This is a genomic window from Agrobacterium sp. DE0009 (assembly GCF_007680755.1).
Classification (GTDB): domain Bacteria; phylum Pseudomonadota; class Alphaproteobacteria; order Rhizobiales; family Rhizobiaceae; genus Agrobacterium; species Agrobacterium tumefaciens_B.
This window is the reverse complement of record NZ_VEIU01000004.1, coordinates 171,367-229,037: the sequence shown is the minus strand read 5'-3', so window position 1 is coordinate 229,037 and position 57,671 is coordinate 171,367. Positions and strand designations below refer to the sequence as shown.

The window sequence follows — 57,671 nt, the reverse complement described above, 5'->3', positions numbered from 1 at the left end:
GGAACGGGGTGCTGGTCGCTCTTTTGGACATCCAGCCGATTATTGCCACGCTGATCCTCATGGTGGCGGGGCGCGGCATTGCGCAGCTCATAACCGAAGGCGTCATTCTCACCTTCAATAATGACAGCTTTGCCGCCATCGGCTCAGGCTCATTTGCGGGGATCCCTCTGCCGGTCATCATCTGGGTGACGGCGGCGCTGGTTATCGGTCTTCTCGTGCGCAAAAGCGCGCTCGGCTTCCTGATCGAAGCAACCGGCATCAACCGTCGCGCCGCGGCATTGGCCGGGGTGCGGGCACGCTTCCTATTGTTTTTCGTCTATGCCGTTTCCGGCCTCTGCGCCGCCATAGCCGGTATGATCGTGACCGCCGATATTCGCGGTGCGGATGCCAACAATGCCGGGCTGTGGCTGGAGCTCGATGCGATCCTGGCGGTCGTGATCGGCGGGACATCGCTGAATGGCGGCCGCTTCTCCATCATCGCATCGCTGATCGGGGCATTGATCATCCAGACAATCAATACCGGTATTCTCGTTTCGGGCTTTCCGCCGGAATTCAATCTCATCATCAAGGCAGGCATCATCATGGTGGTGCTGACGCTGCAATCGCCGGCGATCATGGCCCTGCTTGGTTTCGTGAAGGCGCCCAAGCCACAGGCCAAACCGGCTGCTACGAACGGCATCACCAAGGAAGGAACCGTGCGATGATCCATAGCCGCAATCTGCCGTTCCTCACCACACTGACGATCTTCGTGGTCGCCTATCTGCTATGCGTGCTGCAATATCCGGCGATCTTCTCGACGCGGGTGATCGGCAATCTTCTGACGGACAACGCTTTCCTCGGCATCGCCGCTGTCGGCATGACATTCGTCATCCTGTCGGGTGGCATCGACCTTTCGATCGGTTCGGTCATCGCATTCACCAGCGTTTTCGTGGCGGTCATGGTGGGCACCTATAATCTCCACCCCCTGCTGGCCTTCGCGATCGTGCTCGCTATCTCGACGCTGTTCGGATGCCTGATGGGGGCGATGATCCGCTTCCTGTCGATCCCGCCTTTCGTGGTGACGCTCGCGGGCATGTTTTTGGCACGCGGCGCAGCTTACCTCATTTCCACCCAGTCAGTGCCGATCTCGCACCCCTTCATTGACGCGATACAGGGCTTCTATTTCCGCTTTCCGGGCGGCGGCAGGCTGACGGCGCTCGCCATGCTGATGCTTGTCGTTTTCGCGGCCGGCATGTTGATCGCCAGCCGCACCCGGTTTGGCGCCAATGTCTATGCGCTCGGCGGCAACCAGCAGTCGGCAGAACTGATGGGCGTCCCGATCGGGGCGACGACTATCGGCATCTATGCGCTCTCGGGTTTCCTTTCGGGTCTCGCCGGCATCGTTTACACGCTTTACACGTCGTCGGGTTATTCGCTGGCGACGGTGGGCGTGGAGCTGGACGCCATCGCAGCCGTCGTCATCGGCGGCACGCTTTTGACGGGCGGCACAGGGTTGGTGGCGGGAACCTTTGTCGGCCTGCTGATCCAGGGGCTGATCCAGACCTACATCGTTTTTGACGGGACGCTGTCCTCCTGGTGGACGAAAATCGTCATCGGCGTGCTGCTTTTTGTCTTCATCGTGTTGCAGCGCGCAATCATCTGGTATTCAAACAGGAGAATGGCCGGACCGCATCCGGCATAACGCAAACGGAGGCTTTATTGGGGCTGCTCGAAACGACGATTAGCGGACGAAAACGCCGGAACAGCCACGCCCATGTGGTTTCCGAACTCGGCAGCGCCATCGTCTCGGGCCGGATTGCGGAAGGCTCCCTGCTCCCCAATGATGCCGAACTCTCGCTGCGTTTCGGCGTCTCGCGCACCGTGCTGCGGGAGACCATGAAGACGCTGGCAGCCAAGCGGCTGGTTGAGCCCAAGGCCAAGGTGGGCACGCGGGTTCTTGATCGCTCCAGCTGGAATTTCTTCGATCCTGACGTGCTGGGATGGCGGTGCGAGGCCGGTATTGATCAGGAATTCGTCACCCATCTGGCGGAAATCCGCCTCGCGCTGGAGCCGGCTGCCGCCGCGGCTGCAGCCCTACAGGCCTCCAACGACGATATCGTCTCCCTCTACGTCATCGCCGCGAAATTCGACAATCCGAAACATACGCCGGAAAGTATCGCGAAGGTCGATCTCGAATTCCACCTTGCCGTGGCGCATATGTCCGGTAATCCCTTCATGCGCTCGGCAAGCGGCCTGATTGAAGCTGCGCTGGCCATTTCGTTCCAGCTGTCATCACCGGCCGCTTCAACCGGCACCATCGCCGAAATTGCTTCCAACCATCTGCGCATCGTGCATGCAATTGCGGCGCGGGATGCCGATGCCGCGGTGAAGGCCATGCGTCACGTTATCGAGGTGGGCAAGGACAGGACACAGAACGCGATCAAACCGATCTAGAGCTTCCGCCCTCGCGAGTGGGAGGTGGTACGACAAGGGTGACATCCCGGCGTTTTCATGCTAGGAATTTTATATTCCTTAACTTTGCGTCCACATCTGGAAACAAGCATGAATGATGCCCTCACCGAAATGTTGCGTGGCCTGCGGCTTGACGGGGTGGAATATGGCCGGTGCCGAATGGCTACCCCATGGGCGACGGCCTTTCCCGAGCAGGAAGCGGCACGGTTTCATTTTATCGGTGTTGGCCAGGCGAAGTTGCGCAAACCGTCCGGCGAGTGGCTGACGCTCACATGCGGCGACGCGGTGCTTCTTCCCCGAGGCCACGCGCATGTTCTTGGCAGCGGCGAGACCGTGACACCTTCTCCTTTTGATAACTTCGGCAAGAAGGAAGTCTGTCAGGGTGTCTTCGACCTGCAATGTGCCAGTGCCGGCGGGGATACGATTGCCTTTACCGCCTCGATGCGTTTCAACATGGACAATCTGCATCCCCTGCTCCAGATGATGCCAGATGTGATGTTGACCAGCGACCTCGCCAAGAGCGATCCAGCCATTCCACACCTGCTCGAAGCCATGACGCGCGAGGTGGAGTTGAACCGCGTCGGTGCGGGCGGCATTCTGGCAAGGCTTGCCGACGTGCTGACGGCAACGTTGATCCGCACATGGGTGGAACATGGCTGCGGCGATTCGAGCGGCTGGCTTGCTGCCGTGCGCAATCCGGAACTCGGACGGGTGCTGGCGGCCATCCACCTCAACCCCGAAAAAGACTGGAACGTCGAGGAACTTGCGTCCTTGATGGGCGCATCCCGTTCCAGCTTTGCTGAACGTTTCACACGTATCGTCGGGGAAAGCCCCGCCCGCTATGTCGTGCGCGTACGCATGCATCAGGCACGCCTGTGGCTGCGCGAGGGAATGCGCGTGACAGTGGCGGCGGAAAAGCTCGGTTATGACTCCGAAGCTTCGTTCAGCCGCGCGTTCAAACGTGTGATCGGCGCGCCGCCCAGCCAGTTCCGCAGGAAAGACGCGGTGGCGCTGGAGGATGCCGCCGCCTGAACGGCTCAATGAAAATCGCGGGATTTCACCCGGATTTCCTCTCTTTCATATTCCTCCAGATCCGGCGAAGGACGCTTTTTGAGATCGCGCCTGTCCAGATGGGATATGCCGCGATGAAACTCGTCGCCACGCCCATGGGGCAGCGGAAAAGCATGATTTCGCTCCCCGACGCTCGCCAGTTCTCCCGAAAGATCGGTCAGCCGGTGGGCGACCAGATGCACAACCTCGCCTTCGCGCTGAATCTTGCCGTAAATGCCGACCATGCTGCCTGTTAACACCACGCGGCGGTACTTTTCGAAGGTTTTCACCCATAGCACCGCATTGGCAATGCCCGTCTCGTCCTCCAGCGTCATAAAGATCACGCCCTTTGCCGAACCGGGACGCTGGCGCACCAGCACCAGGCCCGCTGTTTCCAGCCACGCGCCATCCCTTGATCGATAGGCTTCAGCGCAGGTGACGATGCGACGGCTCGAAAGATCACGACGCAGGAATGTCATGGGATGCTCCCGAAGGGTCAGCCCCACATGGCCATAATCCTGCACGACCTCGCCGCCATCAGTCATGGCGCGAAGCGCCACGGAAGGCTCCTGAAGCTCTTCGATAACGGCGTTTTCCCTAATGGCGGCAGCGGCAAAAAGCGGCAGAGGCTCATCCCGCAAGGCCTTGATGGCCCAGAGTGCTTCGCGTCTGGCAAGGCGAAGCGACGGCAAAAAGCCATCGGCTTCGGCAAGGCACACGAGGGCAGCGACCGGAACACCTGCCCGTCGCCACAGATCATCCACGGAGGCAAAAGGCCGATCCTGCCGCGCCGCGACGATTTTTGCGGCGTGATCATTGGCCAGACCCTTCACAAGACGCATGCCAAGCCGCACGGCATAACGTTCTTTGCCCTCCGCATTTATCTCGCCTGTCGGCTCAAGTGTGCAGTCAAACCGGCTTTCATTGACACAGACCGGGCGAACCTCCACCCCATGATCGCGCGCATCGCGCACGATCTGCGCCGGGGCGTAAAAGCCCATGGGCTGCGAATTCAAAAGCGAGGCACAGAAAATATCCGGATGATGGCACTTCAGCCATGCGGAGGCATAGGCAATCAGCGCGAAGGACGCCGCGTGGCTTTCCGGGAAACCATAACTGCCGAACCCTTCGAGCTGTTTGAAGATGCGTTCGGCGAAGTCCTTGTCATAGCCGCGTCCGACCATGCCATCGATCAAATCCTGCTGGAACTTGGAGATGGTGCCGACATTCTTGAAAGTCGCCATGGCACGGCGCAACTGGTCCGCCTTGCCCGGCGAAAAACCGGCGCATTCGATAGCAACACGCATCGCCTGCTCCTGAAACAGCGGTACGCCAAGCGTGTTGCCCAGAACGCGTCGCAATTCCTCCTTGGGGTAATGGACCGGCTCCTTTCCCTGTCTTCGACGGAGATAGGGATGAACCATATCGCCCTGAATGGGACCGGGACGAACGATAGCCACCTGGATAACGAGATCATAAAATTCTTCCGGCTTTAGGCGAGGCAGCATGGACATCTGCGCCCGGCTTTCAATCTGAAAGGTGCCAAGCGTATCGGCCTTCTGGATCATTGCGAAGGTCGCGGGGTCCTTGGCTGGCATTGACGTGAGGTCGTATTTCTTGCCTGTCCGATCCTCCAGCATGTTGAAGCCGCGCTTCATGCAGGAAAGCATGCCGAGCGCCAGGCAATCCATCTTCATGAATTTGACGATATCGATATCGTCCTTGTCCCACTCGATGATCTGTCGATCATCGATGGCGGCAGGTTCAATCGGCACCAATTCATCGAGCCTATCGTGCGTGAGAACGAAGCCGCCGGGATGCTGGCTATGATGTCGCGGCGTGCCGACGAGTTGGTTGGCAAGCTCGAAGGCGAGTTGCAGGCGGCGGTCCTCCATATTGAGGTTCAACTCTTTCACCTGCTTTTCGCCAACGCCCTCGCTCCAGCGCCAAACCTGCGATGAAAGCAGTTTCGTCAGGTCTTCGGGCAGGCCCAGAACCTTGCCGACATCCCGCAACGCCCCTCGGCCACGGTAGCGTGTCACGACTGAACAGAGTGCTGCCTTATCCCGCCCATAGGTATCATAGACCCACTGGATGACTTCCTCACGCCGCTGATGCTCGAAATCCACGTCGATATCAGGGGGTTCCCGGCGCTCTTCGGACACGAAACGCTCAAAAAGAAGATCGACTTTCAAAGGATCAATCGATGTAATCCCGAGCACGAAACAGACGACGGAATTGGCTGCGGATCCTCGTCCCTGACATAAAATATCCAGTTTGCGGGCATGCTGCACGATGGCGTTGACCGTCAGAAAATAGGGGGCGTATTCCAGCCTGCCGATAAGACCGAGCTCATGACACAGCGCCTTCTCCACCTTCTCCGGCAAACCATCCGGGTAACGGGTCGGCACCGCTTCCCAGACCATCTTCTCCAGCGCCTGCTGCGCCGTCAGCCCCGGCAGACTGCGCTCCTCGGGATATTGATAGACCAACTCCTCCAGCGAGAACTTGCAGCGTTTGGCAATTTCGAGGCTGCGAGCCAGCGCCTCGGGGTAACGGGCAAACAGCCGGTGCATTTCCTGCGGCGGCTTCATGTAGCGGTCGGCATGGCGCTCACGCCGGAAACCCGCCTCGTCGATGGTGCAATTGTGCCGGATACAGGTGACGACGTCCTGCAACATACGCCGCTCGGGCACATGGAACAGCACATCATTGGTCACCACAGTCGGCACGCCAGCGGCCTGCGCCATATCAGACAACTCGAAAAGCCGCATCTGGTCGTTGGGACGTCTTCGAAGACTGAGCGCCATATAGGCCCGGTCGGCAAAGGCGGCCTTCAGTCGCCGCAAACGAAGAGCGCAGAGATCGTCGGCCAGATCGGCCAACAGAACGACGATCTGGCCTTCGCCATAGGTGACCAGATCATCCCATGCCAGTCGGCATTTGCCCTTGCCGCCCCTTTTCTTGCCCACGGAAAGAAGCCGGCAGAGCCGCCCATAGGCCGCACGATCCATGGGATAGACGAGCACCGAAAGATCGTCGTCCAGATCGAGCCGGCAGCCGATCACGAGCCGGATATTGTGATTATTGGCGGCCTCATAGGCACGGGGAATAGCGGCAAGGCTGTTTCGATCAACAATGCCCAGCGCCTCGATGCCGAGGGTTTTTGCCTGTTCGAAAAGCTCGTCGCAGGAGCTTGCGCCACGCAGAAAGGAAAAATGCGTGGTGACCTGCAACTCGGCATAACGCGGCGCACTCATGCGAAAAACCCATGAATAAACCAGCCCTGCGAACCCGTCTCGGCATGCTCGCCGTCACCGGAGCGGAAAATCCAGAAGCGTTCGCCGCTCTGGTTTTCGACCGTGAAATAATCGCGCACGGCAGCCTTTTCGCGGTCACGTTTCCACCATTCCCCAAACACCCGCTCGGGTCCATCGGCGCGCCGCACGAGATGGCGCACGCCCTTCCAGATGAAATAGCGCGGCGGATGGTCTGGCAGAAGCGCCATGGTTTCGACGGGTTCAGGCCTTGCCAGCAGCCGCACGGGACGTGGCCAATGACCGGGCCAGCCAAGCTGGTCCTCGGGGGATAGGGCCGCAACTGAAGTAACGGACCGTTCCGGCACATCGCTTGCCACCGCTGCATAGCGATAAACGCGATGGCCGCGGTTGAGGATCACATCCACAGTGCCAGCGATGTCGGCACGCTCCTCGTCCAGCAAGGAAGAGCGGGCCTGGGCGGCGAGAAGCGGTTCCGCATGGGTAGCGGTCAGCACCATCATCTCGATGCCGAAACCGGGATCGATCGTGTCGATGCGGTCGGTCAGAAGCCGAACCAGCTGTTTGACGTCGCGCACCGGTCTTGATGTGCCCGCTCTTATGGCCTGCAGACCGCTATCGACCCTGTGCAACACCAGATCGATCCGGCGCGCGCCAAGGCCACGTTTTTCCAGCGCGACACAAAGGCCGGTAACCAGCTTCTGGGTATAGCGGGCTATCGTCTCCGCCGCCGCGATCGGTTCGGGAAAGGCGCGGCGTACTTCCACCAGATCGGCCACACGAACCGGTTCGATAGGTTCGCCGATCTCCCCGAAAGCCTGCGACAGACGACGGACGACCTCCGGGCCGAAACGCAGGGTGAGCGGTGCGCGCGGGGCTTCGGCAAGATCGCCGATGGTGCGAAAGCCGAGCACCTTCAACCCGGAAACGACACGGTCTTCCAGCCGCAGCGCGGTCAATGGCAGAGCACTGATCGCCGCCCGCTGCCCGTCTGGCGGCACGATGCTGATTTCCTCTCGGTTGAAACGTGCAAGCGCATGAGCGGCCCCCCAGCTATCGGCAATGGCCGCGCGGGCGGCAAAGCCTGCGGCATGCAGACGGTTGACCATGCCGCTCAACATCAGCGTCTCATTGCCGTGCAGATGGTCCGCACCCGCCGTGTCCAGCACCAGCCCATCAGGCGCATCGGCGGCGACGATAGGGGCATAAATGCGCAGGAAATGAAATGCGAGCTGTTGAAGCGCACGGGCATCTCCCGCCGCATCCAGATCTTCCACAAGAAGACCCGGCACCAGCGCCTGCGCCTTGCTGACCGGTGTGCCTGCCCGGATGCCTGCCGCCTTTGCGGCCTTGTCGAGCGCAAGCACCAGCCGGCGGCTGCCCTGGCGACCGATCATGACCAGCGGCTTTTCAGCCGGCGGCGCGTTCTGTCCCAAAAGACGCCGGAAACGATCCGTCGGCCATGTCGGCAGGTAGAGCGAGACGACCCTTTGCATCACAGGCTTCCACTTCAAATTCGGCGCTTTCGCCGCCGCGACATCGCAAGAGTTCCAGCAACCAGCGCGGCCTACCCACACCCGGCACCGGCAAGGGCGCTGAAGGCCGCACGGAGATACGCCAGCGGGTGACGGCCGCTGTCGGTTCACCAAACAGCTTGGCATCGTCCGCACGCCGGAAACGACGGATGGCAAGGCCGGTCACGCCTGATGTTTCCGCCGCCAGTTGCAGTCGCCGGGAAGCATTCATCGGCAGTTTCGCCATTTCACCCATCACCACGCCGAAACCGTTGCAGCGCAGCCCTTCTTCGAAACAGTCGAGCACGCCTTTTTCATCACGACATTCAACGATGATGAGCCGGTTCTGCGACAGGCCCGCCTGCGTCAGACCCGGCATGAACAGATCCCGACGGGTGACGCACCATAAAACCTTGCCGGAAAGCCTTGCCGCCACACCAGCCGCAAAGAGCGCGGCGGCCGCACCATCGGCAGCGCCGTTGCCAGCGCCGCTCAGCTCATGCAGGCAACCAAGCTTGAGCCCGCCTCCCGGCAGGTGATGGTCGATGGCATCCACACCGAAAGGCAAGGTCTCGTGCAGGCGCTGAGCGCCGTTACCGATCCTTTCCAGCCTTTCACGCAGCTCTTCGACAACGAGCAACTGATCCGCGCGCTTTTGCATGGCATGACAGGTTTCAACTTGGGTTATTCATCTTATTGTTCTTGTTTTGTTCCTATTTCAGCAAAGAGTCAAGCAATAGGCTGACGCTCATCAACAGTTTACATGGGGGGACGGGATTCTGCCCTTGCAGCCCTTCGTCCCACCGTTAAAACGGAAGTGTCCGCTCGCCCCGTGTTTACCCCGACAACGGCAACGGACATCATGGTTTGGAGGAACCACCGATGATCGCCAGCATCTTGATTGCCGTGGTTGCGGCCATCCATATCTACATCGTCATTCTGGAAATGCTGCTGTGGGAGAAGCCAGCCGGCCGAAAAGCCTTCGGTCTCTCGGCAGATTTCGCCCGGCAGACAAAGGTGCTTGCCGCCAATCAGGGACTTTATAACGGCTTTCTCGCAGCCGGGCTGATCTATGGGCTCACACAGGGCGATGAAGGGTTGAGCTTCAAGCTCTTCTTCCTGATCTGTGTGCTGGTGGCCGGTATTTTTGGCGCGATCACTGCCAATATGAAGATCCTGTTCATCCAGGCATTGCCGGCATTGTTTGCCCTTGGCTTCCTCTGGCTTGGAGCATGAACCGATGACCGCCTGGAACGACACCTCCGCAAGGGACGCACTCAACCGCATCTTCATGGCCGCCGTCGCCAGCGCCGATCCGGCAAAGGTGTTGCAACACCACCTGCCCTCCCCGCCCAAAGGCCGTTGCGTGGTGGTTGGCGCGGGCAAGGCCTCCGCCGCCATGGCCGCAGCGCTTGAAGCGGCATGGCCAGATGTCGACCTTTCAGGCGTGGTGGTGACACGTTACGGCCATGCCGTGCCGACTGCGCGTATCGAGATCATCGAAGCCTCGCATCCGGTGCCGGACGACAGGAGCGCCGAAGCGGCAAAACGCATTCTCGCCGCCGTCAAAGGGTTGACTGCAGACGACATGGTCATCGCATTGATTTCCGGCGGCGGTTCGGCGCTGATGGTCGCACCCGCCGAGGGAATGACGCTTGCAGACAAGATGGCGGTTAACCGCGCGTTACTCGCCAGCGGCGCTACGATTTCCGAAATGAACGCCGTGCGCAAGCACCTCTCGCGTATCAAGGGCGGGCGGCTGGCACTCGCTGCCAGACCGGCAAAGGTTGTTTCACTGCTGATTTCCGATGTGCCTGGTGATGACCCCTCGGAAATCGCCTCCGGTCCGACGGTTGCCGATCCGAGCGATATCGAAACCGTGCGGGAAATCGTCACGCGCTATGCCCTCGATCTCCCCGAAACCGTGCGTCAGGTGCTGGAAAAAGGTGAGGAAACCCCGAAGGCCGGCGATATCGACGAGGATATCCGGCTCATCGCGGCTCCCTCGCTCGCCCTGCAGGCGGCAGCGGACGAGGCAGTGATGCTAGGGCTAATGCCTCTTATCCTCGGGGATTCGCTGGAAGGCGAGTCGAAAGATGTCGGTGCGGTCATGGCCGGTATTGCGGTTTCCGCCAGCCGCAAGGGCCTGCCGATCAAAGGCCCGGCCGTCCTGCTTTCCGGTGGCGAAACCACAGTCACGCTGAACAGGGGAGTTGGCGGCAAAGGGCCGGCCGGTAAAGGCGGCCGCAACACGGAATTCCTTCTGAGCCTTGCGCTGACCCTCAAGGGAGCCCATGGCATCTGGGCTATTGCTGGCGATAGCGATGGCATCGATGGCGTCGAAGATGCTGCGGGGGCCGTGATTACACCGGATACCTTAAAGCGCATGCGCGAGGCGGGGGTCGATCCGCGCCAGTCGCTGGTGAGCCATGACAGCTATACAGCCTTCAAGGCGACCGATGATCTCGTCGTAACGGGTCCAACGCTCACCAATGTGAATGATATCAGGGCGATCTTGATCGCGTAGGCTTGATAGCAACCACCGTGTGACGGCGTTTTTGATGCGGCCTGTTCCGATAGGCAACAGGCCGCAAAAGGTCTTCATTATTAGAGCTTTACCCAGCCGCCATTGTTCTTGCCGGACTCGATGCAGGCCGTGACGAAAGCGACGCCTTTGACCCCGTCATCCACGGTCGGATAAATCACCGCCTTGTCCAGCGCCGATCCGTCGCGGCGTGCCTCGATGGCATGGGCCGCTTCAGTATAGATGGTGGCGAAGGCTTCGAGATAACCTTCCGGGTGGCCCGATGGAATGCGGGTGACGCGCGCCGCCGCAGCCCCTGCGCCTGCACCGCCGCGGGTGATCAACTGCTTGGGCTCGCCAAGCTTCGTGAACCAGAGATAGTTCGGGTCGGCCTGCGTCCATTCAAGGCCGGCCTTGTCACCATACACACGAACTTTCAGCCCGTTTTCGTGACCGACCGCAACCTGGCTGCACCAGAGCAGCCCCTTCGCCGCCTGCTTGCCGTCCTTCGCCTTGAAGCGCAGCATCACATGCGCGTTGTCGTCCAGTCGGCGGCCTTCAACGAAGGTGTGTACATCGGCTGCCAGTTCGTCGACTTCCAGACCGGAAATGAAGCAGCCGAGATTATAGGCGTGGGTGCCGATATCGCCTGTGGAACCGCCTGCACCCGATTGTGCCGGGTCGGTGCGCCAGACCGCCTGTTTGGCACCCGTCTGCTCAATGGGCTCCGCCAGCCAGTCCTGCGGATATTCCATCTGTACCAGACGGATATTGCCAAGGGCACCTGACTCCACCAGCTCGCGCGCATGCCGCACCATGGGGTAGCCGGTATAGTTATGCGTCAGGATAAACAGGGCGTCCGCCTTGTCGGCCACGTCCTTCAGCTTCTTCGCGTCTTCCAGATTGGAGGTCAGCGGCTTGTCGCAGATCACATGGATGCCGCGCTCGAGAAAGGCCTTTGCCGCCGGGTAGTGGACGTGGTTCGGGGTGACGATAGCCACCGCCTCGATGCCATCCTCTCGCAGCGCTTCCTTTTCGGCCATTTCCTCGAACGAACCGTAGCAACGCTCGGGGTCGAGCCCCAGTTCGCGGCCGGAAGCGAGGGATTTTTCCGGCGTCGATGACAGGGCCCCGGCCACGAGATCGAAGCGATTGTCGAGCCGGGCAGCCATGCGATGAACGCCGCCGATAAAGGCGCCCGAACCACCGCCCACCATGCCGAGACGAATCCGCTTGTTCGCCGCGTCGGTTGTCTTTCCTTCAATAGCCATAATGTTTCCCCTGCAATGCTTTCAAAGCCCAAGCATACGGCGGTTTGCCGCATCGTCGGTGCCGCTGGATGCGAAGTCGTCAAAGGCCTTTTCCGTGACGCGGATGATATGCGCCTTGACGAATTCCGCCCCTTCGCGGGCGCCGTCTTCAGGATGTTTCAGTGCGCATTCCCACTCAACCACAGCCCAGCCGTCGAAGTCATTGGCAGCCATTTTCGAGAAAACCGCACCAAAATCCACCTGCCCATCGCCTAGCGAACGGAAGCGGCCGGCGCGCTCCACCCAGCCCTGATAACCGCCGTAGACGCCCTGCCGTCCGGTTGGGTTGAACTCCGCATCCTTGACGTGGAACATCTTGATACGATCTTTGTAGATATCGATATTGTCGAGATAATCCAGGCATTGCAGCACATAATGCGAGGGATCGTAGAGCATGTTGGCGCGGGGATGGTTCTTCACCCGCTCCAGGAACATCTCGAAGGTTATGCCATCATGCAGATCTTCACCCGGGTGGATTTCATAGCAGACATCCACACCCTGCTCATCGGCATAATCGAGGATCGGCGTCCAGCGTTTTGCCAGTTCGTCAAAGGCGGTTTCCACCAGACCTGCCGGGCGCTGCGGCCAAGGATAGATGAAAGGCCAGGCGAGTGCGCCGGAGAATGTTGCATGCGCCTTGATGCCGAGATTCTTCGACGCTTTCAGCGCCAGCTTCACCTGCTCGACCGCCCATTGCTGGCGCGCTTTCGGATTACCGCGCACTTCCGGCGCGGCAAAACCGTCAAATGCCTCATCGTAAGCGGGGTGAACGGCGACGAGTTGCCCTTGCAAGTGGGTGGAAAGCTCCGTGACCTCCACGCCGTTCTGGCGCGCGATACCGGCAAACTCGTCGCAATAATCTTTTGATTCCGCCGCTTTTTTGAGATCGATCAGCTGGCCTGCCCAGCTTGGCACCTGCACACCGGCATAGCCTTTTTCCGCTGCCCATTTGGTAATGCCGTCCCAGCTGTTGAAGGGCGCTGCATCACCGGCAAACTGACCGAGAAAAAGACCCGGTCCCTTGATCGTTCTCATAAAAATCTCCTCCTGCATCGATACAGTTGCGCGGTAACCCGCTCTTTCTCCAGCGCCAAGCTAACCGCTCGTGATTTTCAAACAAGCCCCAAAAGCGGGAGGCAAGAAAATTTCCGTATTTCATTCAAAAGACGGGAACCTCTTAAAGCGCCAACCCACTTGCTCTGTCGAATACATGCACGCGCTCATGATGAACGCTTGCGGCAAAGGGCGTGTTGACCTTCACCAGTTGCTCGCCATCAACCACCGCCGTCACTTGATCCCCTGCCAGCTCGAAGACCACATGGGTCTGCGCTCCCGTCGGCTCCACCAGCACCGTTCTGCCGGTGAGCGAGATGTCTCCGCCGATCGCCGAGCCGATATGTTCAGGACGAAGCCCGATCGTCACCGGCTGGCCGCGCTTGACCTTGCGCGAGGCGCCAATGCGGATTGCGGTTCCATCCTTTAGCCGGGCAGCGGGCTGGTCACCCTCGCCATCGACCACGCCTTCGATGAGGTTCATGGCGGGTGAACCGATGAAGGCGGCGACGAAGAGATTGGCCGGTGTCTTATAGAGCTCAAGCGGCGTGCCCTGCTGCTCGACCCGGCCGTGATTGAGCACCACCACCCGGTCAGCCAGCGTCATCGCCTCGATCTGATCATGGGTGACATAGATGGAGGTGGTGCCGACCTTCTGGTGCAGCGCCTTGATTTCGCTGCGCATCTGCACGCGCAGCTTGGCGTCGAGGTTGGAGAGCGGCTCATCGAACAGGAAGACGGCGGGGTTGCGCACGACAGCGCGGCCCATGGCGACACGCTGGCGCTGGCCGCCGGAAAGCTGCGAGGGCTTGCGGTCGAGAAGCTTGCCGAGATCGAGCATGCGGGCGGCTTCCGCCACGCGCTCCTCGATGACGTTTTTCGGCTGGTCGGCGAGCTTCAAATTGAAGCCCATGTTTTCGGCCACCGTCATATGCGGATAAAGCGCATAGGACTGGAACACCATGGCGATGTTGCGTTCACGCGGGGTCATGCCGTTCACCACCTTGTCACCGATGAGAATATCGCCATCGGTGATTTCCTCCAGCCCCGCGATCATGCGCAAAAGCGTGGACTTGCCGCAGCCAGAAGGCCCGACCAGCGCGATGAACTCCCCATCGGCAATATCGAGCGATATGCCGTGAATGACATCGAGCGCGGCATAGGACTTGCGGATATCCCTAAGTTCGACGGAAGCCATGTTTTGCTCCTTTCAAGTCACGATTTGACGGCACCGGCCGTCAGGCCCGCGATGATGTGTTTCTGTGCGAGGAAGAAGACGATGACGGTCGGCAGGATCGTCAGCGTGATGAAAGCGAGCACCAGCTGCCATTCCGTGCCGAACTCACCGCGATAGACCATGATGCCGAGCGGCCAGGGATATTTCGATTCCGAATTCAGCATGATCAGTGGCAGGATGTAGCTGTTCCAGCTGCCGACGAAAGAGACAATGCCAACGGTCGCCACGATCGGCCGCGAAAGCGGCACGGAAATGTGCCAGAAAAAGCGCAGGTAGCCGCAACCATCCACAAAAGCCGCCTGAAACAACTCATCCGGCAGGTTACGGAAATAATTGCGGAACAACAGAATGCTCATGCCGAGGCCAAAGGCCACCTGCGGCAGCACCACGCCCCAATAGGTATCGAGCAGGCCAAGATCGCGAATGCGGATGAAAAGCGGCAGGATGGCGGTGGCCGCCGGAAACATCAGGCCCAGCAAGAAATAGTTGAGCAGGAAGGACGAGCCGAAAAACTTCACGTGCGCGAAGGTGAAGGCCGCCATAGCCGAAACGGTCAGCGTCAGGAATACCGTCAGCAGTGCGATGACGAGCGAATTGAAGATTTGCAGCCAGTAACGTTTACCGAAGAGAATATCGCCGTAATTGGCCCATTGCCACTCGGCCGGAATGCCGAACGGATTGACGCGCAGGTCTCCCAGCGTCTTGAAGCCGCCAAGGGCAGTCGTCAGAAGCGGGATGAGGACGATGGCTGCAATCAGGCTCAGCGAGATATAAAGATAAAGCTTGGTTTGCAGCGGCATGCGGACGGAAGTGGATGTGTCAGTCATGGCGCATGAAAATCCTTTTATAACCGAAGGCGAGCGTCACGCAGATGACGAAGAGAACGACGCCGACCGCACTGCCAAGCCCAACCTGCATGCGCATGACGCCGTAGGTGTAGAGGAAGGTGACCATGGTCTGTGTCGAGTTGGACGGACCACCGCCCGTCAGCGGCATAATCATGTCGAACAACTGCAGCGAGCCGATAACCGCAAAGAAGACGGAAAGGCGCACCGTGGAGCCGAGCATCGGCAGCGTGACGTAACGGAATTTCTGCCAGCCGGACGCGCCGTCGATTTCGGCCGCTTCCAGCACGTTCTTGTCGACCGATTGAAGGCCGGCGATGAACAGCATCATGTGGAAACCGAAATACTTCCAGACGATGACGCCGAGCACGGCGTAAATCGCCACATCCTTGTCTGCCAGCACGTAGGGATTGGCGAACCCGAAGAAATTGGAGATGGCGGCAAAGAGACCATAATCGCCATCATAAACGAAACGCCAGATCAGACCCGCAGCAACATCCGCCAGAACATAGGGCAGGAAGAAAACCAGCCGGAAGGCGACGACGCCGGGGATGCGATGCGCCAGCATCATGGCGAGCCAGATGGCCAGCGGGATCTGGATCAGGATCGAAATGAGGATGATGAGGCCGTTATTGATCAGGGCCTGCGAGAATGCGGCATTGCCGAACAGGACCTGGAAATTCTTCAAGCCGACGAAATCGGTCGGTGTGCCGTAACCGTTCCAGCGGTAAAGGCTGTACCAAGCCGCCTCGCCCATGGGCAGAATGACGAAGAGGGTAAAGAGCAGAAGTGCGGGCGGCAGGAAGACCAGAAGGGTCAACGCCCGGTCATGCGCGACCGAACTTTGCTTGCGCTTAGCCTTCGTCGCACCGCGCGCCGGTATGGACGCAGAAGTCATGGTAGTATCCGTCATCTTTATCCGCTTTCATGGAGGCAGATAAGCGGCGCCGCATATTCAGCGACGCCACCATGGAAATCGTCAGATCAGCGCAGTTCGAATGCGTCCTGAATCTGCTGGGCGCCTTCCTCTGCGGTCATCTGGCCGGAAACGATTTCGACCGAGATATCGTTGACGACACGACCGACGGCAGCGCCGAGCGTCTGGTCGAAGAAGTTCTGGTGCCAGGTGGAGGCGGCAAGCTGCTTGGCGGAGTCCGCGAGTAGCGGGTTTTTCACCGCGCCGGCAGCGCCCGTCGCAACCGGCAGGATCATGCCGGCGGTCGCCATTTTCTCCTCGCTTTCCTTGCTGGTCAGGAAGGTGGCGAAATCAATCGCTTCCTTGGACGCGTTTTTGGTAAGCGCCCAGCCGTTCAGGCCGCCCAGAGTGTCGGTGGCCTTGCCTGCGCCGCCCTCGACAACCGGGAAAGCGAAGCGGCCGATATTTTCAGGGGCCAGCCCCTTGCCGTCGCCAGCATTCTTGCGCTGGTTCGCTTCGGTATTGTCAAAGCCGAGAATGATGGCTGCCTTGCCATCGCCAAAGACTCCGAGAGCCTGCGGCCAGGTCGCGCCGAGATAGCCGGGCTGGAACGGTTCGAGCTTGCCGAATTCGGCCAGTTGCTCACCGGCCTTGATGATCGTCGGGTCCATGAAGCCTTCGCCTTCACCCTTGCGGGCTGCGTCAAACACGGCCTGGCCGCCATTGCGCATCACGAGATAGCTCCAGTAGAAATGGATCGGCCATTTCTCACCACCGCCGCCGGCGATCGGCACGATGCCCGCATCCTTGATCTTCTTGACCGTGGCGCTGAAATCAGCCCAGGTCTTGATGTCCTCAGCCTTCACACCGGCCTTGGCGAACAGTTCCTTGTTATAAAAGAAGCTGACGAGGCTCACGCGGTAGGGTACGGCCCAGACCTTGCCATCAAAAGAAAGGCCATCGATTGCGGAAGCGTTATAGGCCTGACGCAGCTTGCCGCCATCGGCATCGAAAACCTCCGTCAAGTCCTTCAATGCGCCGGTCTTGGACTGCTCTTCGAGAACCCCGCCACCCCAGCTGTAGAAGAAATCAGGCACGTCGTTGGATTGCAGCAGCGTCGGCAATTTTGCCTTGAAAGCCTCGTTTTCGAGGAACTGCAACTGAACATCGACATCGGGGTGCTTGGCCTCATACTCCTTGGCGATCTCCTCCCAGACGGCCACGGATTTGGGATCCAGTTCTACGTGCATCCATTTTACGACCGTCGCGGCCGAAGCGCTCGCTGCACCGAGCATGAGAGCAATACTTGTCGTTGTGGCAAAGCTTACGAGCCTGCCGCTCAGGCTTGCGCCTGCGTGCCAAATCGTCATGATGGTGATCCTCCCTGGGGATATCCTCATTTATTCCCCGATGCGGATTAATTCATATCAGGGTTCGCTCATTGTCAAGGCACGATGCCGATTTTTTGCGCTTAGCGCTTGACACACCCCTCCCCCGCGCCGTTATTTAATCCGTATTCCGATATAAATCGGGAGACGACATTGATCGCAGCAGGACCCCATGAAGACCGCAGACCCAGAATTGATGCGCGCGATCAACAGGCTGAGCGTGCTCGACAGTATCCGCCGGCACGGACCCATCTCCCGAGTAGAGATCAGCGAACGCACCCAGCTCTCCACCACGACGGTTTCCGCCATCACCGCCTCGCTGCTGGATGACGGCCTCATTCTGACCCGCCACCTCGGCGACATCAGGACGGAAGGTGGGCGCGGAAGACCGCGCGTAATGCTGGAACTGAACCCGGATGCTGCCCGCGTCGTGGGGGCAAAGATTGCCGCCAACCGCATGGTGTTCGTTGTTACCGATTTCTGCGGAAATGTCCTTTCTACTCTCGCTTTGCCAATTCGTGTCGATCGCCAGCCAATCGGCGTTATCGCCGATCTTGTCGAGGACGGCGTTCGCCGATGCGTGGTTGACGCGGGCTTCTCGCTTGAGGATGTGGACATGGTCTGCCTCGGGCTGCCCGGCGTCATCGAGCATCGCACCGGCAAGATCCGCAGCAGCCCTATTCTCCGGGAAGTGAACGTCAATTTCGCCGAGGAAATGACGGCAAGGCTGAATTCGCCGACCATTATCGAAAGCGATGCCCATGCCATCACGCTGGCGCACCACTGGTTCGGCCATGCGCGTGATCTCGAAGACATGGTGTTGATTTCACTGGAACAAACCCTCGGGCTCGGCGTGCTGCATCAAAACCAGCTCTTTCGCGGCGCGGGCGGCCTCAGCCACAATCTCGGTGACCTCGTCATCGGCCTTGCCAATGAGGGCACGGTGCGGCTGGCAAGCCAGGCGGGCGAAAACGCAATTCTGGGCTCCCGCCCGGCCGACGGACGTTTCGCCGAGGCGATTCGGCTCGGCCGCGGCATGCAGCATGCCCATGCACTGATTGCGGCGGAAGACCACGATCTCATCACGGCCGCCTTGCGCGCCGGTGCCGCCCTCGGCCTGACACTAGCCAATATCGTCACGCTGTTTGCGCCGCCACGGGTCATCATCACCGGCTCCAGTCTGGAGCTTGGCGAACCTTTCATCACCAGCATTCGCAACAGCTACAACGCTGCCGTGCCGCCATCTCTGGCCGGTGTGGCGGAGCTGGTTTTCGATGTTGCCAGCGACGAATTGTGGGCGCAGGGGGCTGCGGCCGTTGCGCTTTACGAACTTTACGAATCGCCATGGAACACAACCGGGCCAGCGCTCTAACCCGCAGGGTGAGCACGGGCGCAGGCATTTCTGATTTACGGGAGGATTATATGAACAAGGTCGGTATCGGCATCATCGGCTGCGGCAACATCTCCAGCGCCTATCTCAAGGCCATGGCGTCGTTTCCCATTCTCGACATTCGCGGTCTTGCGGATATGAACGAGGAGGCCGCAAGAGCGCGGGCGGACGAATTTGGCCTCCAGGCGAAAAGCATCGACGCACTTCTCTCCGATCCGTCAGTGGAGATCATCGTCAATCTGACGATCCCCAAGGCGCATGTCGAAGTCGGTCTGCGGGCGCTGGACGCCGGCAAACATGCTTATTCCGAAAAGCCGCTTGGCATCAATTTCGCGGAAGGCAAACGCCTCGCGGATGCGGCAAAGGCCAAGGGCCTGCGCATCGGCTCTGCCCCGGACACCTTCCTTGGCGGCGGCCACCAGACGGCGCGTCGCCTGATCGATGAGGGCGTTTTGGGTCAGCCGGTGGGCGGAACGGCAACCTTCATGTGCCCCGGTCATGAGCGCTGGCACCCCAATCCCGCCTTTTATTACGAGGTCGGCGGCGGTCCGATGCTCGATATGGGCCCCTATTACATCACCGATCTCGTCAATCTGTTCGGCCCGGTGGCCAAGGTGGCAGGTTTTGCCATAGCGCCGCGCAATGAGCGTCTCATCACCAGCGAGCCAAAGAATGGTGAGAAAATCCCCGTTCATGTTGCCACTCATGTCTCAGGGGTTCTCGCCTTCGAGAACGGTGCCGTGGTGCAGGTGGGCATGAGCTTCGATGTGGCGGGTCACAAGCATGTACCGCTGGAACTCTACGGCACCGAGGGCACGCTGATCGTGCCTGACCCCAACCATTTCGGCGGCGAGGTGCAATTGCTGAAAAAGGGCGGCCAGTTCGAGACGCAAGCGCTATCATCTCCCTATGCCGACGGCAATTACCGGTCCATCGGTGTGGCGGACATGGCCCATGCGATCCGCGAAAACCGACCGCACCGCGCCAATGGCGATCTCGCGCTGCATGTGCTGGAAGTCATGGAAGCCTTCCAGACCGCATCGGACAGCGGCACCACCGTTTCCATCACCACCAAGGCGGAGCGCCCTGCCCCGCTCGAAACATCGCTGGTCGACGGCCAGCTTGGCAAATAATCCCGAGGAGGAAATAAATGCGCGAAGCACTCATCGTCTGGGGCGGCTGGAGCGGCCACGAACCGCAGGAATGCGCGACCATCGTCAAGGACATCCTCGAAGAGGACGGCTTCAAGGTCTATGTGGAGCACTCAACGGAGGCTTTTGCAGATCCTTCGGTGCATGACCTAAGCCTCGTCGTGCCTATCGTCACCATGTCGAAGATCGAAAAGGAAGAGATCAAGAACCTGACGGCTGCGGTCGAAAACGGCGTCGGCATTGCCGGTTTCCATGGCGGTGCGGGTGACAGTTTCCGTGAATGCGTGGAATACCAGTTCATGATTGGCGGCCAATGGGTCGCCCATCCCGGCAATATCATCGACTACACGGTCAACATCACCCGCCCCGACGACCCCTTGATGGAAGGCATTTCCGATTTTCCGTATACGTCGGAGCAATATTACATGCATGTCGACCCCTCCAACGAGGTGCTGGCGACGACGACGTTCACCGGTGACCACGCCTGGTGGATCGACGGAGTTGTGATGCCGGTGGTCTGGAAACGCAAATACGGCAAGGGCCGGGTTTTCTATTCGGCACTCGGCCACCAGGCCAAGGAGTTCTCCGTCCCGCAAATGAAAACCATGTTCCGCCGCGGTGCCAACTGGGCGGCTCGCTGAGGCATAGGTGGAGAGGCGGCCAAACAAGGCCGCCTTTTCCTTTCATCGGCCGCGAATAATCTCTTCGGCCGCCATCGCCACGCTGAGAACATGTTCATCCATCCCGTGCAGGGCGGAAAGCAGCAACCCAACCGGCATGCCCGCCTCACCGGTTCCGCAGGGGATCGAGACACCGCAGAGGTCGAAGAAATTGCCGATCTGCGTGTTACGCAGCGTTTTTGCATTCATGGCGAAAAAGGCGTCGTCATCACCGAGAAGCGGTTCCACCTTGGCGGCGACATGCGGCAGCGTCGGAGAAACGAGCAGTTCGTGCCTGCCGATCATACCGGCAAAAGCCGCGGTCATATGCTGGCGCGCCTCGATGATGGCGATGTAGTCAGGCATGGACATATTGCCACCCAGGCGTGTTCGAGCAACCACCCGGGGATCCATGCGCGCGGCATCTGCGCTTTCCAGCCGTGTCTTATGCAAAGCAAAAGCTTCCGCCGTCACCAGCGCCCCCTTTTCCTTGATCAGGTCGAACAGCTCTGAAAAGACCGGGAATGACTGCCGCCGCACGATAGCACCAGCGCGAACAAGACGGTCTACCGCCTCTTCGAAGGCCGCGGCGACCCCATCCTCGATACCATCGAAAAACACCGTTTCAGGCATCACCAGCGAAAGGCCGGCAAGAGGCGCGCGCTGGACATCAGCCGCGACCTTGCCGCGCATCGCGGCATCGACCCAGACGGCGTCCTGCACGGTGTGCGCCAGCGGGCCGAGCGAATCGAGGCTTTTCGCCAAGGGATAGACGCCCCGCATCGAATAACGGCCGCGGCTCGCCTTGTAGCCGACAACGCCGTTGAAAGCAGCGGGGATACGGACCGATCCGCCAGTATCGGTGCCTATTGCCACAGGCACCAGGCCAGCAGCAATGCTCACGCCCGCACCGGAAGAGGAACCGCCCGGCAGTCGGTGACCATCGCTCGAGGCTGGATTACGCGGGGTGCCATAATGCGGGTTAATACCGAGACCGGAAAAAGCAAACTCGCTCATATTGGTGCGGCCAATGCAGACCATGCCCGCCTGTTTCAGCGCGGCAACCACATCCGCGTCGCGGGTCGCAGGCGCATCATCTGCAAGAACCGTCGATCCCGCTGTCGTCGCCACGTTTTCAAGATCAAAAAGGTCCTTCCATGCCACTGGAATACCATCGAGCACGCCGCAGGAACGCCCCTCACGGATGCGTCTTGAGGCGGCTTCTGCTTCCGCCATGGCCCTCTCTGCCGTCAATGCGACGAAAATCGACTGATCTTCGTCATTGCGGATCGCACTCAGTGTATCCTCCGCCAACTCGCGTGGATCGAGCTGACCGCTCTGGATCAAAACCGAAAGCTGCGCGATGTTTTTTCTAGTGTGAGCCATGATGTTTTCCCTGACGCGGCATGTTGCGCACAAGATGCCGTTTATCGTCCGCTTGGCAAGTTCAATCGGCGCGATATCAAAGCTTCAAACCTCTGATCCGAAGGAAGCCGGACGCACTGGGAGCTTGGTCGACTTCGTGTTTCACCGCGCTACAGAGCCACGATTTCTTCAACCTGCAGTATGCGTCACGCGATTTATATATAAGCGACGACTATAAAAAGACGGATTAATTCTTAATCGCCTCTAAACTTTGTTGAATTATTTAGCAGACATCGATGAAACGCATGCCCTATAAAATTCCAAATAACAATTATAACGCGACATCGCGGGGGACTATCGCGAATGGAAGAGACTGCCTATCGCGGGACGGATAGACAGGTTGAATCGGGCCGCACGCTTCGCTCACCGACACAGCCGGAAACAGGCCGGTTTTCGCGGCGGCGTTCGCTTGCCAGCAAGATTATCCTGATTTTTCTGGGCGGCGTGATCTTTTCCTACAGCATCGGCGCACTCGTCGGCTGGTACATGTTCGTGGCCGCCGCCAGCGAGCAATGGCTCAATCAAGCCCGCGTCAACTCACAGATCGCCAGCGCAACGCTCCGCAGCATCTATACCTATGTCAGCGTGACCGCCGACGCGGACGGACAGGTCAATGGCATTTTGACCGACAAACCGATCGGTGATGATGACTCCATTCTCGTTACCGGTTTCAACCCCAGCGACGTTCTGGCGCTCATCGGAGCGCAAACCAAAAATGCCGTGTGGCTGTTCCGTTACGACGAAGACGATTCCGGTTTCAGGCAGATCGCAGCAGCCTTTGATAACGCCACCGATGACGACGAAAAGCCGCTTGCGACCGACCCGATCTTTTCCCGTGACGCGGTTGCGGCACGATTTTCCACCGGCTTTGCGACCATTGGCGACTCGAGTCATTATATCGGCCTGCTGCCAATCATCAGCACGGAAACGAAAAAGCCGATCGGCGCCGTCGCCGTCAGCATTGGTGCTTCAGATGCTCTTTACGGCGCGCAGCGCAAGTTGATCTACAACTCTCTTGCCGCGCTCATCGTGGTGCTGACCGTCACCGGCATCGTTGTGACCGTTATCGCACGGCATTTCCTGAAGCCAGTCCCGGCGCTGGTGCAGGCGACGCTGAGAATTGCCCGTGAGGAAACTGATGTCGTTACGCCTTTTCAGAGACGCCGGGATGAGATCGGCGATATGGCACGCGCCGTCGAGACCCTGCGTGAGGCGGTTCTGGAACGCGGACGCCTGCGGCAGATACGTGACATGGCGCAGCAATTGGAGCACATGGCTCATCACGATGCGCTGACCGGCCTGCCAAATCGCGTGCTATTGATGAAGACGCTGGAAAACCGTCTTGACCATCTTTCGGCCTCTGGCCAGCCGTTCAACGTCATGCTGCTCGACCTCGACCGCTTCAAGGCCGTCAACGACACGCTTGGACACGCCGCCGGCGATGCCCTGCTCGTCGCGGTTGCGTCACGAATTTCCGCCGTCCTTGGTGAAAATGACTTGGTAAGCCGTCTCGGCGGCGATGAATTTGCGATCATCCAGACACCGAAAGGCGACTGCGAAAGTGATGCCGCAATGCTCGCGGCCCGGGTGGTTCACGCGGTCTCGCGTAGTTTCAGCCTAGAAGGCAGCACGATCAGCATCGATACCAGCATCGGCATTGCCTGCGCCCCCGGTCACGGCACATCCGCCACGCAGCTTCTGCAACATGCCGATCTCGGTCTGTATCGCGCGAAGTCAATGGGTTGCGGCTATTTCGTCTTCTATGAGCCGGGCATGGACATGGCAGCGCAGCACAAGCATGCGCTGGAAATCGACATGAAGTCCGCGCTGGAAAACAGGGAATTCGAGCTGCACTATCAACCCGTGGTCAATCTTGAGAGTGGCCGCATCGTCGCCTACGAGGCACTGGCCCGTTGGCGCCACGGCAAGCTCGGACTTATTGCGCCCGACCGGTTCATTGCGCTTGCGGAGGAGAACAACTTCATCAAACCGCTGGGCGAGTGGGTTCTCGCTCAGGCCTGCATGGATGCAATGAGCTGGCCGAAAGATGTCAGGCTTGCCGTCAACCTATCGGCCGTTCAGCTCTATAACGACGATATCGTCCCTATCGTCGATCAGGCACTCGAGGCGTCCGGCTTGCCGGCTGAGCGGCTTGAACTCGAAGTCACTGAAACCGCAATGCTGGAGCGCGACAGCAGCACGCGCGTGCTGAATGTGCTGAAAGAGAGAGGCGTTCGTCTGGTACTCGATGACTTTGGTACCGGTTATGCCGGGCTCAGCACATTGACCCATGTGGCCTTCGACAAGATCAAGATCGACAGGGAATTCGTCTCGGGTCTGCCCGACAATCCGATGTGCTCAGCCATCGTCAACACCGTCATCGATATGGCGGAGCAGATCGGTCTCAAGGTCACAGCCGAAGGCGTCGAAAACAGTGAGCAGATCGACGTCCTGAGGCGCGTCGGGTGCGACGAGGCGCAGGGCTACTATTTCGCCGAGCCCGCCCCGCTTGCCCACATTCTGAAAAACCGAGGCACCACCCCTCCTATCGTAAGAAGCGGACCGGATGTTTTTGGTCCGGCGGCGACGGATACCTTTTGCCCAACACAGAAAGCGATTTGAGAAACCGGCCACAGGCCAAAGGACATAAAATGCGTCTGCCAGTATTTTGCCTTTTACTCACATGCTTTATCCCCATCCCGCCCGTCCAGGCCGCCGGCGACATCGATACCCTGCAGCGAATTGCAAAAACAGCAAAAATCCGCATCGGGTATCGTGAGGCGGAGCCGCCCTTTTCGTACCTGCTGCCCGACGGCGAGGTCACCGGTTTCTCGACTGATCTCTGTCGGATCATTAGCGAGGACATCAGAACGAAGCTGAAGCTCGACAAGATCGAGCTGGAGTTCGTCAAGGCGACGCCGGCGACCCGATTTATCCTCGTTCGCAGCGGCCAGATCGATATCGAATGTGCGGCGACGACCAATAACAGCGAACGCCGCAAGATGGTCGATTTCTCCTACCCCAATTTCATGACCGCGACACAGTTTCTCTCCCGCAAGGAGGACAATCTGCAGAGCCTGGACGATCTTGCAGGACGGTCTGTCACATCAGCCTCCGGCACCGTCAATATCGAGCAGCTGAACGCGGTGAACCGGGCGAAGAACCTCAATATCTCGGTCATGCCGACAAAAACGAACGAGGAGGCTTTTGAACTGGTCGTCGCCGGAAAGGCCTCCGCATTTGTAATGGACGGCATTTTGCTCGCGGCACTTGCAGCGACATCGCAGAAACCCGACCTTTATGCGCTGTCGGAGGAAACGCTGAGCGCGCCTGAACCATACGGTCTCGTCTTCCGGCGCAACGATCCGGCGTTCAAGGCGGCAGTCAATGAAAGCCTCAGGCACATCTTCACCGGGCCTGATATTCACGACCTCTACGAGAAATGGTTCGCGAAACCCATTCCTCCGAACGGCATGAACCTGAACCTGCCGATGGCCGCGTCGTTGAGGCGGGCCTATGAACATCCAAGCGAATACCGGGATTGAGAGCGCAGGAGTGGTTGGCCGCAATGATTTTAACGACAATATTTTGACGGATTATTTTAGCTGGAGATGCGCGATGCTGAGATCGACATTATGGCTTTTGTTATTTTTCTTCAGTCTTCTGCCCGCCCACGCGGCCAGCGACAATTCCCAGCCGCCGACGCTTGAGACGATCGCCAGAACCGGCACCATTAAGCTCGGTTATGCCGACCGCAACCTGCCCTTTTCCTATCTGGGAACGGGGACGGAGCCGATCGGCTACAGCATTGAGCTGTGCCTCAGAGTGGCTGACTCCATCAAAAGAAGGCTGGGTTTGCCGGAATTGAAGGTGGAGTTCGTCAAGCGCACCCCCAGCAATCGCATCACGCTTCTGAACGACGGCACGATGGACATGGAATGTGTGGCGAGCACGAATACGGAGGAGAGACGAAAGGCGGTGTGGTTTTCATACAGTCATTTCATCACCGGCACGCGCTACGTGGCGCTGAAATCGAGCGGTCTGAAAACCGTTGCTGACCTCGCTGGGCGAACGGTGGTAGTGACGACAGGCACCATCAATATCAGCCAGCTGAACGTCCTCAATCGTAAGCTCGGCCTCAACATCGCCGTCCTTCAAAATGACAGCACGGAAGGCAGTTTCGATATGGTGACGGAAAATCGCGCCTCGGCTTTCGTAATGGACGATATACTTTTGCGATCCTTCGTCGCTGAAACCGGCAGGCCTGATGATTACGTCATCTCCGACGAATATCTTGCCCCGCCTCAGCCCTATGGCCTGATGCTCCGCCACGGCGACACCGGCTTCAGGGATGCCGTCAACGAGGCGCTGGGACAAATCTATGCCAGCGGCGAAATCGAGACGATCTACGACAAGTGGTTCAATGCGCCGATCGCACCTGATGGGATCAACCTCAAGCGCCCATTGCCCGGGGACCTGAAGGAGGCGTTTAGAAGACCGGTTGATACGACGGCAGAATAAAAACGAAAGCCGCCCGATAAAGGGCGGCTTTCATCGCAGAATCCGTGTCAGGCGGCACGCAGGTCGGCACCCAGCGGAATTTCGACATCGATCTCGAGAATCGAGAAATGCTCGTCGCGGTCCATCTTCACATGCACGCGGTCACCATCGATCTGCACGTGCTTGGCAATGACCGCGAGAATTTCCTCCCGCAGGATAGCCACAAGATCAGAGCCTGACGATGCGCGCTCGTGGGCGAGCAGCACTTGCAGACGCTCACGCGCGAGTGGTGCCGACTTCTGTTTGCGGAAAAGATTGAAGAGACTCATGCGGCCCTCCTTGCGAAGATCTTGGAGAAGATGCCACGCTTCTCGCCCGGAATGACCACCGGAATATCCTCACCCGAGAGGCGGCGGGCAGCGTCAAAATAGGCCATCGCCGGCGCACACCGGGCATCCGCAAGCGTCACAGGCGCGCCGACGTTGGAAGCACGCAGGACATCCGAGCTCTCGGGAATGATGCCGATCAACGGGATCGACAGGATTTCGAGAACGTCGTCAACCTTCAGCATATCGCCCCGCTCCGCACGGGCCGAGTCATAACGGGTGATGAGAAGGTGCTTTTCCATGCGCTCGCCGCGTTCGGCCTTGAGCGTCTTGGAATCGAGCAGGCCAATGATACGGTCGCTGTCACGCACGGAGGAGACTTCCGGATTGGTGACAACGACAGCGACGTCCGCATGGCGCATGGCAAGCGTTGCACCGCGCTCGATGCCAGCAGGGCTGTCGCAGATCACCCAGTCAAAATGCTTCTTCAGCTCGTTGATGACCCATTCCACACCTTCCGGCGTCAAGTTATCCTTGTCGCGCGTCTGCGAGGCGGGCAGGAGGAACAGCGTCTCGAGGCGCTTGTCGCGGATCAGCGCCTGCGTCAGCTTGGCATCGCCCTGGATCACGTTGACGAGATCGTAGACCACTCGGCGTTCGGCACCCATGACCAGATCGAGGTTACGCAGACCGACGTCAAAATCGACGACCACGACCTTCTCTTTGTTTTGCGCCAATGCGGCGCCAAGCGCTGCGGTCGAGGTGGTCTTACCAACCCCGCCCTTGCCGGAAGTAACAACGACTACCTTCCCCATATGGCTCTCTCCTGTTCCTGTTCGTTTCTGTGTTATCAGCCGAGTTTCGCGGCCTTGATCGTATCGTTTTCCAGCCAGAGCTGAACCGGCTGGCCGCGCAGCTTGTCGTCAATGTCCTCGGCCACCTTGTAGACCCCATCGATGGCCAGGAGCTCGGCTTCGAGCTTGCGGCAGAAGATGCGCGCCGAGGTGTTGCCAAGTGAACCGGCCATGGCGCGGCCGCGCAGCGCCCCGTAAATATGCACCGAACCGCCGGCGATGATTTCCGCCCCCGAAGCGACCGAACCGATGACAGTGACGTCGCCCTCAGGAAACATGATCGACTGGCCGGAGCGAACTGGCTCGTTGATGACCAGCGACTGGACGACAGCCCTGACCTCGCCGGACGTGTGCGGCTTTTCTTCCGGCAGTTCGGCAGCGGCCGCGACCGGCTCAACCTCGACATCAGAGGCAGGCTTCCCGCCCTTTAGCGATGGCGGCATGCCAGGCTCGATCATCGACGGGCGAACGCCCTCGATACCCATGATGCCGACATTGCGATCGCGCAGTGACGCCAGCAGCTCTTTCAGCCCCGCCTTATCGAGCGCCAGCTCCGACACATCCAGGACCACCGGCCGCGACAGGAAGAAGCCAGCCGAGCGCGCCGCCAGATCATCGAGCCTTTCAAGCCACTGATCGACCGGAGATTCGGGAGAAAGGACGACCGCGAGAAAAGAGCGGCCTTTGATACGGATCGAACGCTGGTCTGTTAGCACTTTGGTCATCTTGGTAAACAAATCGTTGACAATTAGGTACCTCGAATATGGTTAACAAAAGGTTAACGCGAACCCTAAATGGGCGGTAGCGTTAAGAAAATTCCGCCGGGAATTCCTTCGCAAGGAACTTTCGAATTCCTGGTCATCCCTTTGATTGCACACCATTCTGATACCCACGAACGCCTATGATGCCCTTTCATCCTTGCAGGAGGCTGACGTACCGTCATGTCGAGCGTGTTTTGAACCGAGGGTCCGCCCGCAGCGCGCACCATAGAATCATGGCTGTCCGATTCCGGTACAATACCGCCTACCGTCCTTTGAGCCATTCATCGACGTCCTAACCGAAAACCGATTCCGTTCCGTCTCCGGATAAGATAGACACGGACCGCGCCGACAGTTTTAACGGAAGAATAAGATGCACAGCAAAGTCCCGCTTCAGAACGAGATATTTTCGCAAGAGTTCGGGGCCTTCCTGTTCGACATGGATGGAACTCTCGTCAATTCGATAGCCGTCGTCGAGAGAGTCTGGCGGGAATGGGCCATCGCAAATGGCATCGAGCCGAATGCTTTCCTGCAGCGCATTCACGGCATGCGCGCCTCGGAGGTGATCCGCCGCGAGGCAGTTCCCGGCCTTGATGTCGATGCTGAGGCGGACATGATATTGCGTGCGGAAATGGACGATGTGAATGGCATCATCCAGATACCGGGTGCTGCAGATTTTCTTGCGACTTTACCGGCAGATAAATGGGCCATCGTGACCTCGGCTGTGCGCGAATTGGCCGAGCGACGGCTTGCTGCGGCCGGCATCACTCCTCCGGCCGTCATGATCTGCGCCGACGACGTGGTCAACGGCAAACCCGATCCGGAAGGATACCGAAAGGCCGCCGACAGGCTGGGTGTTACCCCGGAAATGTGTGTTGTCTTTGAGGATGCACCCGCAGGCATTGAGGCTGGGGAGCGGATGGGTGCTGCGGTCGTGGTGATTAACGTCACTCACTCTCACCCGATAGAAACCCCTCATCTTTCCATTTCCGGATACGGCGAGGTAACTGTGGTCATCGGTGAGAACGGTAAGCTGAAGCTGACGGGTAGCAGAGCCTAATAAGGCATTTCCGGATAACAGCAGACTTTTAAATAGCGGCTAATTGACAGCCCGGCACAAATGCGTCCTAATAAAATTGGTAAGACCATCTTACCGCTTGCGCGAACGGGGGGAGACCTTCGCGCTGGGAGGACGTCATGTTCGTGGCTCTGGAGCCGCGCCGCCTTTATCGGCTGGTCGCGGAACAAATTCGTTTGCTCATCGAAAGCGGAGAACTGACCGAAGGTCAGCGCCTGCCGGCAGAACGCGACCTTGCGGAACGCTTTGGCGTATCACGCCCCACGGTGCGGGAAGCGCTTATCGTTCTTGAAGTGGAAGGCCACATCCATATCCGCATGGGGTCGGGCGTTTACGTTAGCTCTGCTGGAAGACAGGCCCGGGAAAAAGCGCCGGTGCCGGATGCGCATGGTCCGTTCGAAATCCTGCAGGCACGCTGCATCATCGAGAGCGCGATTGCGGAGGAAGCCGCACGGCTTGCTACGCCGGACTGTATCGCCAAAATTGACGATATTATTGAACGCATGGCCGGTGCGCTTGATAATTCTCCGCAGGCGCTTAATCTCGACCGGGCCTTCCATACTGCCATCGCCGATATTATCGGCAATTCCGCGCTCAATCGCTTCACCGGCCTGATTTACGACGAGCGCAGCCTTTCCCCATTTTTCGAAAAGCTCGCCAGCTATTTCGAAGGTCCGCACACCTGGAACCTCGCCGTGCAGGAACACCGGGTGATCCGCGACGCCATTGCAGCAAACGACCCTGCGCGCGCCCGTGAGGCGATGCGGCAGCATCTGACACTGTCGCAGAAGAGATTTTCCGAGAGCTTCGGGGAGGAAGCAATCGGGGAAGACTGACCGTTGCCACCACCGGCGACGGAGAAAACAGCACATCTGGCTTTAATTCGGGAGGAGTTAAGAATGAAAATCAGATTGTCCACTTTGATGGGCGCAACCGCCGCCATCCTGCTTTCCGCGCTCGCGGCGCAGGCACAGACCACGCTGAAATGGGCCCATGTTTACGAGACCTCCGAGCCGTTCCATACGGATTCGGTCTGGGCTGCGGAAGAGATCGCCAAGCGCACCGATGGCCGCTACAAGATCGATGTCTTCCCGGCCTCGCAGCTTGGCAAGGAAGCCGATATCAACCAGGGCCTCAAAATCGGCACCGTTGACATCATCATCTCCGGTTCGAGCTTCGCGGCGCGTGACTACAAGCCGATCGGCGTGACCTACTTCCCTTATATCTTCCGCGATCCCAGCCATCTGATCGCCTATACCAAGAGCGATATCTTCAAGCGCCTCGCCAAGGGTTACGAAGACAAGACCGGCAACCACATCGCCGCCGTCAGCTATTACGGCACGCGCCACACGACGTCCAACAAACCGATTGCCGCCTGCGCCGACATGGCAGGCTTGAAAATGCGCGTTCCCGACGTTCCGGCCTATCTGGCCATGCCACGGGCCTGCGGCGCCAACACGACGCCGATTGCATTTGCGGAAGTCTATCTGGCGCTGCAGAACGGCACCGTCGATGCTCAGGAAAACCCGTTGACCACCATCGAGGCGAAGAAGTTCTTCGAAGTGCAGAAGAATATCGTGCTGACAGGCCACATCGTTGACCACCTCAACACGGTGATCTCAAAGAACCTGTGGTCCAAGCTGTCAGATGAAGACAAGAAAATCTTCACCGAGGTCATGCAGCAGGCCGCCGAGCGGACCACCAAGACCATTGATGAACGGGAAAAAGGACTGGTTGAAGAGTTCAAGAAGCGCGGCCTGACCGTCGCTGAAGTCGACAAGGCCGACTTCGAGAAGAACGTCATCGAAAAAGTGAAGTTCGAAGACTTCGGTTACGACAAGGCCGACTGGGAAGCCATTCGCGCCGTCAAGTGAGCCAAGATCCGGTGCGGCCCAGTTGCCGCACCGCCCTTTCTCTCCAGACGGGATATCTCAATGTCGCAGGAAATCCATACTCAGGTCACGCCTGAGGAGCTCGCCCATACATTCGATGAGGCGCCGCCCGAGGTCGATCTCAAGGTCTATTCATTCGAGGACTGGGTCACGCTTGGCCTCTTCTGGCTGATGACGGGCTGCGTGTTCCTTCAGTTCTTCACTCGCTACGTGCTCAACGACAGCTACGCCTGGACGGAAGAAATCGCCGTCAACTGCCTGATCGGCGTCGTCTTCTTAGGTTCGGTCATGTGCGTGCGGATGTCGCGCCACATCCAGGTGGACGTGCTTTATCACTATGTGCCGCCGCAGGTCGCCCGTGCCATGTCGATCCTCGTCGACGTGCTGCGTATTCTCTTCTTCGCCTACACTTCATGGCTGATGTGGCGTTATCTGGAAATCGTTGCCGATGAGGAGATGGTCACCGTGGCGCTGCCGCGCAATATCGTTTTCTACACGGTATTGGCCGCTTTCGTTCTGATGTTCTTCCGATCGGTGCAGGTCTTCGTCGCCAATATGAGGCGCGGTTATTCCGTTCTGGAACGGCCCGAAGAATTCCAGAGCGCGGGAGATTGATCAGATGCTGCTTCTTATCGGTTCATTTCTTCTCCTGATGCTGATAGGCCTTCCCGTCGCCATTTCCATGGCTTCGGCCTCGCTGCTCTACATCATCATCTACGATGTCGCGCCTGATATCATCGCGGCGCAGCGCCTGATCGCGGGTGTGGAAAGCTTCCCGCTTCTCGCCGTGCCCTTCTTCATCCTTGCCGGTAACCTGATGAATACGGCAGGCGTGACAGGACGTATCTATTCCTTCGCCGTCGCCCTCGTCGGCTGGATGAAGGGTGGTCTCGCGCAGGTCAACATCATCGGCTCGGTTATCTTTTCCGGCATGTCAGGCACGGCACTTGCCGATGCGGCCGGCATCGGCACCATCGAAATCAAGGCCATGAAGGACCACGGTTATCCCGTCGAAGCCGCCGTCGGTGTCACCGCCGCCTCCGCAACGCTCGGCCCGATCTTTCCGCCGTCCCTGCCCTTCGTTATCTACGGCATGATGGCCAATGTCTCGATCGGCGCATTGTTTATGGCCGGCATCGTGCCCGGCGTCGTCATGACGCTTTTGATGATGATCACGGTCGCGGTCTTCGCCTATATCAAGGGCTGGGGCTCCGATACGCCGTTCAGTCTCAGAACCATCTTCGGCGCATCGATCGAAGTCTTCGTGGTGATGATGGTGCCGCTCGGCATCTATATCCTCACGGCGCTCGGCCTGTCGCTCAACCTGTCGATCCTGATCGCGCTGGTCATCCTGCTCGCCTGCGACTGGTATTTCGACTTCTCCGCCGTGATGGCGCTGATGACACCCGTGATCCTGATCGGCGGCATGACCATGGGCTGGTTCACGCCGACGGAGGCGGCTGTCGCGGCCGTTCTCTGGTCACTGTTCCTCGGCCTCGTCCGCTATCGCACGATGACCTTCAAGACGCTGGCGAAATCGACCTTCGACACCATCGAAACCACCGCTTCGGTGCTCTTCATCGTCGCGGCCGCCTCGGTTTTCGCATGGCTGTTGACAGTCAGTCAGGCCGCACAGCTTCTGTCGGCGGCGATCCTGACGATCACCGACAGCAAGTGGATTTTCCTCGTGCTGGTCAATCTACTGATGCTGTTCGTGGGCTGCTTCCTCGATACGATTGCGGCCATCACCATTCTCGTGCCGATCCTTCTGCCGCTTGTGCTGCAGTTTCATATCGATCCGGTGCATTTCGGCCTCATCATCACGCTCAACCTGATGATTGGTCTGTTGCATCCGCCGCTCGGCATGGTGCTGTTCGTGCTCTCGCGCGTGGCGAAACTCTCTGTCGAACGTACGACCGTCGCAATCCTGCCATGGCTGGTGCCTCTGTTCGTCGCACTGTTGCTGATCACCTTCATTCCGGCAATCACCCTATGGCTGCCGACCGAGATGGGCCTGATCCGCTGACGTCAACATTATTGCCCGCGCGATTTCCCGCGCGGGTTCATCATTCCATATCGAGACATGAGGGCATGGTCATGCAGACACGCGTGGCACGTCTATACGGCGAGAAGGACATTCGCGTCGAAACAGAAGATCTTGCTGAGCCAGGCCCCGGCGAGGTGCTGCTCGCCATGGCGGCGGGCGGCATCTGCGGCTCCGATCTTCATTATTATCAGGATGGCGGCTTCGGCCCGGTCCGGGTGCGCGAGCCGATTATCTGCGGGCATGAGGCATCCGGCCATGTGCGGGCGCTGGGGGAAGGCGTCAGCGGGCTCGCCATCGGCCAACTCGTCGCCGTCAATCCCTCGCAACCCTGCGGCCATTGCCAGTTCTGCCTGAAGGGCCAACCCATCCATTGCCTCGACATGCGCTTCATGGGCAGCGCCATGCGCCTGCCGCATGAGCAGGGCATGTTCCGCGACCGGCTGGTGGTTCCGGCAAAACAATGCGTGACATTCTCAGACGCGACCTCGCCCGCCGAGGCCGCCTGTACCGAACCGCTTGCGGTCTGCCTGCACGCCGTGGCGCAGGCCGGCGATCTCCGAGGGGCCAAGGTGCTTGTGACGGGGGCGGGACCTATCGGCCTTCTCACCATGGCAGCTGCCCGCCACGCGGGAGCCGGCGTCATCGTCGCCACAGATCTTACCGATGCAGCGTTGCAACGCGCGCCGGCCATGGGCGCTGATCGTTCGATCAACGTTGCGACAGATGCCCATGCCCTTCTGCCGTATCAGGAGAGCAAAGGATACTTCGACGTCATCTTCGACTGCTCAGCGGCAGCCCCTGCGCTTCGCACCGCCTTTGCGTGCGTGGGTCCACGCGGCACTATCGTGCAGGTGGGCGTCACCGGCGACTTAACCATCCCGCTCAACGCATTGGTTGGCAAAGAAATTGTCTGGCGCGGCTCGCAGCGTTTCCACGACGAATTCACCATTGCTGCCGAGCAGATCTCAAGCCGCGGGATCGACGTGCGGCCGATCATTTCCCACAGCTTCCCGCTGGGCGAAGCAAAAGCGGCATTCGAGCAGGCCGGAGACCGTTCCACCGCCTGCAAGGTGCAGCTGACATTTTCCGCAGACTGATATTTGAGGACGAAAGATGAGACATACATGGCGCTGGTTTGGCCCGGTCGACAAGGTCACGGTTCAGGATGCGGCTCAGGCGGGCGCGGAAGGCATCGTCAGTGCGTTACACCACATCGCCACCGGCGATGTCTGGCCGGTGGATGAAATCACCAGGCGGCATGAGGCCATCAAGGCCGGCGGTCTTTATTGGGACGTGGTGGAAAGCGTGCCGGTTTCCGAGGACATCAAGACCCAGACCGGTGACTGGAAAACCCACATCGCCAACTGGCAGGAAACCCTGCGCCGACTCTCGGCATCGGGCATCCGCACCGTCTGTTACAACTTCATGCCCGTGTTGGACTGGACCCGCACCGACCTGCGCTGGGAAATGAAACACGGCGCGAAGGCGATGCGCTTCGACCTCAACGATTTCGCTGCCTTTGATATACACATTCTCAAGCGCCCGGACGCAACACAGGATTATCCCGACTGGTTGCTGGACGCTGCCGCAAAGCGGTTCACCGAGATGCCCGACGCAAAAATCGTCGCGCTATCGCGCAATATCGGCGCTGGCCTGCCCGGCTCGGCGGATGGCTATACCCTGCCGGAACTCATCGAAAAACTGCGCTCCTATCACGGCGTCAACCGTGAAAGGCTGCAGCAGAACCTGATCGACTTTCTTTCCGAGGTGACACCGGTTGCCGAAGACGTCGGAATCAACATCTGCGCCCATGGCGATGATCCGCCGTGGCCTCTGCTCGGCCTGCCACGTATTCTCTCAACGGAGGCGGATTACGCCCATATGCTGTCGCAGGTCGACAGCCGCGCCAATGGCGTCACGCTTTGCACAGGCTCTCTCGGTGCGCGTGCGGATAACGACCTGCCCTTCATTGCCAACCGTTTTGCCGATCGAATCCATTTCGTGCATCTGCGCAATGTGACGCGCGACACAGACACGGTGCCCTGTTCCTTCTTCGAAGACGAACATCTTGAAGGCGGGACGGATATGGTCGCCGTCATCGCCGCCCTCATCACCGAAGAAGCGCGTCGGCGGAAAGAGGGCCGTGAAGACCACACCGTCCCGATGCGGCCCGACCATGGACAGGAAATTCTCGATGATCTGACGCGGGGCGCACAATCAGGCTATCCCGCCATAGGCCGGCTAAAGGGGCTGGCGGAATTGAGAGGCATTGAAAGGGCATTATCCCATGGCCGTTTCGGGCTTGGGAAAAACAACGCCGAATTGGGCGCACTATAATGCACGAGTAGCGTCAGCCTGCCGCCGAACGAGCCCGGAAAAACAGATAGGAGAACATTGCCGTTCCACCGACGATGGCCCCGGCAGCTTTCACGGCGGCGTCGGTCAGATGCGGGTGGCGGGTTGGCGAGAGGTACTGCAAGGCTTCGATGCCGAAGGCGGCAACGATGCCTGCAGCGATCACCAGCAGCCAATGTCGGGGATAGGCAAGCACGAATGCGGCCGCGCATACGGCAAATGCGCCGGCGCGATCAATACTCACCGTCGTCAGCGTATGGGGCCTCAGCCCGATTGGGCTGACAGTCACGATTACGATCAGCAGAAGAAGCGACCACGCGACATATTTGGGAAATCTGTTTGTCATCATGGCGTCACAATAGAGCGCCGACCGAGGAAACGGAAGCGCGTCTTTTTCACGCCCCGCCCAATTAATCACACTTTTTGGTCAGATAGTTCAAAAACCGGCTTTCGCTCAGGCCCCACACGGGCTAAGGCAGAAGGCAACCGGACGCGGATCGCGGCTGATGGCGTTCACGCTGTCGCCTTCCGGTGCGATGTCACGGTGTCGGTGGATTTTCCACACAGGATCAGATTTTCAGGGATGAGCACAATGAGTTTTAAGCCGCACGGCAAACATCTGGTTGCAGGAGAATGGGTCGCAACGGAAGCAAAATTCCGCAGCGAGCCTGCACATGGCGAGGCTTTCGATTTTTCGGTCGGCACGGTCGATCTGGTGAATGCGGCCTGTGAAGCAGCAGAAGATGCCTTCTGGAGCTATGGCTACACCACCCGCGAAGAGCGCGCCGCATTCCTCGACACCATCGCCGATGAAATCGAAGCCCGCGCCGACGCCATCACCGAAATCGGCTCGTCCGAAACCGGCCTGCCTGCCGCCCGTCTGCAAGGCGAGCGCGGCCGCACCGTCGGTCAGCTCCGCCTGTTTGCGTCGCATATCCGCAAGGGCGACTATCTCGACCGTCGCCACGATGAAGCCCTGCCGGATCGCCAGCCGCTGCCGCGTCCTGATATCCGCCTGATGCAGCGCCCGATCGGCCCCGTTGCCGTTTTCGGTGCATCGAACTTCCCGCTTGCCTTCTCGACGGCCGGCGGTGACACGGCCGCCGCACTCGCAGCCGGTTGCCCTGTCGTCGTCAAGGGCCATTCAGCCCATCCCGGCACCGGTGAAATCGTCGCTGGAGCGGTACTCGCTGCCGTCAAGAAGCACAATCTGCATCCCGGCGTCTTCTCGCTGATCCAGGGCGGCCGCCGCGATGTCGGCTCCGCGCTCGTCCAGCATCCGCGCATCAAGGCGGTCGGTTTCACCGGTTCGCTCGCCGGCGGCCGCGCGCTATTCGACCTCTGCGCACAGCGCCCCGAGCCGATCCCCTTCTTCGGCGAACTGGGTTCCGTTAACCCGATGTTCCTGCTGCCGGAAGCGGTTGCCGCTCGTGGTGAAGCCATTGCCAAGGGCTGGGCGGGTTCGCTGACGATGGGTGCCGGCCAGTTCTGCACCAACCCCGGCATCGCCGTCATCCTCTCCGAGCAGGCGGATGCGGTTGCTGAAACTGCCCGCGCGGCTCTTTCGGAAGTCGGCCCTCAGGTCATGCTGACAGACGGCATCGCCGCTGCCTATCGCGACGGCCGTGATCGTATCGCTGCCGGCAACGGCGTGCGCGACGTTCTGACCACCACCTGCAACCTGCGCAATGCAACGCCTTACCTGTTCCGCGTTTCCGGCAAGGACTGGGTTGCCAACCATGCGCTATCAGAAGAAGTCTTCGGACCGCTCGGCCTGATCGTGACCGTTGATAGCACCGAAGAAATGCTTGAGGTTGCCAAGAGCTTCGAAGGCCAGCTGACGGCAACCATGCATCTCGATGCCGGCGACGCCGAACTCGGCCGCAAGCTGATGCCAATCCTGGAGCGCAAGGCAGGCCGCGTTCTCGCCAACGGTTTCCCGACCGGCGTGGAAGTTTCCGAAGCCATGGTTCACGGCGGCCCTTACCCGGCCTCGACGAACTTCGGCGCAACTTCGGTCGGCACCATGTCGATCCGCCGCTTCATGCGCCCGGTTTCCTATCAGAACATTCCTTCGGACGTTCTGCCGGAAGACATCCGCTAATAAAAAAGGGGAGGCGCTCACACGCCTCCCCCGTTCTTCGTCTGCTCCGTAGTCTCAGGCAGACTGCACGGCCTGTATCTTCTCAAGACCGCCAACGATCCCGGCGAAATCCTGCCAGACGCCCTGCGCGCCCTTGCGCCAGTCATCCAGCGCTTCCGGCTGCAGCACTTTGCCGCCCTTGGACAGCGCAAGCTCAACAGACTTCGCTTCATCCTCAACGATCAGCTGATTGAAGTACTCCGCGCCTTCGCTGGAAGCCTCCGACAGCACCTTCTTCTCTTCGTCATCCAGCTGGTTCCAGAAGGTCGCGCCATAATAAACGACGCCGGAAGCCCAGATGTGGCCGGTTTCCGTCAGATACGGCACGACCTCGTAAAGCTTGAAGCCGGCATAGGCCGACTTGGTGAGGTCCATGGCATCCGCCACGCCGGTTGCCAGCGCATTATAGGTCTCGGTGATCGGAATACCGACCGGGGTGGTGCCGAAGGCGCTCCAAAGCTTGGTATGCAGCGGGCTCTGGATGACGCGGATCTTCTTGCCTTCCAACTGCTCGGGGCGTGTCACCGGTTCCTTGGTCAGCAGGTGGCGTGCGCCGTAATTGATGAAATCGGCGGCGATGAATTGCTGGGCGGCGAGCTTCGTCTTCAGATCATTGCCGGTCTCGCCCGTCACCACCTTGCGCACATGGTCGGCATCGCGGAAGAGGAAGGGCAGATCGAGAATCTGCAGTTCCGGCACCCAACCGGAAAGCGAGGAAACGGTTGAAAGACTGGCCTGAACCGAGCCGAGACGACTATTTTCCGCCACTTCCTTTTCGCCGCCCAGCGCACCGCTTTTCACGATGTTGAAGCGGAAACGGCCGGGCAGCTTCGCTTCCAACAGCTCACTGATCTTCACCCAGATTTTGGTCTCCGGCTTGTCGTCAGCGAAAAGCGAGGCAACGGTGATGCTGCGGGCTCTGGCATTTGCCGTGCGCACGAAGGCCGGTGCGGCGAGCGTTGCCGCACCGAGAGCGGAGAGTTTGAGGAGATTACGACGATCGATGATGGTCATGAATAAAGCCCCGGATTAGAAGAAAATGGCCCAGACGCACAGAATGGCAAGGGAAACAAGAAGGGAGACAAGATAGGGAACAACAGCCCGGAAAAGTGCTGTCGCCGGAATGCGGGTGACGCCGCTGACCACGAAGATCAGCATGCCGAGCGGTGGTGTCAGGCCGTGGATCATGAGATTGACCACGAGGATGACACCGAAATGGATGGGATCGATACCGGCCGCCACGGCAGCGGGCAACAGGATCGGCCCGAACAGCAGGATGGCAGCACCGATATCCAGCACCAGTCCCACCACGAGCAGGATGAGGTTGGAGAGCAGCAGCACCGCGATCTTGCTGCCGCCGAGCAAAGTCACGAAATCCGTGACGAGGCCGGAGACATTGTCTACCGCCAGCAGGAAGGCGAAGGGGCCAGCCGTGCCGATCAGCAGGCCAATCGCCGCAGCCTCACCGGCAGACTGGCGGAAGGTTGCGAAAATGCGGCCCGCGCCCAGCCGATAACCGAAACCGAGAAACAGCGTATAGAGCGCAGCAAGGGCAGCAGCCTCCGTGGTGGTGACGACACCGATACGGATACCGACCACCACGATGACGCCAAGACCGAAGGCCGGTATGGCAGAGATAGCCGAACGCCAGCGCTCAGCGCCTGAGGCACGCGGCAACGTGTCGACGCTGCGCACGCTAAAATGAATTGCCACCGCAAGGCAGATCGCCATCAGCCCACCGGCGAAGAAGCCACCGACCAACAACGAGCCGACAGACAGATTGGTGGCTGTTGCGAGGATGAGAAATGCGATGGAGGGCGGAATGACATTGTCCAGCACCGATGTGGCGGCAATGATCGCGCCTGCCTGTGCCGGTGGATAGCCGTGCTTCACCAGTTCCGGCTGGAAGGTGGAAGCGCCGAAGGCGGCATTGGCAACCGAAGAGCCGGATGCGCCGGAAAACAGCACGCTGGTTAAAAGCGTCGTCTGCGCCAACCCCGCACGCCGATGGCCAACCATGGAAGAAGCGAAACGGACGAGTTGGTTGGCGACGCCCGATTCCGTCAGCAGGCTTCCGGCGAGCAGGAAGAAGGGAATGGCCAGCAGCAGGAATTTCGACATGCCCGTCACCGTCGAAGACACGATGGCCGGTTCCGGCAGGGTGCTGCCGAAGGCGATCGCCACATAGGCGGCGGCAAGAAAGGCATGGGCGAGCGGTGCGGCCAGAACCAGTCCCACGGCCGCCGTCAGCGCCAGAAACAGACTCGGCGGCAGGCTCGTATCGACAAACAGTTCCGGCAGGCCGACATAAGAAACGACCGCGATGGCGACGGAGAGCAGAACGGCAAGCGCCTTGCCTTCACTGAGACGCTGAAGCGCGAGATAAACAAAGATCAGCGCGCCGCCCGCTCCTAGAAAACCGAAGCGCACCCATTCCGGCAGACCGAGCGTTGGTGATGTGCCGCCCAGCATGGCTGCAATCTCCACCCCGCCGAAAGCAAGGATGAGGGCTGCGACAAAGGAAAAGGCATCGGCCAGAACTTCGGTTGCGGCATGAAAGCGTTCCGGCAGGAAGCGCACGAATACATCCAGCCGCATGGCCAGCGCGCTCTTGAGGCTGAGCGGCGCGCCGACCGCGATCATCGCCACATTCAGCCAGATGCCCAGATCTTCCGCACCGATGAAACCGGTGTGGAACAGATACCGCAGGGTGACATTGACCAGCACCACCACGAGCAGCGTCGCAAGGATGGCTGCGGCAACTGCGCCCAGCGCCTTGTCCAGAACGGCAAGCGCCCGCTCGGCCAAACGTTGTGGACCGAAGCGCTGTTGCGCGATTATTGTTGCCGGACCTGCCGTCATGTTGTTCTTCTCCACTCCAGCGCCATGCTCAGGAGGCCTTGGCTGAGAGGTCGCGGTCGAACAAAGTCGACCAGGTGAATTGTTTTGCCGCTGACACTTCCCGCGACACATCGAGGCGTGGCAGAACCTTTTCCCCGAAGCGGAAGGCTTCCTCCAGCAATGGCATGCCGGAAAGGATGAAGGTATTCACACCCGCCTTCTTATAGGCCTCCAGCGTGCGGATGACAGTATTGGGCGAGCCGACAATTGCGGTTCCCGGGCCCGGACGGACAAGCCCGATGCCAGCCCAAAGATTGGGGGCGATTTCCAGATCGCGCAGGTTCTCCGGCTTCTGCCCGCCGTGCATCGCCGTCATGCGCTGCTGGCCGACGGAATCGGTCTTGCCGACAAAACGCTGGTTGGCGGCAATCGCTGCCTCATCCATGCGCCCGTAAAGGTCGGCAGCGGCGGCCCAGGCTTCTTCATCGGTATCGCGCACGATAACATAGAGGCGAATACCATATTCCAGTTCTCGGCCTAGCTTTTCCGCCCGCGCCTTGACGAGGTCGACCTTCGCGCCAATCTGTTCGGGCGTTTCGCCCCATGAGAGATAGGTCTCGACGTGCTTTGCCGCGACATCGATCGCCTTCTCAGAAGAGCCGCCGAACCACAAGGGCGGCGGCTCAATGCCCTGCCCCACCGGCAGAGCGAGCTTTGCCCCCTGCGTCTGGAAATATTGCCCTTTGAAATCCACTGTCTCGCCTGCGAAGAGCCGGTGCCAGATTTGCAGATATTCATCCGCCATGTCGTAACGCTCGTCATGCGGCATGGTCATGCCGTATGCGCCGAGCATCTTCGCATCGCCGGACACGACGTTGATCAGCAGACGGCCACGCGAAAACTCCTGGAGCGTCGCCGCCATTTTAGCAAGCAGCGTCGGCGCGATCAGGCCCGGATGAATGGCGACCAGCAGTTTAAGCCGCTCTGTGTAGGAAAGAAGCGCACCCGCCAGAACCCAGACATCATGCGCGCCGGTGGCAAACAGCGCGCCGGTATAACCCAGCTGATCGTAAGCGAGCGCCAGCTGCCTGTAATAACCGAGATCGACCTTGCGGGAGCCTTCCGGCTGCCAGGGGTAGGCGCCGTCGGGGGCGCACATGTACCAGAAAACATTCATATGTCGCCTCCGACGCTGGCTGATTGCGGGGCCGGGCTTTGCCCGGTCTGAACCGGTAAAGAGAAATGGCCGTGCCGGTAAAGCGTATCGGCCTCCTCCTGCTGTTCGGCAAGGATATTTTTAGTGGCGGGAACCACGGAAAGATCGCGCGAGCGCAACACCTTCGCCCAGGATGCCGCATCACCCTCACTGCCAGGCTCAGCGGCAAGCAGCGCCGCCGCCTTTTCGATATCCGCCATGACGGCGCGGCCGACGCGGTCCAGTTCGACCGCTATCGCCTGTCCTGTCTCCCGCGTTATATTGTGACGCGCAAGCGTCCAGAACAGCGAGCGGTTGGGAATGGTTGAACCGCAGCGGACCAGAAGGCTGATCTCCTCGTGGGCCAGCGCCTTTTCCAGCCGCGGCGACATCGTCACCCAGGCATCCACGCGGCCTTCAACGAGGTCAAGCAGGCTGTCGCTGTCACCGCTTTCAACCCGGGTCACATCCGAAAGACCAAGACCTGCCCCTTCGAGGCTGCGGGCCAGAAGATAGGTGTGAAAAGACCCGTCGATCAGCGAGATGCGCTTTCCCTCGAGATCGCCGGCAGAGCGGATCGGGCTGTCACGCCGCACGAGGATCGCGCCATTGGCGGGCCTCGGCGCGGAAGCGGCTATATAGACCGCTGAAAGCCCGCGCGCATCGGCTTCAATGGGCGGTGTCGAACCGGTGCCACCGAAATGGATGGCGCCCTTTTCCAGCAGAGCTGCCGTATCGCGGCCTTCACGATAGGCCACGAATTCCGGATCGAATTCTTCAAAGGCGCCGGGCCAAAGCCGGGCGAGCCGCAAATGCAGATTATTGGGATGGACCCCGATTTTCATGTCGACACCTCATTTCGCAGTCAATCTACTTTTTTATAGAGTGTTTTCGAGGAAGGTTTTGGCGATCCTTGGTCCGAAAGCGAAAGAGAAATCTACCAATCCTGTAGATTTTAAAAATTCTGGAGCCACCCTCAGGTTGCCTCCATCAAACCATTGAAATTTATCGCTATACATTTTACTTTTTTATAGTCTGAAACATGGGCCCGCAGTCGTGACGAAACCCGTTTCCAATCTCATCTGCCGCAGCGTGGTGGAAGCGAGCGAGCTTTTAAAGCTTGTCGCCAACGCCAACCGTCTGGCCATCGTCTGTTACCTTATGGAAACGGAGGCCTCAGTTTCGGCGCTGGAATACGAACTCGGTATTCAACAGCCGACACTTTCCCAGCAGCTCGCTGAACTGCGAGATGCCGGGATCATCGAAGGCACACGGGAAGGCAAGGCGGTGATCTATCGTGTCACCGATCCGCGTATTATCCAGCTGGTTCTGACCTTGCGCAGTCTTTACAAAGACCTTTCCGATGTGACCGGCAAGAAAGGCCGTCGCGACGTGCCGCTGGATGAGGCGATGTTCGACTGACATGATCGACCTTTACACCTGGATCACGCCGAACGGCCTTAAAATCTCGATTGCGCTGGAAGAACTTGGCCTGCCCTATGCCAGCAATGCCATAGACATCGAAAAAGGCGAGCAGTTCTCGGCTGAATACCGTCGCATCAATCCCGGCTCCAAAATCCCTGCAATCATCGATCGCGACAACGGCACCGTTTTAACGGAGTCCAACGCAATCCTGATCTATCTCGCGGAAAAAGCCGGGCGGCTTCTGCCCGCCTCCAGCGCTGAGCGGCTGATCGTGACCGAATGGCTGATGTGGCAGGCCGCCAATTTCGGCCCGACACTCGGTTATGCCCATTATTTCCTGACTTATCATTCCGGAGAGGCGCCCTTTGCTGAAACGCGTTTTGCCGCCGATGTCGAGCGTCTCTACCGGACATTGAACAACCGTTTAACAGACAGGGAATACGTGGCCGGCGATTTTTCCATCGCCGATATCGCCATCTGGCCATGGGTCTCGCGTTTCGCACGCCATAAAATCAACCTCGATGATTTTCCCTCGGTACAGCGATGGTATCGCCGGCTTGGAGAACGCGAAACTTTCCAGCGTGGTTACCGCGTCCCCTCCTCAACGGCGGACATACCGGGACTTTAGCAGGCGACGAGATGGCCGGGCGAAACTTCGCGATACTCCCGCGGCTTCACGACATAATCGACGGCGCGAATCGGGCTTTTCAGCTCGTCATTCGCCGCGCCGCGCCTTGTGTTGCGGCGCTCCGGGTCCGGTACCGGTACGGCGGCCATCAGCTTGCGGGTATAGTCGTGCTGCGGATTGTCGAAGACGGCAGCACGCGGGCCGATTTCGACGATTTCGCCAAGATACATCACCGCCACACGGTGACTGACGCGCTCCACGACTGCCATATCATGGGAAATGAACAGGAAAGCGAGATCAAGGCTCTGCTGCAAGTCCAGCATCAGGTTGATGACCTGTGCCTTGATGGAAACATCCAGCGCCGACACGCTCTCATCAGCGACGATCACCTTGGGCTGGAGTGCGAGCGCGCGGGCAATGCAGATGCGTTGCCGCTGGCCACCGGAAAACTCATGCGGATAACGCGCCGCCATCTCGGGAGAGAGGCCCACCTTGTGCAGCGTGTCGGCCACAACATCCTTTGCTTCACGGGCACTTCCCATGCGATGTTCCAGATAGGGTTCGGCAATCGCCGCACCCACCGTCATACGCGGATTGAGCGAGGCGAAAGGGTCCTGAAAGATCATCTGCACTGTCTTGCGCATGTCACGCATCCCCGCCTTGTCAAGGGTGAGAATATTTTGGCCGTTCACAACGACAGAACCGGCATCCGGCTCGATGAGCCGCATGATGGCGCGCCCGGTAGTGGACTTGCCGCAGCCGCTTTCGCCCACCAGTGACAACGTCTCCCCGGCCCTCAGGTCGAAGGACACGTTTTCCACCGCATGTACGCGGCCACTGAGCCGACCCATGAGACCGGAATGAATGTCGAAACGCTTTGTCAGCCCCTCAACTTTGAGCACCGGCTGTGCTGCGGCATTGACGGTATCAGCCGGACGCGCCGGTTCTTGCGTTTCCCCCGTGGTGGTGTTGACGATGGGGAACCGGAGAGGCCGTTCCTCGCCCGTCATGGAACCGAGAACCGGAACCGCGGACAAGAGTGCACGCGTATAGGGATGTTTGCCGCGATGGAAGATATCCGCGGTAGCGCCGACTTCCACCTGTTCGCCGCGATACATAACGACGGTACGGTCGGCGATTTCAGCAACGACGCCCATGTCATGGGTGATGAAAAGGACGGACGTTCCCTCCTCTTCCTGTAAGGTCTTGATGAGGTCGAGAATCTGGCCTTGAATGGTGACGTCGAGCGCCGTCGTCGGCTCGTCCGCGATCAGAAGCTTCGGTCTGGACGCAAGCGCCATCGCGATCATCACGCGCTGGCGCATGCCACCGGAAAAGCGATGCGGATATTCATCGAAACGAGATGCTGCCGAGGGGATGCGGACTTTTTCCAAGAGGCGGATCGTCTCAGCCCGCGCCTCGGCTTTCGACATGGGCTGGTGGCACAGAAGAGCCTCGGAAATCTGGTCACCGATGGTGAAGAGCGGGTTGAGGCTGGTCATCGGCTCCTGGAAGATCATCGCGACTTCGTTGCCACGCACCCGCCGCATGGCATCTTCAGAAAGAGAGAGCAGATTGCGCCTGCCGAGCAGGATTTCGCCCTCGACCCTGCTGCTTTCCCGATCGAGCAGCCGCATGATCGAAAGCGATGTCACGCTTTTGCCTGAACCGCTTTCGCCAACGATCGCAACAGTCTCGCCCGGCCCGACGTCGAAGGAAATATCACGCACAACCGGTTTCCAGCCGCCATCCACGTGGAAGGACGTGGTGAGATTGCGGACGGAAAGCACGGCATCTTCGGCACTCAGAAGTGCCGCCTGTGGGATGGTCATGATCGTTCCCTTCTTTTCTTCTCGTTTGAACTCAGGCACGGCATCGCGGCTTGTTTTTTCTCCCCGCCGGAGAAAAGGTGGCCCGAAGGGTCGGATGAGGGGGAAACGTTTAAGATAGACCGCACCCTTGCCCCCTCATCCCGCTGCCGCGGACTTCTCCCCCTCGGGGAAAAGAAGCTCGCGGCACCCGCTCGTTCCATAGACAGTCGTTATTAGTCCGGCCAGCGCAACATGCCGTCGAAACGGTGGCGGCTGCGGTCTTCGAACGGTGTGGCGATTACCTCGTTGGAAGCGCGCGCCTTGTCCAGTTCCTCCGCCAGACGCGCAGCCACAATGGTTTCCTGACCGGGATGCAGATTGCACGGGTCGAGATAGAAATAATGATGCTCCACCTCATGGTCACGGGTGATGATGGGAGGGTTGCCCTGCGCCAGCGCCGTCGTCAGATCCCAGGCGGAAATATGCGCTTCCTCGGCGTTGATGATGACACGCAAGCGCTCGAGCGGGTTATTGGTCGGGTCGGGCTCGATCAGCGGCGTCACGCCGGGGCGTCCGTCCAGTGTCTGTTTCCAGAGGTTGAGATAGCCAGTCTCCCGCTCGCGAATGCCGGCATGGTCCCGCTTTTCCCAGGCCTCGAGCGCCGCCATTACGCCATAGATGCTTTCCTTGCCGACCTTCATGCCGCGGCCGATACCCATGTTCTGCAGGAAAGCATGGCGAACCAACTCCTTCTTGCCCGCAACGATGCCAGAGGTGGGGCCGCCGAGAAACTTGTGGCCGGAATAGAGCACGACATCCGCGCCCGTCGCCAAAAACAGTTTCAGATCATATTCAGACGCTGCATCGACGATCACGGGCACGCCCCTGGCATGGGCGATCTCAACGAACTCCGACAGATGCAGCAGGCCGTAATCAACCACATGATGCGAAACGACGTAGACAGCCGCAGCCGTCTTTTCGGTGATGGCATGTTCCATATGGTAACGATGGGTCGATGTCGCCTGTCCGATCAGCACGACCTTGCCGCCGCCAAGACGGATCGCCTGATCCACTGGCGCGCCGTAGCTAACCACATGCCCCATCTGCACAAGCACTTCATTCTTTTCCGGCGTGATGTCGGGCAGTTTCTCAATCGCCAGCAGATTGTTGCCGGTAATGGCGCCCGCCACCGCAAGGCTGATGCCGGAGGAGCAGGAGGCCGTGACGAAGCCCGCTTCGCCGCCCGTCAGTCGCGCTATCACGGCACTTGCCTTGCGCTGCAGGTCGTTTACCTCGACGAATTGCGGCAGGATCGCCGCCATCGCCTCGACGGCTTCCGGAACAACGATCGATGCGCCGAGTGAAGTCATCGTACCCGAGACGTTGATGACCGGTCGAAGCCCGATCCTGTTCCTGATATCCTCGGTCATGTCTCTCTCCTGTCGTTGCGATGCGATGGGCATCGACATATATGCCATAATAATGTAATAGCCTCTCAAGAATGATGAGGAGCCGAAATTGGACGCCCATAGACTGGACGAATTGCCTTCAACAAGTCTCCCCGATGCCGCGGAGAGCACGCAGGCGCAGGCAGCCAAGCGCTCGCGCGTCAGCGGCATCGACCGCGCTCTTCAGGTGATTGATTATCTTTACGAAAGCGGCTCTCCTGCCGGCGGTTACGCGATTGCCAAGGCAATCAAGGCGCCGCTTTCCACCGTTTACGTGATCATCGACGATCTCGTCGAAAAGAACATGCTTGCCCGCAATGCCGACGGCAACATCTGGCTCGGCGCGAGACTTTACCACTATGGCCTCGCCTATGCCCGCTCTCTGGATTTCATGGGCGTTGCCACGCACGAAATGCACGACCTCTGCCGCCATGCGGGTGAAACGGTGCAGCTTTGCGGCCGCGATGGCGACCATATGCTCGTACTCGCCATGGCGGATGGACCGAGCCATTTTCAGGTTGCGTCCCGCGTCGGCACCCGTGTTCCCTTGAACTGGACGGCATCCGGCCGTCTGCTGGTCGGTCATCTTCCCGAGGCAGAGCGCCTGGAGCTTTTCCGCCGTTGCGCGCGCTCCTCGCCGACCGGCCGCGCGGAGATCAATCCGGAAACGCTGTCCCAGTCTGCGGCAACCGCATTTCACGACAGACTGTCGATACAGGTCGCCGAATCCGATTACGCCGTGGCCTGCATCGCGTCGCCGATCTGTAACAACCGGGGCGAATGCGTCGCGACCATTTCCATCGTGCTGCCGGAGCAAAAGGTGCTGGCCGACGAGAACCATTATACCGAACAGGTCAGGGTTTCGGCCGAACGGATCGAAAAGCTGATGGGCTGGCGTAACCATTAAATTTTTCAGCCCTTAAGTGCCACGATGGCTTCGATCTCGACAGTGATATTGCCCGGCAGCGACCCAAACCCTACGGCGGAGCGGGCATGCTGCCCGGCATCGCCGAAGACGTCGATAAAGAGGTCGGAACAGCCGTTGATGACGCTCGGGTGATCCCGGAAGTCGCTGACGGCATTGACCATGCCAAGCAGCTTCACCACCTTTTTGACGCGTGACAGATCTCCCAGCGCCGCATGCATGACCGCCAGAAGATTGATGCCGGTGAGGCGGGCGTGATGATAAGCCTCCTCGAGCCCGATATCGGCACCCACTTTTCCCGCGTAAAGATGGCCATCCTCCTCACGAGGCCCCTGCCCCGAGAGATACAACATGTTGCCTTCCACCACATGCGTGACGAAATTGGCAATCGGCGGCGGCGGTGGCGGCAGCGAGATGCCGAGCGCGGCAAGCCGGTCATAGGGCGAAAGACCCTCGGCGCTAAGTGAAGATTGTTTCACGCGAATTCCTCATAATACCGGGACTGCACGTCCCGTCGTGTCGGCGGCGGCAAAGGTGTCCTTTGCCGCCAGAACGAATCAGCGCCAGGAGTAACCGTGGCTGTGGCGTACCAGTTTGCGGGCCCTTGGAATGTATCTGCTGGCAGCGATCGCCTCCGCGCCGATGACGGCATAGCGCGGCTCGAACAGGCGCTTCAGCCGCGAGACATCACCATTCGAATCCGTTGCTTCCAGATCGGCATCGACGAGGTCGAAAACGGTGAAATCAGCGCGCTGACCGACATCAAGCCGGTTGGACATATCCACGCCGATGACCGAGGCGGGATTTCTGGTGACGGCTTCGACCACCTTCTCAAAAGGCATCTCGACGGAAAGCAGCTTGGACATGGTGGTCGCCAGATCCCAGACCGGGAAATTCATGGAATGGCCATGCAGGTCGGTGGAGATCGAGAAGGGCAACAGCCCGCGGGCAATCGCCGCCTCGGCCACCTTGAAGGAAAAGGATGCGCCGCCATGGCCGATATCCAGCCGAATGCCTTCACCTGCGCAGCGTTCGGCAAGATTAAACAGATCCTCGTCTTCCATGATGCTGGAGCCCGACTTGCCGTTGAAGCAATGGGTCACGACATCGCCGGGTCCAAGAATTTCCAGCACCTCATCGTAGAGTGCGGGCGGCTCGCCCACATGTACCATCATCGGCACTTTCAGAATCTTGGCGATTTTCTTGCCGAGCTTCACCGGCGTGACGCCCCAGGAGCCGGTGATGACGTGACTTGCACGGACCTTCAGCCCCACGATGTGCTCACTGTTTTCGGCATAACACTCAAGGATACGATCGAGATCGATATCCTTGATATCGCGCAGTTCCGGCACGCGGTTACAGGCGACAAGGCCGATGGAGCCGAGATTAAGGAAGGCTTTGATGCGTTCCCGTGAGGGCTCGATGATATATTCCCTGAAGCCGTGGAAATTTGCCTCACCGGCTGAACCGGCATCGACCAATGTCGTAACGCCGCGCTCAGCACCACATTCTGAAGGGCGGATCGAGATATCCGTGCCTCCATGCCAGATATGCACGTGCAGATCGACCCATCCGGGCGAGATGAAGGCGCCCTTGGCGTCGATGCGCTGCGCATCCGCAGGTGCCTGCAAGGAGGCACCGACAGCAGCGATATTTCCGTCGCCGCCCACGAGGATATCGGTCGAGCCCTGTGGCGCGCCGGTTCCAAAACCGACGGGCTTGACATTGGTAAAAAGAATGGGCGCTTGAAGAGGCATTTTTGCCTGTTCGCCAGACGACATATTACAAATCCCTTCGCAGTCTTGGGTCGAGCATGTCCCGCAACCCGTCGCCGACCATTTGCAGCGAGAGCACGGAAAGAATGATGGCAAAGCCGGGGAAATAGGTCATCCAGTCGGCCTGACCGATATATTGGCGACCGGCGGAGATCATGGTTCCCCATGTTGGAATTTCAGGGCTGACGCCAAGCCCGAGAAACGAGAGGCCAGCCTCGGCCAGCATCGCACTGGCAAACAGAAAGGTGCACTGCACGAGAATCGGCGAGATCAGATTGCGCAGCACATGGCGGGTCATGATGTGAAAGGTTGAAATGCCGAGCGCCTTTGCCGCCTCAACATAGGGCAACTCTCGGATCACGAGTGTCGAGGCGCGCACGATGCGGGCAAGGCGCGGCGAATAGACCACGGCAAGCGCGATGATGACGGTCGTCAACGACGGGCCGAGCGCGGCCACCAGCGCAATTGCCAGCAGAATATCGGGAAACGCCATCATGGCATCGATTAACCGGGCAATCGGCGTATCCAGCTTTTTGAAGAAGCCGGCAAGCAGGCCGAGCGTAATGCCGATCAGGGCCGATAGCGCGACCACTGCGGCGCCAACGAGAAGTGATAGCCTTCCCGCGTAGATCGTACGGGAAAAGACGTCACGGCCAAACTCGTCGGTGCCGAACCAGTAGAGGTCGCTCGGCGGTTTCAGGCGATTGACAATCGAGAGTTTCGACGGGGAATAGGGCGCGATCATCGGCGCAAAAACCGCGAGCAACACGAAGATCAACAGCACGATCAGGCCAGCGGCGACCGTCTTGCGCTTCAGCAATCGGCGAATGAACAGCCAGGTCGGGTTGCGTGCCGGTGGAACGCTTGAAACAATGTCAGCCATCAGTAACGAACCCTCGGATCGACCAGCAGATAGAGCATGTCGATTGCAAAATTGATGAGCACGTAGAGCCCGGCGATGACGAGAAGCGCACCCTGAATGACCGGATAATCGCGACGCAGAACGGCAGAGACGACCAGGTTACCGACGCCCGGCAGCCCGAAAACCGTTTCCGTCACAACAGCGCCTGAAATCAGCACGGCGGCAGTCAGACCAAGCACTGTGAGGATGGGGATCAGCGCGTTCTTCAGTGCATGTTTCATCACCACGCGGCGCTCTTTCACGCCTTTGGCTCTGGCGGTCCGTACATAGTCGTCGCCGAGGACATCCAGCATCGAAGCGCGTGTGAAGCGCAGAATGAGCGCCGAAGAGACGAGCCCAAGCGCGATTGCCGGCAAAGTGAGGTGATACATGCGCTCAAGAAAACTCGCGCCCGGCCCACCATAACCCGACACCGGGAACAGATCGAGCCGCACGGCGAAGAGCTGCATCAGGATGAGCCCGAGCCAGAAGCTTGGAATGCTGGCGGCCAGCATCGCGACGGTCGTGGCGGCCTGATCCACGAAAGAACCGCGCCGGTATGCGGCGTAGATGCCGATCGGAAGCGCGATGACGCTCGCGATGAGCAGCGAAAAGATCGTCAGGAAAAATGTCGGCTCCGCCCGGTCCAGCAAGGCCGATCCAACAGGCATGTTGAGAAAGATCGACTGTCCGAGATCGCCCCTTAGCAATTGCCCGATGTAATAGACATATTGCACGCCGAGCGACTGATCGAGACCGAGCCGCGTGCGAAGCTCAGCGATATCCTGCGCGGAGGCATCCGGCCCCAGCATCACGGCAGCGGGGTCGCCGGGCGTGACGCGCAGGATGACGAAAACGATGGTGACGACGAGAAACATCACCACGATCATTCCCGCAAGTCTCTGAAAAATATACCGTATCACGAATAAGGGCTCCGAAGCGCTTGATTGCCGCTATCAGGCGACGGTTGAACCGAGTTGCTTAAAAATCGACTCCTCACTTCCGTCATGCCGGACTTGATCCGTCATCCAGCCACCACACGTCTGCGTGGTGAAAAGCTTTTTCCGATCAATGACTTGATCGCGCTGGACCCCGGCTCAAGGCCGGGGTGACGGTGTGCGGTGTCGGTCTTATTTCGTGACCGAGGCATTCCAGAAGTAAGGCCAGGGCGCGGCGTCGACTCCATCAAGCTTGTTGGACTTCGCCGCCACGGCGTTGAAGTCGCCGATCTTGAGGAGCGGCAGCTCCGCGTAGATCGTCTTCTGCACGTTGGCCCAGAGCGCGATGCGCTTATCTGGATCGACTTCGGCAGTGAAGGCGTCGACTGCTGCCTTGCGTGCCGGCGTATCCCACCAGCCCGGCGAGCTCGTCGACAGCGCACCCATCAATGCGGGCTCCGGGAGGAAGGGGCTGTGGCTGATGTAAATATCCCAAAGCTTGGGATCGGCCCGGCGCTGTGTCAGCGTCGCCCAGTCCACCACCTGCATGTCGACCTTGAAGCCGGCTAGTTTCAGATATTCGGCTGCGACCTGCGCCATTTTATAATGGAATTCATATTGGCGGCTGGTGAGAATGCGAAGCGGCTCGCCATTATAGCCCGCGGCCTTTAGCTTTTCGGCTGCAGCTTCGGGATTGCCGACATTGTAATTGCCCTCCACGCCCTCTTCCGTGTGCCAGGAGAAGTTATCGGGATAATAGGCGCCATCAAGGGCGTAGAACTCCGTGCTGCCGAAAGCGGCAGCCAACATGTCTTCCGTATTCAGCGCCTCGGCGACAGCCTTGCGGACCTCAAGCTTGGATGAAAGCCCTTCCTTGGTGTTGAAGACAAAGACCGGGAAACCGAAGGGCTTCAGCATGAGCGGCTGCGACGCCGAAGACGACTTCACCTTGTCGAAGGATTCAACGGGAATGGAATCGATGTAGTCATATTGTCCCGAGACGGCAGCCTCAACGCGTGTGTTCGGATCGGGCACCGGCACAAAGCGGATTTCATCGAGATATTGGTGGCGGGCTCCACCGTAACCGTCGCTTTCGCCGTCGCGGGATTTGTAGCTATCGAAGCGAACGAGCTGGATATATTGGTCGGCCTTGCGCTCCTTCAACATATAGGGGCCGGTGCCGATGAATTCGGCCATCGGCTCCGCCTGCTTTTCAGCCGGGAGAATGATGGCGGCGGAATTGTTGAAAGCGAGGAGCGAGGTAAGCGGCGCATAGGGCTGCTTGAGGGTGATCGCGACCGTTCCGGCGTCGGGTGCGGAGATGTTCTCGATAAATCCGGCTGCCTGTTTGCCACGCGAGGCAATCTTCATCCAGCGTCCGAGCGAGGCGACGACGTCTTCCGATGTCATGTCGCTGCCGTCATGGAATTTGATGCCCTGGCGCAGCTTGATCGTGTAGGTCTTGCCATCGGCGCTAATCTCCGGCAGCGCCTCCGCCAGAAGCGGCGTCACCTTCCAGCTCTTGTCGAAGGTGTAGAGCGTTTCGAAGATATGCTGCGTGACGATGCCGACAAGATCGGCCGTTGACGCCATCGGATCGAGGGTCGGCGGCTCGCCGATCGTCGCGACATTGATCACGCCGCCCTTCTCTTGGGCCATCAACACACCTGGTGCAAGCAGCAAAGCGGCAGTGGCGAGAAATGCAAGTTTACGTCTCATGGTCAAGCTCCCAGCTCTTATGTGTTCCATTATTATGTTATATGCATCCTTATAACAGAATATATCGATAAGACGCCTTGTCAATCACAATGCGTGCGACGAAGTACTCGAAGATCGGGATTGTCGTCGCGGGAGAGGAAAAGGTCCACAGCGCGCTCGTGACTGTAGGATGAGTCTGGAGCCTCCAGACGCGGAGATCCGGGTGATACTCGCGGGGTCTGTCCTGAGCGACCAACCGTTGCATTGCCTATGAAGCAAGGCGTTCGCTGCCCGGCGCCATATTCGCCATTACAAAAGTTTAAGGTGATTTTGCAGCGCATTGGGTGTCTTGTGGAGGAAAGCTGCTCCCAAGGCTTGCCGCACATGTTCGGGAAACATGTAATCTCATTCGCGGAATCGTCAGATGAAACGTTTCTGGACCGCCCTTAGCGTTCTTGCCATCGCAGCCGCCGGCGGCTGGTATTTCAGGGATCGCCTGCCACTCGACAAAATCCCCTATTTCAAACAGTTTGCCGTCACGCCGCAGCCAACCGGCGCGGAAACCGCAGCGCAATCGACCCAGAACGGCCAGCCTGCCCGGCAGCAGGGGCAAAGACAAGGTGGGCGGCGCAACGGAGCACCGCCGACGGTCAGCACCATTGCCGTCAGCAAGGCGACACTGCCAATGGATGCGACAGCGACCGGTTGGGCAGTCGCAGCCGACATCACCAATATTGCACCTCTTCAAGCTGGCCTTGTCACCGAAATCGCAGCGAAGGACGGCCAGCATATCAAGGCTGGCGATCTGATCCTCAAGATGGATGATCGCATCGCACGCGCCGCAGTGGACAAGGACAAGGCCAATATTGCCGCCGATCAGGCCACGCTTGAGCAGACGGAGGCAGCTTTCCAGCGTGCCGCCAACCTCGTCAAGCAAAGCGCCGAGTCCCAGCAGGTGCTGGACCAGGCAAGAGCGGCCCGCGAGAGCGCCAGCGCAAAGATCGACGCGGATAAGGCAACGCTTGCATCGGATCAGGTGACGCTCGAGCATATGGAAATCCGCGCGCCCTTCGATGGACGGCTGGGCGATATCACGGTTAGCCCCGGTGCCTATCTCAGCGCCGGCATCAATATTGTGACGATCACCAAATATGATCCCATTTCGGTAAGCTTCCGGCTTTCCCAGCGGTACCTGCCGCAATTGCGTGAAGGCATCGCGAAGGATACCGCTGTCGATGTCGATCCCGCCGCGACCGGCGGTGAGGCCATGTCCGGCGCGCTGCGTTTTTACGACAATACGGTCGACCAGGCATCCGGTACGGTCTTGGCCAAGGCGGAATTCAAGAATGATCGCGGCCTTTTGTGGCCCGGCCAGTCCGTTAATGTCACGGCTCACTTCATTTCAGACGACGAGATGATCATCGTGCCGACCGTTGCCGTGCGGCCGGGACCGAAGGGCAACTTCGTTTATACCGTCGATAAGGATCATCATGCGCATATGACCCCCGTGGAGGTCGCCCGCTCCAATGGAGATTCGACCGCCTTAGCAAGCGGCCTCAATGGCGGCGAACACGTGATCGTCGAAGGACAGTCCGGACTCGCCGATGGTCAGACTGTGGTCGAGCAGTTTTCCGATAAGGGCCGCACAGCCGGTAACCTGGCCGCCAACATCCAGCAGGACAAGGTGGGCGGCCAATGATCCCAAGTTTCTGCATCAACCGCCCTGTCGCCACCACGCTTCTTGCCATCGGCCTCGTGCTCGCCGGGCTTGCGGGTTTCCGCCTGCTGCCTGTCGCCGCCCTGCCGAAGGTGGATTTTCCAACGATCAACGTCTCTTCATCGCTGTCTGGCGCTTCGCCACAAACCATGGCGACATCGGTGACGACGCCGTTGGTCAAACAATTCGAGACCATTCCAGGCGTTAGCGAAATCAGCGCCACCAACACGCTCGGCAACAGCTCGATCGTGCTTCAGTTCGACCTCAATCGTGATATCGACGCCGCCGCGGCCGATGTTCAGGCCGCAATCTCACGCGCACAACGGCAATTGCCGAGCAACATGACGACGACGCCGAGCTATCGCAAGACGAACCCGGCCGATGCGCCAGTGTTGCTGCTTGCCGTCAACAGCAAGGAAATGCCCACCAGCAAGGTGGATGAGATCGCCGAAAACATCATCTCGCCGCTTCTCTCCACCATCTCGGGTGTTGCCCAGGTCAGTATTTATGGTGCGCAGACCTATGCGGTCCGTATCGGTCTCGATCCGGCGCAGCTTCAGGCAAGAGGCCTTGGTGTCGACACTGTCACAACGGCCATTGCCCAGGCCAACAATCAGGTGCCTGTCGGCGCGCTCCAGGATGATAATCAACGGCTGACGATCGAGGCTGATACGCAGCGCACCAACGCAGACGCCTTCCGCTCGCTGGTCGTTTCAACCACCAATGGCGCAAGGATCCACCTCGGCGATATCGCCAATGTCACCGACAGCATCGACAACACCAATGCCGGCAGTTGGTTCGATGGCGACCAGGCGATCATTCTCGCCGTGCAGCGTCAGCCCGACGCCAACACGGTAGAGGTTGTCGACGCCATCAAAGCGAAGTTGCCCGCGCTGCGGCAGCAATTGCCGCCTTCTGTGAATATCAACGTGATGAACGACGCTTCGACAGCGATCAAGGATGCGATCTCCGACGTTCAGTTCACGCTGTTTCTGACCATTGGCCTTGTAGTTGCGGTCATATACCTCTTTACCGGCCACCTCACCGCAACCATTATTCCCGGCCTCGCGGTGCCGCTGTCGCTTATCACGGCTTTCGGCATGATGTATGTGCTTGGCTACAGTATCGATAACATCTCCCTGCTCGGCCTGACTTTGTCCGTGGGGCTGGTGGTGGATGACGCGATCGTCATGCTGGAGAACATTCTGCGCCTGCATGAGGAGGGCCTGCCGATGCGCGAGGCTGCGCTGCAGGGTGCCGCGGAAGTCAGCGGCACTATCCTGTCGATGTCGGTCTCGCTGGTTGCCGTTTTCATCCCCATCCTGTTGATGGGCGGTGTGATTGGCAGGCTCTTCAACGAATTCGGCATGGTCGTCACGCTCGCGATCATGGCATCGGCGCTGGTTTCACTGACGGTGACGCCCATGCTCGCCTCGCGTCTCTCCGGCCACACTTCCAGACCGCCGGCGATCATTCGCTGGTTCGATGCCGGGTTCGAACGCACGCTGCGTGGCTATGGCCGCGCGGTCAGCTGGTGCCTTTCCCACCGGGGTATCGTGCTTGCGTCTTTTCTCGCGTCCATCGCTGCCTCTGCCTTCCTCTTTGAAACGCTTCCGTCGAGCTTTTTCCCGCAGGAAGATATTGGCCGCCTTTCCGTTTCGACACAGGCGCGCGAGGATATTTCCTATGCGGCGATGCGTGATCTTCAGGCGCAGGTCGCGGACCAGATTCGGAAAAATCCGGCCGTTATCCATGTCACTTCCATTGTCGGCGGCAATTCCCGCAACCCGCTGAACAACGGGTCGATGTTCGTGGAATTGAAACCCAAGGAAGAGCGTGCTCCGCTGAGCCAGGTGCTGGCGGAACTGGGGCAGGCAACATCAAAGGTCGCAGGCATCCGCACCTACATCAATCCGCAGCAAAGCCTGCGTTTCGGCGGACGCAGCTCCGCCAGTCAATATCAGCTCGTGGTTCAGGGCCTGAACGCCGACACGACGACCGAGTGGTCGAACAAGCTGATGGAGGCGATGCGCCGCGACCACACATTTACTTCCGTCACATCCGACGCCCAGAATGGCGCGATCGCGGCCACGATTTCGGTTGATTCAGAAAAAGCCGCCGCCTTCGGCATTACCAATGACCAGCTGCGCAAGACGCTGGAAATGTCTTTCGGCGGTTATACGGCAGCGCAAATCCAGTCGACTGGCGATAGTTACGACGTCATC

General features: G+C 59.4%; 50 protein-coding genes (2 of these 50 only partly in view). 25 read left to right on the top strand and 25 right to left on the bottom strand.

Going from position 1 to position 57,671, the window contains the following annotated elements:
- From FS804_RS16565 to FS804_RS16550, 4 genes are all read left to right on the top strand, one after another.
- On the top strand, positions 1 to 704 hold the 3' portion of the coding sequence (locus FS804_RS16565) for an ABC transporter permease (RefSeq protein WP_186376866.1). It extends 340 nt beyond the left edge of the window; the window shows 704 of its 1,044 coding nt (coding positions 341-1,044); its start codon lies beyond the left edge, outside the window; its stop codon occupies positions 702 to 704.
- Positions 701 to 1,681: a galactofuranose ABC transporter, permease protein YjfF gene (gene yjfF / locus FS804_RS16560; RefSeq protein WP_077224909.1), complete on the top strand. Its 981-nt coding sequence runs from the start codon at positions 701 to 703 to the stop codon at positions 1,679 to 1,681. The genes FS804_RS16565 and yjfF overlap by 4 nt, the downstream gene beginning before the upstream one ends.
- Positions 1,682 to 1,698: 17 nt before the next feature.
- Complete coding sequence (locus FS804_RS16555) at positions 1,699 to 2,433, top strand: FadR/GntR family transcriptional regulator (RefSeq protein ID WP_063949973.1); 735 nt, start codon at positions 1,699 to 1,701, stop codon at positions 2,431 to 2,433.
- A 108-nt stretch (positions 2,434 to 2,541) separates the two neighbouring features.
- Entirely contained in the window at positions 2,542 to 3,483 is a 942-nt protein-coding gene (locus FS804_RS16550; protein ID WP_144577836.1) for an AraC family transcriptional regulator, read from the top strand.
- Positions 3,484 to 3,488: 5 nt separating this feature from the next.
- On the opposite strand, the gene FS804_RS16545 is transcribed toward FS804_RS16550, so the two are convergent.
- Genes FS804_RS16545 through FS804_RS16535 form a run of 3 tightly spaced genes read right to left on the bottom strand, consistent with a single transcriptional unit; the run spans position 3,489 to position 8,954 of the window.
- A complete protein-coding gene (locus tag FS804_RS16545) occupies positions 3,489 to 6,761 on the bottom strand; it encodes an error-prone DNA polymerase (RefSeq protein ID WP_144577834.1) in 3,273 nt (1,090 codons plus the stop codon).
- The gene (locus tag FS804_RS16540; protein WP_186376838.1) at positions 6,758 to 8,275 is read right to left on the bottom strand and encodes a DNA polymerase Y family protein; all 1,518 of its coding nucleotides are present in this window, start codon (positions 8,273 to 8,275) and stop codon (positions 6,758 to 6,760) included. The genes FS804_RS16545 and FS804_RS16540 overlap by 4 nt, the downstream gene beginning before the upstream one ends.
- Entirely contained in the window at positions 8,190 to 8,954 is a 765-nt protein-coding gene (locus FS804_RS16535) for an ImuA family protein (RefSeq protein WP_144577832.1), read from the bottom strand. Before FS804_RS16535 ends, FS804_RS16540 begins: the two co-directional genes overlap by 86 nt.
- A 221-nt stretch (positions 8,955 to 9,175) precedes the next feature.
- On the opposite strand from FS804_RS16535, the gene FS804_RS16530 reads away from it, so the two are divergent.
- Together FS804_RS16530 and FS804_RS16525 are read left to right on the top strand one after the other, a co-directional pair.
- Complete coding sequence (locus tag FS804_RS16530) at positions 9,176 to 9,529, top strand: DUF1304 domain-containing protein (RefSeq protein ID WP_144577830.1); 354 nt, start codon at positions 9,176 to 9,178, stop codon at positions 9,527 to 9,529.
- A 4-nt stretch (positions 9,530 to 9,533) separates the two neighbouring features.
- Positions 9,534 to 10,820, top strand: a complete 1,287-nt coding sequence (locus tag FS804_RS16525; protein WP_144577828.1) for a glycerate kinase — start codon at positions 9,534 to 9,536, stop codon at positions 10,818 to 10,820.
- A gap of 80 nt (positions 10,821 to 10,900) precedes the next feature.
- On the opposite strand, the gene FS804_RS16520 is transcribed toward FS804_RS16525, so the two are convergent.
- The 6 genes from FS804_RS16520 to FS804_RS16495 form a co-directional block, all read right to left on the bottom strand.
- Entirely contained in the window at positions 10,901 to 12,088 is a 1,188-nt protein-coding gene (locus FS804_RS16520; protein WP_144577826.1) for a Gfo/Idh/MocA family protein, read from the bottom strand.
- Between the two features lie 21 nt (positions 12,089 to 12,109).
- Positions 12,110 to 13,162, bottom strand: coding sequence for a sugar phosphate isomerase/epimerase (locus FS804_RS16515; protein WP_063950163.1), 1,053 nt, complete (start codon positions 13,160 to 13,162; stop codon positions 12,110 to 12,112).
- A gap of 142 nt (positions 13,163 to 13,304) precedes the next feature.
- Positions 13,305 to 14,378: an ABC transporter ATP-binding protein gene (locus FS804_RS16510; protein WP_144577825.1), complete on the bottom strand. Its 1,074-nt coding sequence runs from the start codon at positions 14,376 to 14,378 to the stop codon at positions 13,305 to 13,307.
- Positions 14,379 to 14,395: 17 nt separating this feature from the next.
- Positions 14,396 to 15,244 (bottom strand): carbohydrate ABC transporter permease, encoded by an 849-nt coding sequence (locus tag FS804_RS16505; RefSeq protein WP_004438848.1) that lies wholly within the window; start codon positions 15,242 to 15,244, stop codon positions 14,396 to 14,398.
- Positions 15,237 to 16,175: a carbohydrate ABC transporter permease gene (locus FS804_RS16500; RefSeq protein ID WP_144577823.1), complete on the bottom strand. Its 939-nt coding sequence runs from the start codon at positions 16,173 to 16,175 to the stop codon at positions 15,237 to 15,239. Before FS804_RS16500 ends, FS804_RS16505 begins: the two co-directional genes overlap by 8 nt.
- A 71-nt stretch (positions 16,176 to 16,246) precedes the next feature.
- Positions 16,247 to 17,548, bottom strand: coding sequence for an extracellular solute-binding protein (locus FS804_RS16495; protein ID WP_144577821.1), 1,302 nt, complete (start codon positions 17,546 to 17,548; stop codon positions 16,247 to 16,249).
- Positions 17,549 to 17,738: 190 nt separating this feature from the next.
- On the opposite strand from FS804_RS16495, the gene FS804_RS16490 reads away from it, so the two are divergent.
- From FS804_RS16490 to FS804_RS16480, 3 genes are read left to right on the top strand one after another with little or no spacing between them, the layout of a single operon-like run.
- Positions 17,739 to 18,938, top strand: coding sequence for an ROK family transcriptional regulator (locus FS804_RS16490; protein ID WP_144577819.1), 1,200 nt, complete (start codon positions 17,739 to 17,741; stop codon positions 18,936 to 18,938).
- A gap of 50 nt (positions 18,939 to 18,988) precedes the next feature.
- A complete protein-coding gene (locus FS804_RS16485; protein ID WP_144577817.1) occupies positions 18,989 to 20,089 on the top strand; it encodes a Gfo/Idh/MocA family protein in 1,101 nt (366 codons plus the stop codon).
- Positions 20,090 to 20,106: 17 nt separating this feature from the next.
- On the top strand, positions 20,107 to 20,748 hold the full coding sequence (locus tag FS804_RS16480) for a ThuA domain-containing protein (protein ID WP_004438834.1): 642 nt from the start codon (positions 20,107 to 20,109) through the stop codon (positions 20,746 to 20,748).
- Positions 20,749 to 20,790: 42 nt separating this feature from the next.
- On the opposite strand, the gene FS804_RS16475 is transcribed toward FS804_RS16480, so the two are convergent.
- Entirely contained in the window at positions 20,791 to 22,152 is a 1,362-nt protein-coding gene (locus FS804_RS16475) for an amidase (RefSeq protein WP_144577815.1), read from the bottom strand.
- Positions 22,153 to 22,494: 342 nt separating this feature from the next.
- On the opposite strand from FS804_RS16475, the gene FS804_RS16470 reads away from it, so the two are divergent.
- From FS804_RS16470 to FS804_RS16460, 3 genes are all read left to right on the top strand, one after another.
- Positions 22,495 to 24,813 (top strand): EAL domain-containing protein, encoded by a 2,319-nt coding sequence (locus FS804_RS16470; RefSeq protein ID WP_144577813.1) that lies wholly within the window; start codon positions 22,495 to 22,497, stop codon positions 24,811 to 24,813.
- Between the two features lie 29 nt (positions 24,814 to 24,842).
- Positions 24,843 to 25,736, top strand: coding sequence for an amino acid ABC transporter substrate-binding protein (locus tag FS804_RS16465; protein ID WP_144577811.1), 894 nt, complete (start codon positions 24,843 to 24,845; stop codon positions 25,734 to 25,736).
- 73 nt (positions 25,737 to 25,809) lie between these two features.
- Positions 25,810 to 26,712, top strand: coding sequence for an amino acid ABC transporter substrate-binding protein (locus FS804_RS16460; protein WP_144577809.1), 903 nt, complete (start codon positions 25,810 to 25,812; stop codon positions 26,710 to 26,712).
- Positions 26,713 to 26,759: 47 nt separating this feature from the next.
- Here FS804_RS16460 and minE read toward each other — a convergent pair whose 3' ends face one another.
- From minE to minC, 3 genes are read right to left on the bottom strand one after another with little or no spacing between them, the layout of a single operon-like run.
- Entirely contained in the window at positions 26,760 to 27,020 is a 261-nt protein-coding gene (minE, locus tag FS804_RS16455; RefSeq protein WP_063949988.1) for a cell division topological specificity factor MinE, read from the bottom strand.
- A complete protein-coding gene (gene minD, locus FS804_RS16450; protein WP_004438810.1) occupies positions 27,017 to 27,832 on the bottom strand; it encodes a septum site-determining protein MinD in 816 nt (271 codons plus the stop codon). The genes minE and minD overlap by 4 nt, the downstream gene beginning before the upstream one ends.
- A gap of 35 nt (positions 27,833 to 27,867) precedes the next feature.
- Complete coding sequence (gene minC, locus FS804_RS16445) at positions 27,868 to 28,596, bottom strand: septum site-determining protein MinC (RefSeq protein WP_186376837.1); 729 nt, start codon at positions 28,594 to 28,596, stop codon at positions 27,868 to 27,870.
- Between the two features lie 406 nt (positions 28,597 to 29,002).
- Here minC and FS804_RS16440 point away from each other — a divergent pair, with 406 nt between their 5' ends.
- The 7 genes from FS804_RS16440 (at position 29,003) to uxuA (ending at position 35,983) form a co-directional block, all read left to right on the top strand.
- The gene (locus FS804_RS16440; protein ID WP_144577807.1) at positions 29,003 to 29,689 is read left to right on the top strand and encodes an HAD family hydrolase; all 687 of its coding nucleotides are present in this window, start codon (positions 29,003 to 29,005) and stop codon (positions 29,687 to 29,689) included.
- Between the two features lie 137 nt (positions 29,690 to 29,826).
- Complete coding sequence (locus FS804_RS16435) at positions 29,827 to 30,543, top strand: FadR/GntR family transcriptional regulator (protein ID WP_144577805.1); 717 nt, start codon at positions 29,827 to 29,829, stop codon at positions 30,541 to 30,543.
- A 63-nt stretch (positions 30,544 to 30,606) separates the two neighbouring features.
- On the top strand, positions 30,607 to 31,581 hold the full coding sequence (locus FS804_RS16430; RefSeq protein ID WP_063949992.1) for a sialic acid TRAP transporter substrate-binding protein SiaP: 975 nt from the start codon (positions 30,607 to 30,609) through the stop codon (positions 31,579 to 31,581).
- Positions 31,582 to 31,641: 60 nt separating this feature from the next.
- Positions 31,642 to 32,214 (top strand): TRAP transporter small permease, encoded by a 573-nt coding sequence (locus tag FS804_RS16425; protein WP_144577804.1) that lies wholly within the window; start codon positions 31,642 to 31,644, stop codon positions 32,212 to 32,214.
- 4 nt (positions 32,215 to 32,218) lie between these two features.
- Complete coding sequence (locus FS804_RS16420) at positions 32,219 to 33,625, top strand: TRAP transporter large permease (protein WP_144577801.1); 1,407 nt, start codon at positions 32,219 to 32,221, stop codon at positions 33,623 to 33,625.
- A 71-nt stretch (positions 33,626 to 33,696) separates the two neighbouring features.
- Positions 33,697 to 34,743: an L-idonate 5-dehydrogenase gene (locus FS804_RS16415; protein ID WP_144577799.1), complete on the top strand. Its 1,047-nt coding sequence runs from the start codon at positions 33,697 to 33,699 to the stop codon at positions 34,741 to 34,743.
- Positions 34,744 to 34,759: 16 nt separating this feature from the next.
- Positions 34,760 to 35,983 carry a mannonate dehydratase gene (gene uxuA, locus FS804_RS16410; protein WP_144577797.1) on the top strand — a complete coding sequence of 408 codons (1,224 nt, stop codon included), beginning with the start codon at positions 34,760 to 34,762 and terminating at the stop codon, positions 35,981 to 35,983.
- 13 nt (positions 35,984 to 35,996) lie between these two features.
- Here uxuA and FS804_RS16405 read toward each other — a convergent pair whose 3' ends face one another.
- Positions 35,997 to 36,350: an antibiotic resistance protein VanZ gene (locus FS804_RS16405; protein WP_186376835.1), complete on the bottom strand. Its 354-nt coding sequence runs from the start codon at positions 36,348 to 36,350 to the stop codon at positions 35,997 to 35,999.
- A 243-nt stretch (positions 36,351 to 36,593) separates the two neighbouring features.
- On the opposite strand from FS804_RS16405, the gene FS804_RS16400 reads away from it, so the two are divergent.
- Complete coding sequence (locus tag FS804_RS16400; RefSeq protein WP_144577793.1) at positions 36,594 to 38,105, top strand: aldehyde dehydrogenase (NADP(+)); 1,512 nt, start codon at positions 36,594 to 36,596, stop codon at positions 38,103 to 38,105.
- Between the two features lie 54 nt (positions 38,106 to 38,159).
- On the opposite strand, the gene FS804_RS16395 is transcribed toward FS804_RS16400, so the two are convergent.
- The 4 genes from FS804_RS16395 to FS804_RS16380 are packed head-to-tail and all read right to left on the bottom strand — an operon-like array spanning position 38,160 to position 43,025.
- The gene (locus tag FS804_RS16395) at positions 38,160 to 39,158 is read right to left on the bottom strand and encodes a TRAP transporter substrate-binding protein (protein WP_144577791.1); all 999 of its coding nucleotides are present in this window, start codon (positions 39,156 to 39,158) and stop codon (positions 38,160 to 38,162) included.
- A 15-nt stretch (positions 39,159 to 39,173) separates the two neighbouring features.
- Positions 39,174 to 41,006 carry a TRAP transporter large permease subunit gene (locus FS804_RS16390; RefSeq protein WP_144577789.1) on the bottom strand — a complete coding sequence of 611 codons (1,833 nt, stop codon included), beginning with the start codon at positions 41,004 to 41,006 and terminating at the stop codon, positions 39,174 to 39,176.
- A 28-nt stretch (positions 41,007 to 41,034) separates the two neighbouring features.
- Positions 41,035 to 42,162, bottom strand: a complete 1,128-nt coding sequence (locus tag FS804_RS16385; protein ID WP_144577787.1) for an LLM class flavin-dependent oxidoreductase — start codon at positions 42,160 to 42,162, stop codon at positions 41,035 to 41,037.
- Positions 42,159 to 43,025, bottom strand: a complete 867-nt coding sequence (locus tag FS804_RS16380; RefSeq protein ID WP_144577785.1) for an ABC transporter substrate-binding protein — start codon at positions 43,023 to 43,025, stop codon at positions 42,159 to 42,161. The genes FS804_RS16385 and FS804_RS16380 overlap by 4 nt, the downstream gene beginning before the upstream one ends.
- 211 nt (positions 43,026 to 43,236) lie before the next feature.
- Between FS804_RS16380 and FS804_RS16375 the strand changes: the two genes are divergently transcribed.
- Positions 43,237 to 43,602, top strand: coding sequence for a helix-turn-helix transcriptional regulator (locus tag FS804_RS16375; protein WP_144577784.1), 366 nt, complete (start codon positions 43,237 to 43,239; stop codon positions 43,600 to 43,602).
- A 1-nt stretch (position 43,603) separates the two neighbouring features.
- A complete protein-coding gene (locus FS804_RS16370; RefSeq protein WP_144577782.1) occupies positions 43,604 to 44,233 on the top strand; it encodes a glutathione S-transferase family protein in 630 nt (209 codons plus the stop codon).
- On the opposite strand, the gene FS804_RS16365 is transcribed toward FS804_RS16370, so the two are convergent.
- Both FS804_RS16365 and FS804_RS16360 read right to left on the bottom strand, forming a co-directional pair.
- Positions 44,230 to 46,065 carry an ABC transporter ATP-binding protein gene (locus FS804_RS16365; protein WP_144577780.1) on the bottom strand — a complete coding sequence of 612 codons (1,836 nt, stop codon included), beginning with the start codon at positions 46,063 to 46,065 and terminating at the stop codon, positions 44,230 to 44,232. The genes FS804_RS16370 and FS804_RS16365 overlap by 4 nt on opposite strands.
- A gap of 212 nt (positions 46,066 to 46,277) precedes the next feature.
- Complete coding sequence (locus tag FS804_RS16360) at positions 46,278 to 47,474, bottom strand: aminotransferase class V-fold PLP-dependent enzyme (RefSeq protein ID WP_144577778.1); 1,197 nt, start codon at positions 47,472 to 47,474, stop codon at positions 46,278 to 46,280.
- Between the two features lie 88 nt (positions 47,475 to 47,562).
- On the opposite strand from FS804_RS16360, the gene FS804_RS16355 reads away from it, so the two are divergent.
- The gene (locus FS804_RS16355) at positions 47,563 to 48,399 is read left to right on the top strand and encodes an IclR family transcriptional regulator (protein ID WP_144577776.1); all 837 of its coding nucleotides are present in this window, start codon (positions 47,563 to 47,565) and stop codon (positions 48,397 to 48,399) included.
- Positions 48,400 to 48,404: 5 nt separating this feature from the next.
- On the opposite strand, the gene FS804_RS16350 is transcribed toward FS804_RS16355, so the two are convergent.
- From FS804_RS16350 to FS804_RS16330, 5 genes are all read right to left on the bottom strand, one after another.
- A complete protein-coding gene (locus tag FS804_RS16350; protein WP_063950006.1) occupies positions 48,405 to 48,896 on the bottom strand; it encodes a RidA family protein in 492 nt (163 codons plus the stop codon).
- A gap of 78 nt (positions 48,897 to 48,974) precedes the next feature.
- Entirely contained in the window at positions 48,975 to 50,198 is a 1,224-nt protein-coding gene (locus FS804_RS16345; RefSeq protein ID WP_063950007.1) for an amidohydrolase/deacetylase family metallohydrolase, read from the bottom strand.
- Position 50,199: 1 nt separating this feature from the next.
- A complete protein-coding gene (locus FS804_RS16340; RefSeq protein ID WP_144577775.1) occupies positions 50,200 to 51,075 on the bottom strand; it encodes an ABC transporter permease in 876 nt (291 codons plus the stop codon).
- Positions 51,075 to 52,016, bottom strand: coding sequence for an ABC transporter permease (locus FS804_RS16335; RefSeq protein ID WP_063950009.1), 942 nt, complete (start codon positions 52,014 to 52,016; stop codon positions 51,075 to 51,077). The genes FS804_RS16340 and FS804_RS16335 overlap by 1 nt, the downstream gene beginning before the upstream one ends.
- Before the next feature lie 207 nt (positions 52,017 to 52,223).
- Positions 52,224 to 53,750: an ABC transporter substrate-binding protein gene (locus FS804_RS16330; RefSeq protein ID WP_144577773.1), complete on the bottom strand. Its 1,527-nt coding sequence runs from the start codon at positions 53,748 to 53,750 to the stop codon at positions 52,224 to 52,226.
- Positions 53,751 to 54,153: 403 nt separating this feature from the next.
- On the opposite strand from FS804_RS16330, the gene FS804_RS16325 reads away from it, so the two are divergent.
- Positions 54,154 to 55,428, top strand: coding sequence for an efflux RND transporter periplasmic adaptor subunit (locus FS804_RS16325; RefSeq protein ID WP_144577772.1), 1,275 nt, complete (start codon positions 54,154 to 54,156; stop codon positions 55,426 to 55,428).
- Positions 55,425 to 57,671: the 5' portion of an efflux RND transporter permease subunit gene (locus tag FS804_RS16320; protein ID WP_144577770.1), read on the top strand. The gene runs 894 nt beyond the window's last position; only the first 2,247 of its 3,141 coding nucleotides appear in the window; the start codon lies at positions 55,425 to 55,427; the stop codon falls past the right edge of the window. Before FS804_RS16325 ends, FS804_RS16320 begins: the two co-directional genes overlap by 4 nt.

Excerpts from the sequence above, each read along its gene's own strand:
- yjfF (WP_077224909.1), top strand. The coding sequence starts at position 701 with ATGATCCATAGCCGCAATCTGCCGTTCCTCACCACACTGACGATCTTC.
- FS804_RS16550 (WP_144577836.1), top strand. The coding sequence starts at position 2,542 with ATGAATGATGCCCTCACCGAAATGTTGCGTGGCCTGCGGCTTGACGGG.
- FS804_RS16545 (WP_144577834.1), bottom strand. The coding sequence starts at position 6,761 with ATGAGTGCGCCGCGTTATGCCGAGTTGCAGGTCACCACGCATTTTTCC.
- FS804_RS16540 (WP_186376838.1), bottom strand. The coding sequence starts at position 8,275 with ATGCAAAGGGTCGTCTCGCTCTACCTGCCGACATGGCCGACGGATCGT.
- FS804_RS16535 (WP_144577832.1), bottom strand. The coding sequence starts at position 8,954 with ATGCAAAAGCGCGCGGATCAGTTGCTCGTTGTCGAAGAGCTGCGTGAA.
- FS804_RS16530 (WP_144577830.1), top strand. The coding sequence starts at position 9,176 with ATGATCGCCAGCATCTTGATTGCCGTGGTTGCGGCCATCCATATCTAC.
- FS804_RS16525 (WP_144577828.1), top strand. The coding sequence starts at position 9,534 with ATGACCGCCTGGAACGACACCTCCGCAAGGGACGCACTCAACCGCATC.
- FS804_RS16520 (WP_144577826.1), bottom strand. The coding sequence starts at position 12,088 with ATGGCTATTGAAGGAAAGACAACCGACGCGGCGAACAAGCGGATTCGT.
- FS804_RS16515 (WP_063950163.1), bottom strand. The coding sequence starts at position 13,162 with ATGAGAACGATCAAGGGACCGGGTCTTTTTCTCGGTCAGTTTGCCGGT.
- FS804_RS16510 (WP_144577825.1), bottom strand. The coding sequence starts at position 14,378 with ATGGCTTCCGTCGAACTTAGGGATATCCGCAAGTCCTATGCCGCGCTC.
- FS804_RS16505 (WP_004438848.1), bottom strand. The coding sequence starts at position 15,244 with ATGACTGACACATCCACTTCCGTCCGCATGCCGCTGCAAACCAAGCTT.
- FS804_RS16500 (WP_144577823.1), bottom strand. The coding sequence starts at position 16,175 with ATGACGGATACTACCATGACTTCTGCGTCCATACCGGCGCGCGGTGCG.
- FS804_RS16495 (WP_144577821.1), bottom strand. The coding sequence starts at position 17,548 with ATGACGATTTGGCACGCAGGCGCAAGCCTGAGCGGCAGGCTCGTAAGC.
- FS804_RS16490 (WP_144577819.1), top strand. The coding sequence starts at position 17,739 with ATGAAGACCGCAGACCCAGAATTGATGCGCGCGATCAACAGGCTGAGC.
- FS804_RS16485 (WP_144577817.1), top strand. The coding sequence starts at position 18,989 with ATGAACAAGGTCGGTATCGGCATCATCGGCTGCGGCAACATCTCCAGC.
- FS804_RS16480 (WP_004438834.1), top strand. The coding sequence starts at position 20,107 with ATGCGCGAAGCACTCATCGTCTGGGGCGGCTGGAGCGGCCACGAACCG.
- FS804_RS16475 (WP_144577815.1), bottom strand. The coding sequence starts at position 22,152 with ATGGCTCACACTAGAAAAAACATCGCGCAGCTTTCGGTTTTGATCCAG.
- FS804_RS16470 (WP_144577813.1), top strand. The coding sequence starts at position 22,495 with ATGGAAGAGACTGCCTATCGCGGGACGGATAGACAGGTTGAATCGGGC.
- FS804_RS16465 (WP_144577811.1), top strand. The coding sequence starts at position 24,843 with ATGCGTCTGCCAGTATTTTGCCTTTTACTCACATGCTTTATCCCCATC.
- FS804_RS16460 (WP_144577809.1), top strand. The coding sequence starts at position 25,810 with ATGCTGAGATCGACATTATGGCTTTTGTTATTTTTCTTCAGTCTTCTG.
- minE (WP_063949988.1), bottom strand. The coding sequence starts at position 27,020 with ATGAGTCTCTTCAATCTTTTCCGCAAACAGAAGTCGGCACCACTCGCG.
- minD (WP_004438810.1), bottom strand. The coding sequence starts at position 27,832 with ATGGGGAAGGTAGTCGTTGTTACTTCCGGCAAGGGCGGGGTTGGTAAG.
- minC (WP_186376837.1), bottom strand. The coding sequence starts at position 28,596 with ATGACCAAAGTGCTAACAGACCAGCGTTCGATCCGTATCAAAGGCCGC.
- FS804_RS16440 (WP_144577807.1), top strand. The coding sequence starts at position 29,003 with ATGCACAGCAAAGTCCCGCTTCAGAACGAGATATTTTCGCAAGAGTTC.
- FS804_RS16435 (WP_144577805.1), top strand. The coding sequence starts at position 29,827 with ATGTTCGTGGCTCTGGAGCCGCGCCGCCTTTATCGGCTGGTCGCGGAA.
- FS804_RS16430 (WP_063949992.1), top strand. The coding sequence starts at position 30,607 with ATGAAAATCAGATTGTCCACTTTGATGGGCGCAACCGCCGCCATCCTG.
- FS804_RS16425 (WP_144577804.1), top strand. The coding sequence starts at position 31,642 with ATGTCGCAGGAAATCCATACTCAGGTCACGCCTGAGGAGCTCGCCCAT.
- FS804_RS16420 (WP_144577801.1), top strand. The coding sequence starts at position 32,219 with ATGCTGCTTCTTATCGGTTCATTTCTTCTCCTGATGCTGATAGGCCTT.
- FS804_RS16415 (WP_144577799.1), top strand. The coding sequence starts at position 33,697 with ATGCAGACACGCGTGGCACGTCTATACGGCGAGAAGGACATTCGCGTC.
- uxuA (WP_144577797.1), top strand. The coding sequence starts at position 34,760 with ATGAGACATACATGGCGCTGGTTTGGCCCGGTCGACAAGGTCACGGTT.
- FS804_RS16405 (WP_186376835.1), bottom strand. The coding sequence starts at position 36,350 with ATGATGACAAACAGATTTCCCAAATATGTCGCGTGGTCGCTTCTTCTG.
- FS804_RS16400 (WP_144577793.1), top strand. The coding sequence starts at position 36,594 with ATGAGTTTTAAGCCGCACGGCAAACATCTGGTTGCAGGAGAATGGGTC.
- FS804_RS16395 (WP_144577791.1), bottom strand. The coding sequence starts at position 39,158 with ATGACCATCATCGATCGTCGTAATCTCCTCAAACTCTCCGCTCTCGGT.
- FS804_RS16390 (WP_144577789.1), bottom strand. The coding sequence starts at position 41,006 with ATGACGGCAGGTCCGGCAACAATAATCGCGCAACAGCGCTTCGGTCCA.
- FS804_RS16385 (WP_144577787.1), bottom strand. The coding sequence starts at position 42,162 with ATGAATGTTTTCTGGTACATGTGCGCCCCCGACGGCGCCTACCCCTGG.
- FS804_RS16380 (WP_144577785.1), bottom strand. The coding sequence starts at position 43,025 with ATGAAAATCGGGGTCCATCCCAATAATCTGCATTTGCGGCTCGCCCGG.
- FS804_RS16370 (WP_144577782.1), top strand. The coding sequence starts at position 43,604 with ATGATCGACCTTTACACCTGGATCACGCCGAACGGCCTTAAAATCTCG.
- FS804_RS16365 (WP_144577780.1), bottom strand. The coding sequence starts at position 46,065 with ATGACCATCCCACAGGCGGCACTTCTGAGTGCCGAAGATGCCGTGCTT.
- FS804_RS16360 (WP_144577778.1), bottom strand. The coding sequence starts at position 47,474 with ATGACCGAGGATATCAGGAACAGGATCGGGCTTCGACCGGTCATCAAC.
- FS804_RS16345 (WP_063950007.1), bottom strand. The coding sequence starts at position 50,198 with ATGTCGTCTGGCGAACAGGCAAAAATGCCTCTTCAAGCGCCCATTCTT.
- FS804_RS16340 (WP_144577775.1), bottom strand. The coding sequence starts at position 51,075 with ATGGCTGACATTGTTTCAAGCGTTCCACCGGCACGCAACCCGACCTGG.
- FS804_RS16330 (WP_144577773.1), bottom strand. The coding sequence starts at position 53,750 with ATGAGACGTAAACTTGCATTTCTCGCCACTGCCGCTTTGCTGCTTGCA.
- FS804_RS16325 (WP_144577772.1), top strand. The coding sequence starts at position 54,154 with ATGAAACGTTTCTGGACCGCCCTTAGCGTTCTTGCCATCGCAGCCGCC.